Source organism: Streptomyces sp. NPDC048584, assembly GCF_043199595.1.
Lineage (GTDB): Bacteria > Actinomycetota > Actinomycetes > Streptomycetales > Streptomycetaceae > Streptomyces > Streptomyces edwardsiae.
In genome coordinates this window covers 525,825-581,948 of the sequence record NZ_JBICWF010000002.1, presented here as the reverse complement: position 1 = coordinate 581,948, position 56,124 = coordinate 525,825, and the positions used below count along the sequence as shown (strand labels likewise).

The 56,124-nt window shown below is 72.1% G+C and carries 51 protein-coding genes (2 of these 51 running past the window's edge); 20 read left to right on the top strand and 31 right to left on the bottom strand.

What is annotated here, in order from left to right:
* Window positions 1-6: the final stretch of a zinc-dependent metalloprotease gene (locus ACGFR9_RS06910; RefSeq protein WP_393203650.1), read on the top strand. It extends 1,434 nt beyond the left edge of the window; the window shows 6 of its 1,440 coding nt (coding positions 1,435-1,440); its start codon lies beyond the left edge, outside the window; it ends in the stop codon at window positions 4-6.
* Window positions 3-524 carry an NUDIX hydrolase gene (locus ACGFR9_RS06905; RefSeq protein ID WP_393203649.1) on the top strand — a complete coding sequence of 174 codons (522 nt, stop codon included), beginning with the start codon at window positions 3-5 and terminating at the stop codon, window positions 522-524. The genes ACGFR9_RS06910 and ACGFR9_RS06905 overlap by 4 nt, the downstream gene beginning before the upstream one ends.
* A gap of 49 nt (window positions 525-573) precedes the next feature.
* On the opposite strand, the gene ACGFR9_RS06900 is transcribed toward ACGFR9_RS06905, so the two are convergent.
* The 4 genes from ACGFR9_RS06900 to ACGFR9_RS06885 form a co-directional block, all read right to left on the bottom strand.
* On the bottom strand, window positions 574-1,329 hold the full coding sequence (locus tag ACGFR9_RS06900) for an AIM24 family protein (protein ID WP_030219994.1): 756 nt from the start codon (window positions 1,327-1,329) through the stop codon (window positions 574-576).
* A 17-nt stretch (window positions 1,330-1,346) separates the two neighbouring features.
* Entirely contained in the window at window positions 1,347-2,027 is a 681-nt protein-coding gene (locus ACGFR9_RS06895) for an AIM24 family protein (protein WP_030219997.1), read from the bottom strand.
* A gap of 11 nt (window positions 2,028-2,038) precedes the next feature.
* Entirely contained in the window at window positions 2,039-3,724 is a 1,686-nt protein-coding gene (locus ACGFR9_RS06890; RefSeq protein ID WP_393203646.1) for a TerD family protein, read from the bottom strand.
* A 137-nt stretch (window positions 3,725-3,861) separates the two neighbouring features.
* Window positions 3,862-4,458 (bottom strand): M48 family metallopeptidase, encoded by a 597-nt coding sequence (locus ACGFR9_RS06885; RefSeq protein WP_393203644.1) that lies wholly within the window; start codon window positions 4,456-4,458, stop codon window positions 3,862-3,864.
* Between the two features lie 217 nt (window positions 4,459-4,675).
* Between ACGFR9_RS06885 and ACGFR9_RS06880 the strand changes: the two genes are divergently transcribed.
* Window positions 4,676-5,902, top strand: a complete 1,227-nt coding sequence (locus tag ACGFR9_RS06880; RefSeq protein ID WP_393203642.1) for a TOMM precursor leader peptide-binding protein — start codon at window positions 4,676-4,678, stop codon at window positions 5,900-5,902.
* Entirely contained in the window at window positions 5,895-7,262 is a 1,368-nt protein-coding gene (locus ACGFR9_RS06875) for an ABC1 kinase family protein (RefSeq protein ID WP_393203641.1), read from the top strand. Before ACGFR9_RS06880 ends, ACGFR9_RS06875 begins: the two co-directional genes overlap by 8 nt.
* Before the next feature lie 37 nt (window positions 7,263-7,299).
* Here ACGFR9_RS06875 and ACGFR9_RS06870 read toward each other — a convergent pair whose 3' ends face one another.
* From ACGFR9_RS06870 to ACGFR9_RS06850, 5 genes are all read right to left on the bottom strand, one after another.
* A complete protein-coding gene (locus ACGFR9_RS06870) occupies window positions 7,300-7,509 on the bottom strand; it encodes a hypothetical protein (protein WP_393203639.1) in 210 nt (69 codons plus the stop codon).
* A gap of 129 nt (window positions 7,510-7,638) precedes the next feature.
* The gene (locus tag ACGFR9_RS06865) at window positions 7,639-7,962 is read right to left on the bottom strand and encodes a hypothetical protein (RefSeq protein WP_393203637.1); all 324 of its coding nucleotides are present in this window, start codon (window positions 7,960-7,962) and stop codon (window positions 7,639-7,641) included.
* Window positions 7,959-8,327, bottom strand: a complete 369-nt coding sequence (locus ACGFR9_RS06860; protein ID WP_393203635.1) for a WhiB family transcriptional regulator — start codon at window positions 8,325-8,327, stop codon at window positions 7,959-7,961. Before ACGFR9_RS06860 ends, ACGFR9_RS06865 begins: the two co-directional genes overlap by 4 nt.
* A gap of 163 nt (window positions 8,328-8,490) precedes the next feature.
* The gene (locus tag ACGFR9_RS06855; protein ID WP_393203633.1) at window positions 8,491-8,805 is read right to left on the bottom strand and encodes a hypothetical protein; all 315 of its coding nucleotides are present in this window, start codon (window positions 8,803-8,805) and stop codon (window positions 8,491-8,493) included.
* A 163-nt stretch (window positions 8,806-8,968) separates the two neighbouring features.
* Window positions 8,969-11,284 (bottom strand): ATP-dependent DNA helicase UvrD2, encoded by a 2,316-nt coding sequence (locus tag ACGFR9_RS06850; protein WP_393203631.1) that lies wholly within the window; start codon window positions 11,282-11,284, stop codon window positions 8,969-8,971.
* A gap of 101 nt (window positions 11,285-11,385) precedes the next feature.
* Here ACGFR9_RS06850 and ACGFR9_RS06845 point away from each other — a divergent pair, with 101 nt between their 5' ends.
* Window positions 11,386-11,628 carry a mycoredoxin gene (locus ACGFR9_RS06845; RefSeq protein ID WP_005312266.1) on the top strand — a complete coding sequence of 81 codons (243 nt, stop codon included), beginning with the start codon at window positions 11,386-11,388 and terminating at the stop codon, window positions 11,626-11,628.
* A 66-nt stretch (window positions 11,629-11,694) separates the two neighbouring features.
* On the opposite strand, the gene nudC is transcribed toward ACGFR9_RS06845, so the two are convergent.
* The 5 genes from nudC to ACGFR9_RS06820 form a co-directional block, all read right to left on the bottom strand.
* A complete protein-coding gene (gene nudC, locus ACGFR9_RS06840) occupies window positions 11,695-12,639 on the bottom strand; it encodes an NAD(+) diphosphatase (protein WP_393203629.1) in 945 nt (314 codons plus the stop codon).
* A gap of 131 nt (window positions 12,640-12,770) precedes the next feature.
* Window positions 12,771-14,183, bottom strand: coding sequence for a dipeptidase (locus ACGFR9_RS06835; RefSeq protein WP_393203627.1), 1,413 nt, complete (start codon window positions 14,181-14,183; stop codon window positions 12,771-12,773).
* A 10-nt stretch (window positions 14,184-14,193) separates the two neighbouring features.
* A complete protein-coding gene (locus ACGFR9_RS06830) occupies window positions 14,194-17,673 on the bottom strand; it encodes an ATP-dependent helicase (protein ID WP_393203625.1) in 3,480 nt (1,159 codons plus the stop codon).
* A 100-nt stretch (window positions 17,674-17,773) separates the two neighbouring features.
* Window positions 17,774-21,076, bottom strand: a complete 3,303-nt coding sequence (locus tag ACGFR9_RS06825; protein WP_393203623.1) for an ATP-dependent helicase — start codon at window positions 21,074-21,076, stop codon at window positions 17,774-17,776.
* Between the two features lie 257 nt (window positions 21,077-21,333).
* Window positions 21,334-21,720 (bottom strand): MGMT family protein, encoded by a 387-nt coding sequence (locus ACGFR9_RS06820; RefSeq protein WP_393203621.1) that lies wholly within the window; start codon window positions 21,718-21,720, stop codon window positions 21,334-21,336.
* A 185-nt stretch (window positions 21,721-21,905) separates the two neighbouring features.
* Here ACGFR9_RS06820 and ACGFR9_RS06815 point away from each other — a divergent pair, with 185 nt between their 5' ends.
* The 3 genes from ACGFR9_RS06815 to ACGFR9_RS06805 all read left to right on the top strand — a co-directional run bounded on the left by ACGFR9_RS06815 (window position 21,906) and on the right by ACGFR9_RS06805 (window position 27,844).
* Window positions 21,906-24,590, top strand: a complete 2,685-nt coding sequence (locus ACGFR9_RS06815; RefSeq protein ID WP_393203619.1) for a lysylphosphatidylglycerol synthase domain-containing protein — start codon at window positions 21,906-21,908, stop codon at window positions 24,588-24,590.
* 66 nt (window positions 24,591-24,656) lie between these two features.
* On the top strand, window positions 24,657-26,207 hold the full coding sequence (locus tag ACGFR9_RS06810) for an alpha/beta hydrolase (RefSeq protein WP_393203617.1): 1,551 nt from the start codon (window positions 24,657-24,659) through the stop codon (window positions 26,205-26,207).
* Window positions 26,208-26,344: 137 nt separating this feature from the next.
* Entirely contained in the window at window positions 26,345-27,844 is a 1,500-nt protein-coding gene (locus ACGFR9_RS06805) for an alpha/beta hydrolase (RefSeq protein WP_393203615.1), read from the top strand.
* 71 nt (window positions 27,845-27,915) lie between these two features.
* Here the strand turns inward: ACGFR9_RS06805 and moeZ are convergent, their stop codons facing one another.
* From moeZ to ACGFR9_RS06770, 7 genes are all read right to left on the bottom strand, one after another.
* Complete coding sequence (gene moeZ, locus ACGFR9_RS06800) at window positions 27,916-29,094, bottom strand: adenylyltransferase/sulfurtransferase MoeZ (RefSeq protein ID WP_393203613.1); 1,179 nt, start codon at window positions 29,092-29,094, stop codon at window positions 27,916-27,918.
* Window positions 29,095-29,157: 63 nt separating this feature from the next.
* Window positions 29,158-29,913, bottom strand: coding sequence for a spherulation-specific family 4 protein (locus ACGFR9_RS06795; protein ID WP_393203611.1), 756 nt, complete (start codon window positions 29,911-29,913; stop codon window positions 29,158-29,160).
* Window positions 29,901-30,905 (bottom strand): NAD-dependent epimerase/dehydratase family protein, encoded by a 1,005-nt coding sequence (locus ACGFR9_RS06790; protein WP_393203609.1) that lies wholly within the window; start codon window positions 30,903-30,905, stop codon window positions 29,901-29,903. The genes ACGFR9_RS06795 and ACGFR9_RS06790 overlap by 13 nt, the downstream gene beginning before the upstream one ends.
* Window positions 30,906-31,191: 286 nt before the next feature.
* Entirely contained in the window at window positions 31,192-32,334 is a 1,143-nt protein-coding gene (locus ACGFR9_RS06785) for a hypothetical protein (RefSeq protein ID WP_393203607.1), read from the bottom strand.
* The gene (locus tag ACGFR9_RS06780) at window positions 32,331-34,010 is read right to left on the bottom strand and encodes a DUF3492 domain-containing protein (protein WP_393203605.1); all 1,680 of its coding nucleotides are present in this window, start codon (window positions 34,008-34,010) and stop codon (window positions 32,331-32,333) included. The genes ACGFR9_RS06785 and ACGFR9_RS06780 overlap by 4 nt, the downstream gene beginning before the upstream one ends.
* Before the next feature lie 172 nt (window positions 34,011-34,182).
* A complete protein-coding gene (locus ACGFR9_RS06775) occupies window positions 34,183-35,763 on the bottom strand; it encodes a DUF3152 domain-containing protein (RefSeq protein ID WP_393203603.1) in 1,581 nt (526 codons plus the stop codon).
* A gap of 8 nt (window positions 35,764-35,771) precedes the next feature.
* Window positions 35,772-36,827, bottom strand: coding sequence for an alpha/beta fold hydrolase (locus tag ACGFR9_RS06770; protein ID WP_393203601.1), 1,056 nt, complete (start codon window positions 36,825-36,827; stop codon window positions 35,772-35,774).
* Between the two features lie 268 nt (window positions 36,828-37,095).
* Between ACGFR9_RS06770 and ACGFR9_RS06765 the strand changes: the two genes are divergently transcribed.
* The 4 genes from ACGFR9_RS06765 (at window position 37,096) to ACGFR9_RS06750 (ending at window position 38,974) form a co-directional block, all read left to right on the top strand.
* Window positions 37,096-37,323 carry a hypothetical protein gene (locus ACGFR9_RS06765; RefSeq protein WP_393203599.1) on the top strand — a complete coding sequence of 76 codons (228 nt, stop codon included), beginning with the start codon at window positions 37,096-37,098 and terminating at the stop codon, window positions 37,321-37,323.
* A 211-nt stretch (window positions 37,324-37,534) separates the two neighbouring features.
* Window positions 37,535-38,179 (top strand): TetR/AcrR family transcriptional regulator, encoded by a 645-nt coding sequence (locus ACGFR9_RS06760; RefSeq protein WP_030220059.1) that lies wholly within the window; start codon window positions 37,535-37,537, stop codon window positions 38,177-38,179.
* Between the two features lie 142 nt (window positions 38,180-38,321).
* Complete coding sequence (locus ACGFR9_RS06755) at window positions 38,322-38,549, top strand: DUF3107 domain-containing protein (protein WP_030220063.1); 228 nt, start codon at window positions 38,322-38,324, stop codon at window positions 38,547-38,549.
* Window positions 38,550-38,707: 158 nt separating this feature from the next.
* Window positions 38,708-38,974 carry a hypothetical protein gene (locus tag ACGFR9_RS06750; protein WP_393203597.1) on the top strand — a complete coding sequence of 89 codons (267 nt, stop codon included), beginning with the start codon at window positions 38,708-38,710 and terminating at the stop codon, window positions 38,972-38,974.
* 246 nt (window positions 38,975-39,220) lie between these two features.
* Here the strand turns inward: ACGFR9_RS06750 and ACGFR9_RS06745 are convergent, their stop codons facing one another.
* Window positions 39,221-39,958 (bottom strand): ferritin-like fold-containing protein, encoded by a 738-nt coding sequence (locus tag ACGFR9_RS06745; RefSeq protein WP_393203595.1) that lies wholly within the window; start codon window positions 39,956-39,958, stop codon window positions 39,221-39,223.
* A 480-nt stretch (window positions 39,959-40,438) separates the two neighbouring features.
* Between ACGFR9_RS06745 and ACGFR9_RS06740 the strand changes: the two genes are divergently transcribed.
* A complete protein-coding gene (locus ACGFR9_RS06740) occupies window positions 40,439-42,838 on the top strand; it encodes a DEAD/DEAH box helicase (RefSeq protein WP_393203593.1) in 2,400 nt (799 codons plus the stop codon).
* Between the two features lie 79 nt (window positions 42,839-42,917).
* Window positions 42,918-43,769 carry an alpha/beta fold hydrolase gene (locus tag ACGFR9_RS06735; protein ID WP_393203591.1) on the top strand — a complete coding sequence of 284 codons (852 nt, stop codon included), beginning with the start codon at window positions 42,918-42,920 and terminating at the stop codon, window positions 43,767-43,769.
* A gap of 32 nt (window positions 43,770-43,801) precedes the next feature.
* Here ACGFR9_RS06735 and ACGFR9_RS06730 read toward each other — a convergent pair whose 3' ends face one another.
* The gene (locus tag ACGFR9_RS06730) at window positions 43,802-44,704 is read right to left on the bottom strand and encodes an NYN domain-containing protein (RefSeq protein WP_393204017.1); all 903 of its coding nucleotides are present in this window, start codon (window positions 44,702-44,704) and stop codon (window positions 43,802-43,804) included.
* A 217-nt stretch (window positions 44,705-44,921) separates the two neighbouring features.
* Here ACGFR9_RS06730 and ACGFR9_RS06725 point away from each other — a divergent pair, with 217 nt between their 5' ends.
* Complete coding sequence (locus ACGFR9_RS06725) at window positions 44,922-45,074, top strand: hypothetical protein (protein WP_106982064.1); 153 nt, start codon at window positions 44,922-44,924, stop codon at window positions 45,072-45,074.
* Window positions 45,075-45,178: 104 nt separating this feature from the next.
* Here the strand turns inward: ACGFR9_RS06725 and ACGFR9_RS06720 are convergent, their stop codons facing one another.
* The 4 genes from ACGFR9_RS06720 to ACGFR9_RS06705 form a co-directional block, all read right to left on the bottom strand.
* Window positions 45,179-45,784 (bottom strand): MarC family protein, encoded by a 606-nt coding sequence (locus tag ACGFR9_RS06720; protein WP_030220086.1) that lies wholly within the window; start codon window positions 45,782-45,784, stop codon window positions 45,179-45,181.
* A 51-nt stretch (window positions 45,785-45,835) separates the two neighbouring features.
* Entirely contained in the window at window positions 45,836-46,693 is an 858-nt protein-coding gene (locus ACGFR9_RS06715; RefSeq protein WP_393203589.1) for a PHP domain-containing protein, read from the bottom strand.
* A 259-nt stretch (window positions 46,694-46,952) separates the two neighbouring features.
* Window positions 46,953-47,597, bottom strand: a complete 645-nt coding sequence (locus ACGFR9_RS06710; protein WP_393203587.1) for a DUF6758 family protein — start codon at window positions 47,595-47,597, stop codon at window positions 46,953-46,955.
* 111 nt (window positions 47,598-47,708) lie between these two features.
* Window positions 47,709-48,293 carry a suppressor of fused domain protein gene (locus ACGFR9_RS06705; protein ID WP_393203585.1) on the bottom strand — a complete coding sequence of 195 codons (585 nt, stop codon included), beginning with the start codon at window positions 48,291-48,293 and terminating at the stop codon, window positions 47,709-47,711.
* A gap of 495 nt (window positions 48,294-48,788) precedes the next feature.
* Between ACGFR9_RS06705 and ACGFR9_RS06700 the strand changes: the two genes are divergently transcribed.
* Window positions 48,789-49,910: a magnesium and cobalt transport protein CorA gene (locus tag ACGFR9_RS06700; protein WP_393203583.1), complete on the top strand. Its 1,122-nt coding sequence runs from the start codon at window positions 48,789-48,791 to the stop codon at window positions 49,908-49,910.
* A gap of 23 nt (window positions 49,911-49,933) precedes the next feature.
* Window positions 49,934-50,449 (top strand): hypothetical protein, encoded by a 516-nt coding sequence (locus ACGFR9_RS06695; RefSeq protein ID WP_393203581.1) that lies wholly within the window; start codon window positions 49,934-49,936, stop codon window positions 50,447-50,449.
* Here the strand turns inward: ACGFR9_RS06695 and ACGFR9_RS06690 are convergent.
* Window positions 50,446-51,198: a hypothetical protein gene (locus ACGFR9_RS06690; protein WP_393203579.1), complete on the bottom strand. Its 753-nt coding sequence runs from the start codon at window positions 51,196-51,198 to the stop codon at window positions 50,446-50,448. The two genes, ACGFR9_RS06695 and ACGFR9_RS06690, sit on opposite strands and share 4 nt — an antisense overlap.
* A gap of 215 nt (window positions 51,199-51,413) precedes the next feature.
* On the opposite strand from ACGFR9_RS06690, the gene ACGFR9_RS06685 reads away from it, so the two are divergent.
* Genes ACGFR9_RS06685 through ACGFR9_RS06675 form a run of 3 tightly spaced genes read left to right on the top strand, consistent with a single transcriptional unit; the run spans window position 51,414 to window position 54,472 of the window.
* Window positions 51,414-52,697, top strand: a complete 1,284-nt coding sequence (locus ACGFR9_RS06685) for a magnesium transporter MgtE N-terminal domain-containing protein (RefSeq protein WP_393203577.1) — start codon at window positions 51,414-51,416, stop codon at window positions 52,695-52,697.
* Window positions 52,687-53,295 carry a DUF1003 domain-containing protein gene (locus tag ACGFR9_RS06680; protein ID WP_393203575.1) on the top strand — a complete coding sequence of 203 codons (609 nt, stop codon included), beginning with the start codon at window positions 52,687-52,689 and terminating at the stop codon, window positions 53,293-53,295. Before ACGFR9_RS06685 ends, ACGFR9_RS06680 begins: the two co-directional genes overlap by 11 nt.
* 43 nt (window positions 53,296-53,338) lie before the next feature.
* On the top strand, window positions 53,339-54,472 hold the full coding sequence (locus ACGFR9_RS06675; protein ID WP_393203573.1) for an Mrp/NBP35 family ATP-binding protein: 1,134 nt from the start codon (window positions 53,339-53,341) through the stop codon (window positions 54,470-54,472).
* A 57-nt stretch (window positions 54,473-54,529) separates the two neighbouring features.
* Here the strand turns inward: ACGFR9_RS06675 and ACGFR9_RS06670 are convergent, their stop codons facing one another.
* From ACGFR9_RS06670 to ACGFR9_RS06660, 3 genes are all read right to left on the bottom strand, one after another.
* Complete coding sequence (locus ACGFR9_RS06670; RefSeq protein WP_393203571.1) at window positions 54,530-55,204, bottom strand: hypothetical protein; 675 nt, start codon at window positions 55,202-55,204, stop codon at window positions 54,530-54,532.
* Between the two features lie 222 nt (window positions 55,205-55,426).
* Window positions 55,427-55,861 (bottom strand): sec-independent translocase, encoded by a 435-nt coding sequence (locus tag ACGFR9_RS06665; RefSeq protein ID WP_393203569.1) that lies wholly within the window; start codon window positions 55,859-55,861, stop codon window positions 55,427-55,429.
* Window positions 55,862-55,989: 128 nt separating this feature from the next.
* Window positions 55,990-56,124 carry the 3' end of a trypsin-like peptidase domain-containing protein gene (locus ACGFR9_RS06660; RefSeq protein ID WP_393203567.1) on the bottom strand. 1,878 nt of this gene lie beyond the right edge of the window, so only the last 135 of its 2,013 coding nucleotides appear in the window; the start codon falls outside the window, past its right edge; the stop codon is at window positions 55,990-55,992.

The following is a 56,124-nucleotide window of genomic DNA, read 5'->3' as shown; positions in this document are numbered from 1 at the left end:
GAGTGACCCTTCACGACGACGCGGTCCTCGTGCTCAAGGGGTACGAGGACCAGTCCGAACTGCGCCAGACCTATCTGACCCACCTCGCGGCGCATCCGGACGGCATGTGGAAGGCCTGTACGGACGGTCACATCACGGCGAGCGGCCTGGTGATCGACCCGGAGCGGGGCCGGGTGCTGCTGACCCTGCACCGGAAGCTGCGCATGTGGCTCCAGATGGGCGGGCACTGCGAGCCTGGCGATGTCTCGCTCGCGGCGGCGGCTCTGCGGGAGGCGACGGAGGAGTCCGGCATCACCGGACTGACGCTGGCGCCCGGGGGCCCGGTGCGGCTGGACCGTCATCACACGCCGTGTGCCTGGCATCTGGACGTCCAGTACGCGGCGCTGGCCCCCTCCGGGGCCGTCGAGGCGATCAGCGAGGAGTCCCTCGACCTGCGCTGGTTCCCGTACGACGAGGTGGCGGACGTGGCCGACACCTCGGTCACCCGTCTGGTCGAAGCGACCCGGACGAGACTGGGCGTCTGAGACACGGGTAAGGGGCGGCCGCAATGGCGGCCGCCCCTTACCCGTGGATTCAGCTCCAGACGTTGCCCTGGTTCTGGCCGCGGGCCCCCTGCTGTCCCATGCCGTACTGGGCGGAGAGGCCGGAGCCGATCTGGGCGTTCTGCGGCGGCAGCAGCTCGCTGGGCTGCACCAGCGCGAAGCCGGTGCCCATGAAGCTGAGCTCCCAGCCCTCGCCGGTGCTGCCGCGGCGCCGCCACACCCCGGAGGAGTGGGTCTGCGCCTGCATCTGCACGCGCAGGGACGTGGACCAGGCGACGATCGCGTCCGCGTCGCAGTTGACGTACTTGTCCGGCGTCACCTGCATCAGCAGCGGCATACCGGAGGTCATCAGCGCGACCCTGCCCTGGCCGGTGATGTTGAGCTGGTACTTCCCGGAGCCGGAGATGCCGTACAGGCTGTCGACGGCGATGACCTCGTGGTGCAGTGAGGAGTCCATCGCGAGCACATAGCTGCTGTCGACCGTCAGCCCGTCCTGCTCCACCTCCATGACGTGGATGCGCTGGGCGAGGTTGGCGAGATAGACGGTGCCCTGCCCGTGGCAGCGCATCAGGTCGAGTCCCTCACCGGTGTGCGCACGCGCGCGTGAGGCGCTGTTGCTCTGGTACTCGGCGTCGAACTCGACGAGTCCCTGATAGGCGACCATGGCGCCCTTGCGGGCGAGGATGTCGTCGTGACCCTCCAGGGCGACACGGAGCATCTGCTGGTTCTGCAGACTCCAGCGGTCCTGGGACTGCTGGTCGTTGTACGCGAAAAGCGGGCTCTGCATGGTGTGGTTGCTCCCCCTCAGCCCCGGACCCGGAGACGGTCGGTGCTGTCCTCACTGGGCTGGACGACGACGATGCCCTGGCCGGAGAAGGCCATCTGGTAGGCCTCCCCGCTGCCGCGGCCGATCAGCGACTGTGCCCGGAAGCTGCGCTTGCCCTTCACCTTGAGGTTCGGGGACCAGGCGACGAGGGCGTCCGGATCGACGTAGGTCTCGTCGTCGCCACCACCGCAGTCGACGACGATCGGCTTGCCGCGCGAGGTGAGCGCGACCCAGCCCTGCCCGGAGATCTTGGTGTTCCACAGGCCCTGTCCGGCGAACTTCGCCAGGCCCTTGACCCGTTCCACGCCCCATGTGAGATGGGCGTCGAAGGCGAGCAGATTGGTGGCATTGACGGAGATGCCGTCGCCGTTGAGGTTGATCACGACGACGTTGGCGCCGTAGTCGGCGAGGTACAGCAGACCGTCGCCGGAGCACTTCATCAGGGGCGCGCCCTCACCGGTGAGCCAGTCCTTGGCGATCTGACGCACGGCGGGCGGGTTGGGCTCGTACTGGACGAACCCTTCGTAGGCGACCATCGACCCCACCCGCGCGAGAAGGTCGTTGCCGGTCTGCATGGCGACCTTCAGCATGTGATTGCCGTGGTTCTCCATGCGGGCGGTGACGGGTGCGGGAGCGAAGCCCGCGAGTGGCTGGTTCATAACGGGCTCCCTCAGATCTCGTACGGCTGGACGACGATGAAGTTGCCGGGTGCACCCCGGAACTGCAGGTTCACGCTCTCCCCCGTGTCGCCGGGGTAGGAGTTGCGGCGCATCCGCACCTGGCTGGAGACGACCACCTGGGAGGCGGCGGACCAGGCGACCACGGCGTTGCAGTCGGCGAACGTCGTGGGTGTGACCGGCAGCACCACGGGCACGCCGTGGGTCTTCACGACGATGGTGCCGGTGCCCTGGAACTGCATCGTGAACAGCGCGCCGCCCGGGATGCCGTGCCCCTCGATACGGCGGACCTCGTACTGGAGGCCCTCGTCGAAGGCGAGCACGTTCTCGGCGGAGACGCAGACGGCGTCGCCCTGGAGCTCGATCGGGTGCAGCATCGTGGAGTTCTCGGCGAAGAACACCTGGCCCTGGCCGGTGCAGCGCATCAGCTGCATCTCCTGACCGGTGGCGTTGCCGACGATGCGGCCGGAGAAACCGGCGCCCTTGTAGCTGAAGTCGACCTTGCCCTGGTAGAGCACCATGCTGCCCTGCCGGGCGAGCACGGGCTGTCCGCCGACACCGAGGTCCGCGCGGACGAGTTTCTTGTTCTGCTGCGTCCAGCGCTGGCCGGTGGGCGTCTCCTTGAACTGCTGGAGCGCGCCCAGGACACCCGGGCCCTGCGGAGCACCGTGGGGAGCGCCCTGCGGTGCCCCGTAGGGGGCCTGCGGGGCGGGCGGCTGTCCGGGCGGCGGCTGGTGTCCGTAACCCTGAGGGGGCGGCGGCTGGCCGTAGCCGGGCGGTGCCTGCGGGCCCGGCGGCTGTCCGTAGCCCGGCGGCGGGGCGGGCTGGCCGTAGGGCGGCTGCTGGCCCGGCTGGCCGAAGGGGGCGGGGGCCGGCGCCGGGGGAGGTACGGGGGATCCGCCGGGCGGGGTGTGCAGGGGGGCGACGATGGTCGGCGCGGTGTGCACCGGCGGCGCGGCCGGTGCGGGAGCCGGCGGCGGCGTGAAGCCCGGTGCGGCCGGCTGGGGCACGGGAGCCGGAGCCGGCACGGGTGCCGGGCCACCGCCGGGCGCTCCGAACGCGGGCGGCGCGGCGGCCTGGGCGGGCGGCGCGAAACCGGGCGCGGCACCGCCGGCCGCCGGCTGCTGCGGCGGGGCGGCGGCCGGCTCCTCCTCGGCCACCTCGCCGCCGAAGTTCTTCAGCAGCGCGTCGAGCCCGCCGTCGAAACCCTGTCCGACGGCGGCGAACCGCCAGACGTCCTTGAAGTAGAAGTCACCCAGCATCACGGCCCGCTCGGTGGAGAACTCCGAGCCGCTGAACGGATACCGGGCCACTTCCTCGCCACCCGCGACGATACGGATGTACCCGGGTCCGACCTGCGACATCTGGCCGGCACCGTCGAGAGTCGCCGTGAAGGACAGCTTCCTGATCTGCTGCGGGATCCGGTCGAGCGTCACGCGGAACGACTCGGTGTCGCCCGCCTGCGCACCCAGGAGCTGAACGGACTCCTCGGGGGACTTCGGCTGGTTGTAGAAAATGAAGTACCGGTCGTCCGAGAGCCGTTCGTCGGCGTCGAGACCGAAGCAGCTGATGTCGAAGGTCAGGCCCGGGCCGGAGATCTGCACACCCACGTACAGATCCGTCCCTGCCGTCAGATCACTGATCCTGGCCTTGTGGCCGCGTTGGAATTCCCTGGCCATACGTACGACCGTCCCCCATCCCGAATGTGAGTGCGTCGCGCCAGGCTAACCGCAAACTCCGACACCGGATGAAGTCGGTACAGACCCGGTACACAACGCACGGGCGGGCCCGCGACGCGCTCACCTCGGGCGGGAGCTCACACGTCGCGCGCACCGGGAACATGCGGCAGCCGCTCCGCCGCCACCACTCCCTCGAGATAGCCGCGGGCCCGCTCGGTCCTGGGATACGCCTCGAGCAGCCGCCAGAAACGCGGGCCGTGCCCGGGGACCAGCAGATGCGCCAGCTCATGGCAGAGGACGTAGTCGACGACGTACTCCGGCATGCCCTGCAGCCGGTGCGACAGCCGGATGCTCCCCTCGGCCGGGGTGCACGAGCCCCAGCGGGTGTTCTGGTTGGTCACCCAGCGCACCGAGGCGGGTCTGGCCCGACCGTCGAAGTACTGGCCGGACAGCCGCCGGGCGCGCTCGGCCAGCTCGGTGTCGCCGAGTGCCCGCCTGCTCTCCTGGGCGGCCAGCTTGTCGAGCATGACGGTCACCCAGCGCTGCTCCTCCGCCTCGGACATCCGGGCGGGGATGAGCACGACGGTGCGATCGCCCTCGCGGTACGCGGAGACCGTCCTGCGGCGGCGGGTGCTCCTGCGGACCTCGATCGCGCTCGCCCGTGAGCCGTTCGTCGGCTGGCTCGTCGCGCTGCGCTGTGACTTTCCGGCGCGGTGCAGTGGGTCGGCGGGCACGCACCGACCGTACCCGCTGGACACGGGGAAGTCTTGGCTCCGGGACGGTTCTCCGGCGATACCACCTCCGGGCGCCGGATTTGTACGATGAGTCCCGCCCCCTGTGGACAACTTTCGGCAGACCTCGGCGGGTCCCGGCATGCTGGCATGCGTCGGGTGAGCCGCGACGGACTCGCCCGCTCGACGGGGACGTTCCAGGACATACGGGGGTTCTGTCATGCATCCGATGGTCAAGCCCGCGCTGCGGCGCGGCTGGCGTGATCTCAACACCGTGCAGTTCGGGATGACACCGGCGCACGCGTTGACGCTGGGTCCGATGGACACGGCCACGGGCAGTTTCCTCGACCTGCTCAACGGCACGCGCGGCCGGGAGCTCCTGCGGGAGGAGGCCCGGCGCATGGATCTGTCCGAGGGGCACGTCGACCGGCTGGTGCGCCGGCTGTCGCGGGCCGGGCTGCTCGACGACTCCCGCGGCGGCGGGCCGGCCGCAGAAGCGCTGCGCGAGAGAACCGAGGTGCTCGACCGGCTCCGTCCGGACCTGGCGTCGCTCTCCCTGACCACCTCCGAACCCGGCGATCCGCTCCGCCGGCTGGCGGCGCGCCGCAGTATGCGTGTGCAGGTGAGGGGTGCGGGACGGGTGGGCGCCGCGCTCGCGGCGCTGCTGTCGGGAGCCGGGGTGGGCGAGGTCGACGTGCGGGACGTCGGGCGCGTCGAGCCGTGGGACGTGGCGCCGGGCGGGCTGCCCGCCGAGTCCGTCGGCGACCGCAGGGACGAGGCGGCACGCCGGGCCGCGCGCCGCGCCGCCCCGGACCGGCCGCCTCACCGCACCGACCGGTCCGCGCTGGACGAGGGCGACCCCGGCTTCTCCCTGGTGGTGCTCGCCCCGCGGGACGACGTCGCCGTGCACGCGCCCGACCCGGCGTCCGCTCGGACCCTGCTGTCCTCGGGCACTCCTCATCTCTACGCCGGTGTCGTGGAGGGGACCGGTGTGGTGGGCCCGCTGGTCCTGCCCGGGGAGACGGGCTGCGCGGGCTGCCTCCAGCAGGACCGCACCGACCGGGACCCGGCCTGGCCACGGCTGGTCGCGCAGTGGCGCTCCGGCCGGCAGCGCCGGGTGGGTGCCTGCGATCTGACGCTGGCCACGACGGTGGCCGGGCTGGCGGCCGCCCACGCGCTCATGTTCCTCGACGGCCGGCTTCCGTCCAGCGCCGGCGCACGCTGGGAGGCAGCCGTCCCCGGGCTGGAGTGGCGGACGCGGCCGGTCCGGCCGCATGCGGAGTGTCCGTGCGGGGCCGCCCTGGGAGATCCGGAAAAACGTAAGGGAGAACACACCCCCGGAGACGAGCCGTCGCACGAGACAATGGCCGTGCACGGGCCGTCGGACGAGTGGCGCCGCAAGGCGGACGCGAAGCGGCCGGCAGGGACTTGGAGGGCGCATGTCTGATCTTCCCCGGAAGGCGGTCACCCGGACCGCCAAGCTGGCCGCGCTCCCGCTCGGCTTCGCCGGGCGGGCGACCTGGGGACTCGGCAAGCGGATCGTGGGCGAGTCCGCGGAGCTGGTCGGCCGCGAGCTCCAGCAGCGGACCGCCGAGCAGCTCTTCAAGGTGCTCGGCGAGCTCAAGGGCGGCGCGATGAAGTTCGGCCAGGCCCTGTCCGTGTTCGAGTCGGCCCTGCCGGAGGAGATCGCCGGCCCCTACCGCGCGGCGCTGACCAAGCTCCAGGAGGCGGCCCCGCCGATGCCGACCCGTACGGTGCACGGGGTGCTCCGGGAGCGGCTGGGCGAGGACTGGCAGGAGCTGTTCCTGGAGTTCGAGGACAAACCGTCCGCCGCGGCCTCGATCGGCCAGGTGCACCGGGGTGTGTGGCACGACGGCCGCGAGGTGGCGGTCAAGGTGCAGTATCCGGGCGCGGGCGAGGCCCTGCTGTCCGACCTGAACCAGCTGAGCCGCTTCGCCCGTCTGCTGGGTCCGCTCATTCCGGGCATGGACGTCAAACCGCTGATCGCGGAGCTCAAGGACCGGGTCTCCGAGGAACTGGACTACGGTCTCGAGGCCCAGGCCCAGCGGGCCCACGCCGAGGAGTTCACCGAGGACCCCGACGTGGTCGTGCCGGGCGTGGTCCACCAGTGCGAGCAGGTGCTGGTCACCGAATGGATGGACGGCATACCACTGTCGGAGATCATCTCGGACGGCACCGAGGCGCAGCGCGACCGGGCCGGCCAGCTCCTGGCCCGCTTCCTGTTCTCCGGCCCCGCCCGCACCGGTCTGCTGCACGCCGACCCGCACCCCGGCAACTTCCGTCTGCTGCCGGGCGGTCCGGAGGGCGAGGACGACTGGCGGCTGGGTGTACTGGACTTCGGCACGGTCGACCGGCTCCCCGGCGGACTGCCCGAACCGATCGGCGAGGCCCTGCGGATGACCCTGGACGGCGAGGCCGAGGCCGTCTACGAGATGCTCTGCGCCGAGGGCTTCGTCAAGGAGTCGATCGAGCTGGACCCCGACTCCGTCCTCGACTATCTGCTGCCGATCATCGAGCCGGCCGCGGCCGGCGAGTTCACCTTCACCCGGAGCTGGATGCGGAGTCAGGCGACCCGGATAGCCGACCCGCGCTCCCCCGCCTCCCAGTTGGCCAAGCAGCTCAACCTCCCCCCGGCCTATCTGCTGATCCACCGGGTGACCCTGAGCACGATCGGCGTGCTCTGTCAGCTGGGTGCGACCGTGCGGCTGCGGGCCGAACTGGAGGAGTGGCTGCCGGGCTTCGTCCCGGAGGAACCGGTGGAGGAGGAGTCGGCCGCGCAGGCGTGACACGCCCGGCGGTCACCCCGCGTACCGGCCGTCGCCGCTACCACCACTGTGCGTCCAGGCGGCCCTCGATCGCCCGCAGGTTGTCGCGCGAGCACGGCTCGCAGTAGTGCCGGGCGGCGCCGTTCTCCACGGAGAAGGTCCAGGTCGGCTGTGGTCCTTCGGCGCGGGTGCCGCAGCGTGCGCACACCAGCGGCTCCGGCTCGGCCATGGTGCCGTCGTCGCCGCTGTCACCGTGATGACTCGTCACCCGGCGACGATAACGCCGTCCCCGGCGGCCCGCCCGCGCCACGCACCGCGGGGGCCGGCCCGTGTGAACGGACCGGCCCCCGCGAGCAGGGCGGGGCCTCCGGATGGGGAGGCCGTCGCTTCGGCTCGGTTACTGCATGACCGCCATGGCGAGCGCGCGGCGGGCGCGCCGGGAGGCGCGCTCCGCCCGGCGCTGCATCCGGCGAGCGGTCACCAGGCTGGTGGCCTGGCGCTCCCGCTGCGCCTCCCGCAGTCGCTCGTGCATATGCGCACGGGCCAGGGCTTCTGGAATGAGTTGCATCTCTCGGGTCCTGTTCTGGCGCGAGTCGTTCGCACCACTGGTGGTGAAGTCTTCGGTCGCGGAGCCTGCGGGCTCGTGGGCGGACGGCATCATCGGGGCCTGCTTCTGGGGGTCGTGCGTGAAGGGTCGGTCGATCGTTCCGGGGGTGTTCATGCCGCGACCGGGTTCTTGCGCGGGCGGCCACGCGGCCGCTTCCGGGCGACGACGACGCCCTGGACGAACAGCTCCCCACCCCAGACGCCCCAGGGCTCACGCCGCTCCTTGGCACCGGCGAGGCAGGCCTCGATCAGCGGGCAGGTGCGGCAGAGGGACTTGGCGTACTCGACGTCCGCCGGCGACTCGGCGAAGAAGACCTCCGGGTCGTAGGAACGGCACGGGACGGGTACGCCGAGGTTCTCGATGGCGTCGTCGAGCGCGGTGAGCGCCGTGAGCGGAGTCAAGGTCGGGTCCTCCGTGGAGCAGGGCTTGGGGATCGTGTCGGAAGGCGGTACGGACGGGACGTGCGCTTCGAGTTGCACGGTTCGTCTTCCTCGTCTGGTCGTTCCGGCTGTTGGCCGGTGGCGGCTGGTACCGGGTTCTTTTCTTGTCCCGAGGCGCTTCGCTCTCCCCGTTCGGGGAAAACAGAAGGGCCGCGGATCCCGGGTGGGGTTCCGCGGCCCTGAAGGCGCCGGCCTGATCGAATCAGGCTGGATCACTCCAGGGTTCTGGCCCACGGAAGGCCCACATCAGGTGGTGCTGCGTCGTCTGCTTCCGGAATCCGGCACCGGCTGCCGCAAAGGCATAGGTCTTCGCCTGTGCCACTACCGCTTCCAGTGCCTTGGTCGGTCGCTCATCGCGCTCACGGACGGCAGGAGCCGCGGGAGCGAGGGAGGACACCAGGTGTGCGGCACGGATGCCGGACAGACCGGTGCCCTGGTTCGAGGCGCCGAGCATGCACAGGGAGACGGCCGAGCGATCGGTCAGTTTGACGACGGAGCTGCTGTTGATGCTGATCACTGGACTCGCCTCCTCTCGGCGTCTAGGGGACCGGTGTGAACCGGTCCGCGGATATGCAAGTACAACACGGAATCAGGGCCTCGGAGAAGGCCGCTGTCCCCGTGCCTAAGAACCTATGGGGATTGCCGGGGCATGCGCAAACTATTTTTCCGACGAGTTCGGATCAGTTCAGGCCTCGGTCCTCGTCGAGGTCGCGACCTGCGCAGATGGCCAGAACATCGGCCCCGTAGCGGCCCAGCTTGCGCATCCCCACCCCCGGGATCCTGGCCAGCGCGTGCTCCTCGTCGGGGACCGTCTCCGCGATGGCCATCAGCGTCTTGTCGGTGAAGACGCAGAAGGCCGGCTGCCCGCTGCGCTCCGCCTGTCCGGCGCGCCAGTCCCGGAGCCGCTCGTAGAGACCCTCGTCCATGTCGGTGGGGCAGTCCTCGCAGCGCATCAGCTTCATCTCGCCCGCGTCGGTCAGCGTGCGGCCGCACACCCGGCAGCGGGCGGGACTGCGCTGTCTGCGCCGCGGGCCCGGGGCCACCGGGGCGGACGCCGTCGCGGCCGAGCCGCGCTCCACACCTCCCGCGCCGGCCGTGCCGCCACGGCCCGCGGCACCGCTGGAGCCGGGGCGCAGTCCGTCGAGGAAGCGGCTGGGCCTGCGGTTCGGCCGGCTGCCGGGTGAGCGGGAGAGCGCCCAGGAGAGATGGAGACGCTCACGAGCTCGGGTGACCCCGACATAGAGGAGGCGGCGCTCCTCCTCTATCTGCTCGTCGGTCTTTGCGTAGGTGATCGGCATCATGCCCTCGGCGACGCCGACCAGGAAGACGACGTCCCACTCCAGTCCCTTGGCCGAGTGCAGCGAGGCGAGGGTGACGCCCTGCACCGTCGGGGCGTGCTGGGCTCCGGCCCGCTCGTCGAGTTCGGCGACGAGGTCGGCGAGTGTCACGCCCGGTCGCGCGGCGGCGAAGTCCTGGGCGAGGTGCACCAGCGCGGCCAGTGACTCCCAGCGCTCGCGGACCGCTCCCGAACCGGCCGGCGGCTGCGGCGTCCAGCCCTCGCCGGAGAGCACGGCACGCACCTGGGAGGGCAGGTCGGGGGCATCGTCGAGGAGCGCGTCGTTGCCACCGAAGCGGGCCGCGCCGCGCAGGGCGATACCGGCCTTGCGCACCTCGGGACGGTCGAAGAACCGCTCGGCGCCGCGCAGCTGGTAGGGCACCCCGGCATCGGCCAGGGCCTGCTCATAGGTCTCGGACTGGGCGTTCGTCCGGAACAGGACGGCGATCTCGCTCGCCGGGACCCCCGCGTCGATCAGCTCACGGATACGGCGGGCGGCACCCTCCGCCTCGGCGGGCTCGTCGGTGTACTCGGTGAAGACCGGATCGGTCCCCGCGGCACGCTGCGAGACGAGTTCCAGCCGGTGGTCGGCGGCGCGGCCGCGGGCCTGGGCGAGCAGGCCGTTCGCCAGGTGGACGACCTGCGGGGTGGAGCGGTAGTCGCGGACCAGCTTGACGACGGTGGCCCCGGGATGGCGCGTGCGGAAGTCGAGCAGATGGTCGGGGGTTGCGCCCGTGAACGAGTAGATCGTCTGGCTGGCGTCGCCGACCACGCACAGGTTCTCCCGGTCGCCGAGCCACAGCTCCAGCAGGCGCTGCTGCAGCGGGCTGACGTCCTGGTACTCGTCGACGACGAAGTGCTGGTACTGGGCGCGGACCTGTTCGGCGATGTCGCGGCGGTCCTGCAGGACGGCGACGGTCAGCAGCAGCACGTCCTCGAAGTCGATGACGACGCGCTCCCGCTTGAGCTCCTCGTAGGCGGAGTACAGCTGGGCGATCTCGGCGGGGTCGCGGGGAACGTCCCGGCCGGCCTTGGCTGCGGCTGCCGCGTAGTCGCCCGGGACGGTCTGGGTGACCTTGGACCATTCGATCTCCGCGGTGACGTCCCGCAGCTCTCCCCGGTCGAGCCGGATGCGGCAGGCCGCGGCCGCGTCGGCGACCAGCTGTATCTTCCGGTCGACGAGCCGGGGCAGGGAACCGCCGATCGCCTTCGGCCAGAAGTACTGGAGTTGGCGCAGCGCCGCCGAGTGGAAGGTGCGGGCCTGGACCCCCACGGCGCCGAGCTGCCGCAGCCGTCCGCGCATCTCCCCGGCGGCGCGGTTGGTGAAGGTGACGGCGAGGACGCTGGACGGCTGGAGGATCCCGGCGCGCACGCCGTAGGCGATCCGGTGGGTGATCGCCCGGGTCTTGCCCGTACCGGCGCCGGCCAGCACGCACACCGGGCCCTGCAGGGCGGTGGCCACGGCGCGCTGCTCGGGGTCGAGCCCGTCGAGCACCGCGTCGGCCGAGTCCGGTACCTGTGGGAAGAGGGTGGAGTGCGTTGCTGCTGTCACACAGCCATGCTGCCAGGTCGTCGGAGACGGGTGAGCCGGTTGTCCACAGGGAGGCCGTCGCGGTCGTACTGATGCGGCGGGCATCACGCGGGCCGACGCCGCGGCCATCAGGCGGGAGCCGTGGGGCGCCCGGCGGGAATGTCTGCGCTTTCAAGTACGTTCTCCGAGCACCGAGGACTTCCCCGAACCGCCGAAGGAGCGCGAAAGGCATGCAGGGCACTGTGACGATGTACAGCACCACGTGGTGCGGTTACTGCCGTCGGCTGAAGAGCCAGATGGATCGTGAGGGCATCGCGTACACCGAGATCAACATCGAGCAGGACCCGGAGTCCGCGGCCTTCGTGGAGAAGGCGAACGGCGGAAACCAGACGGTGCCCACGGTCCTCTTCCCCGACGGTTCGACGCTCACCAACCCGTCACTGGCGCAGGTGAAGCAGAAGGTCGGCGTCTGAGCGGTTCGCACGGAGCGGGGTGGCCCCTCATCGGGAGGGAGCCGCCCCGCTTTGTCGTGCCCGGGTTCAGAAGGCGCTGCGGGTCGGCAGTTCCTTGCCGTACCAGCGTTCGATCAGACGGGCCGCGATGGAGATGCCGTACGGCGGCAGGACCTCGCCGGAGTCGAAGGCGGCTCCGAGTGCGTCGCGGGAGAACCAGCGGGCCTCGTGGATCTCGTCGCCGTCGACGTTGATCTCGGTCGAGGTGGCGCGGGCGGTGAAGCCCAGCATGAGGCTGGAGGGGAAGGGCCAGGGCTGGCTGGCGATGTACTCGACCTCGCCGATGCCGATGCCGACCTCCTCGTGGACCTCGCGGCGCACCGACTGCTCGATGGACTCGCCCGGCTCGACGAATCCGGCGAGCGTGGAGAAGCGGCCCTCGGGCCAGTGCATCTGGCGGCCGAGCAGGATGCGGTCCTGGTCGTCGACGACGGCCATGATCACCGCGGGGTCGGTGCGCGGGTAGTGCTCGGCACCGCAGGCGGGGCAGCGGCGGATGTGGCCGGCGGCGGCGATGACGGTGCGCTCCCCGCAGCGGGAGCAGAAACGGTGCAGCCGCTGCCAGTTCTCCAGGGCGACCGCGTGCACCATCAGGCCGGCCTCACGCGGCGACAGGAGCAGTCCGGCCTCGCGCAGGCCCGCCGGGCGGGCGGAGTCGTCCATGCGGCCGGGCAGGGAGTCCTTCTGCAGGGCGAAGTAGCTGACGCCGTCCTCGTCGTTGCCCAGGAAGTAGCGGTGGGCCTCGGTGAGCGGGGCCTCGAAGGACGGCGTCATGACGAGTTCGGTACGCCCGTCCGCGGTCTCGTCGATGAGGACCTGGCCGCCGGAGACCACGAAGCAGCGCGTCGAGGGGTGGCTCCACGCCGCCGCGAGCCATGCCTCGTCGAGCCGGTGGTGGGCGGCGCGGTCGATGCCGCTCGGGAGGGTGAGCGAGATGGGTCGGTCGGCGGTGTGGTCGGTCCAGGTGGTCACGGGTGCTTCCAACTCCCCCGGTGGATGGGATTGGTTCGGCGGTAGGGACGGCGGGGGCACCGGGGCCCGCTCGGCGGCGGGGCTCTTCCAGTGTGCCGCGCGCGGGGCTCCGGTTCGGACGGCGTGGGAGGTCAGGGGGCGTGCCGCCAGTGCTCGGCGAGGTCGCCCCACAGGTACGCGCTGGTCTCGACGCCTTTGAGGAGCAGGTCCAGGTCGACCTTCTCGTTCGGGGCGTGCCAGCCGTCGGACGGGACGGAGATGCCGAGGAACAGGACCGGTGCGCCGAGGACGTCCCGGAGGTCGGCGGCCGGCCCGGAGCCGCCCTCACGGGTGAAGCGGACGGGGGTGCCGAAGGCGCGGCCCATCGCGCGGACCACGGACCGCAGGGCGGGGTGGTCCAGTGGGGTCAGGCAGGGGCGGGTGGCCGGGCTGAAGGTGATCTCGTGGCGGATGCCGTCGGGGAGCTGGGCGGGCACCCAGTCGCCCACGGCCTTGCGTACGTGTTCGGGGTCCTGGCCGGCGACCAGGCGGAAGGACAGCTTCACCATGGCGGAGGACGGGATGATCGTCTTGCTTCCGGGGCCCTGGTAGCCGCCGCCGATGCCGTTGACCTCGGCGGTGGGGCGGGCCCAGACGCGCTCCAGGGTGCTGTAGCCGGCTTCGCCCCGCGTGCCGTGGGACTTGGCGGTGCGCAGCCACCGCTCCTCGTCGAAGGGCAGCTCGGCGAAGAGTTCGCGTTCGCGGCCGGTGAGCTCGACGACACCGTCGTAGAAGCCGGGGATGGCCACGCGCGCGTGCTCGTCGTGCAGGGCGGCGACAAGGCGGGCGACGGCGGTGGCCGGGTTGGGCACCGCGCCGCCGAAGGAGCCGGAGTGGATGTCCTGGTCGGGGCCGTACAGCCGGATCTCGCACTCGGCGAGGCCGCGCATTCCGGTGCACACGGTGGGGGTGTCCTCGGACCACATGCCGGTGTCGGAGACGATCACGGCGTCGGCCGTGAGCCGGTCCGCGTGCTGTTCGACGAGGGCGCGGAAGTGCGGGGAGCCGGATTCCTCCTCGCCCTCGATCAGCAGTTTCAGATGGACGGCCGGGCTGGTACGGCCGGTGGCGGCGAGGTGGGCGCGGACGCCGAGGGTGTGGAAGAACACCTGGCCCTTGTCGTCGGCGGCGCCGCGAGCGTAGAGGCGGCCGTCGCGGACGACGGGGGCGAAGGGTTCGCTGTCCCAGCCGTCCTCGCGGGCGGCGGGCTGCACGTCGTGGTGGCCGTAGACCAGCACGGTGGGTGCTCCGTGGTCGGCGGAGGGCCACTCGGCGTAGACGGCCGGGGCGCCGGGGGTGGGCCAGACCTCGACGGTGGGGAAGCCGGTCTCCTCGAGTTTCGCGGCGAGCCAGTCGGCGCTGCGGCGCACGTCGGGCGCGTGGTCGGGCTGGGCCGAGACGGACGGGATGCGCAGCCACTCGGTGAGGTCGTCGAGGAAGGCGACGCGGTGCTGTGCGATGTACGTACGGACGGCGCTGACGGCAGTGTCAACGGGCTGGCTCATGTCCTTGAGCCTATCGGCCCGCGCGGGTGTCCTCGGAGTGCGGTATCTCACCGGACGGCTCTTCGAGGAGCAGCCGTTCCAGCTCGGCGCGGCCGGGCAGGTCATCGTGCCGGACGACCTCGCCCGTGCGTACGTACAGGAACGCGGCCCTGACGGTCTGCGGGGGGACGCCCTGTTGTTCGGCCCAGGCGAGCCGGTAGACGGCGAGCTGGAGCGGGTCGGCGTCGCGGCTCCGGCCGGTCTTCCAGTCGACGATCTCGTACGTCGTCGTGTCCCCGTCGTCCTCCTTGTAGACGGCGTCGATGCGGCCGCGGACGACACGGCCGGCGAGCGTCAGCTGGAAGGGCGCTTCCACGCGGTGGGGGGTGCGGTGGGCGTACTCGGTGCGTTCGAAGGCCTCCTTGAGGGCTTCCAGGTCGCGTTCGTCGGCGATCTCGGCGTCGCTGCCGGGCAGGTCGTCCGGGTCGAGCATGGGGAGGGTCAGTGCCTCGAAGCGGGCTTCGACCCAGGCGTGGAACCGGGTGCCGCGGCGCGCGGCCGGCTGGGGCGGGCGGGGCATGGGGCGGGCCAGTTCCTGGGCGAAGCCGTCGGGGTCGGCGGCCAGGCGCAGCAGCTGGGAGGCGGTCAGGGAGGCGGGCAGCAGGACCTCGCTGACGCTCTCGCGTGTGCGCAGCAGTTCTCCGGTGAGGGCGTCGAGGTCGCGGTCCCAGGAGGCGACGGTGCGGGCCTCCTCGGGGGTGAGCCGGGGGCGCGGCGGGTGGGCCGGTTCCGCCTCCGCCGCGGGGGCCCGCGTGATGGTTTCCGGGGCGGTCGCCTGGTGCGGAACGGCGGGGCGGTCGGCGGTCCAGGAGTCCCAGTCGTCCGCGCCGGCGCCGGCGAAGGGGTCGTCCTCCCCGGGGAGGGGGTCCTCGTCGTCGGGCGGTGGCGGCCAGTCCGGGTCCTCGTAGGTGTCGGGGTCGTGTACGGCCGTGGCGGAGCCGTCCGGGTGGGCGGCGAGGCGGTCGAGGTGGGCGAGGACGGTGTCGGCGGCCGCGCGGCGGCGGGTGAGGGCGGCGGCGTCGAGGGGCAGGGGCCACACCTGGTCGTCGCCGGCCCGGTGCAGGGCGGGGTTCTCCTCGCCCTCGGCGGGCTCGTCCGCCCACGCCTCGATCTCGCCGTGTCCGGCGGCGCAGTGCTCGTAGAGGGCGTGGAGGAAATCGGAGGGGCCGCGCGGCTTCTTCTGGCTGGGGCCCCACCAGTGGCCGGAGCCGAGGAGCAGGGAGCGGGGGCGCGTGAAGGTGACGTAGCCGAGGCGGAGTTCCTCGGTGTGCTGATGGTCCTTCATGGCCTCGTGGAAGGCCTTCAGGCCCCGGGAGTCCCAGGATTCGACGTCGGGCAGGGTGTCGGCGTCGCCGCGCAGCGCGTGCGGCAGCACCTTGCCCTGCGCGGTCCACTTCTCGCGTCCCTGGCTGCTGGGGAAGGTGCCGGTGACCAGTCCGGGGACGGCGACGACGTCCCATTCGAGGCCCTTGGACTTGTGCGCGGTGAGGACCTTGACGGTGTTCTCGCCGCCGGGCAGTGCGTTGTCGAGGCCCTTCTCGTACTGGGCGGCGGTGCGCAGGAAGCCGAGGAAGGCGAGGAGGGTGGCCTCGCCGTCGCCCGCGGCGAAGGAGGCGGCGACGTCGAGGAAGTTGGAGAGGGTTTCGCGGCGGCGGGCGGCGAGGGCGTGGGGGGAGGCGGAGAGCTCGACTTCCAGGCCGGTGACGGCGAGGACGCGGTGCAGGACGTCCATGAGGGGGGCGGACAGGGAGAGGCGCAGGTCGCGCAGTTCGGTGGCGAGGCGGGCGAAGCGCACGCGCGCGTCCGGTGAGAAGGGCAGTCCGTCGTCGCCGGGGCCGTCGAGCGGGATTCCCAGGAAGGTGTCGAGGGCGTCGGCGAGGGAGATCACCTCGGCCGGGTCGGTGCCCTCGACGGCCTCGGCGAGCCGCCGGTCGGGGTCGTCGTCGCCGTCGACGCGCGCGTGGGAGACGAGCAGCCGCGCGCGCCGTCCCAGCAGGGCGAGGTCGCGGGGGCCGATGCGCCAGCGCGGGCCGGTCAGCAGGCGGACGAGTGAGGCGTTGGCGCCGGGGTCCTGGAGGACCTCGCAGACGGCGACGAGGTCGGCGATCTCGGGCAGGTGCAGCAGCCCGGACAGACCGACGACCTCGACGGGGACGTCCCGGGCGACGAGGGCGCCCTGGATCTCGGCGAAGTCGCCGGCCGTGCGGCACAGCACGGCGATCTCGCCGGGTGCCTTGCCGGTGTTCACCAGGTGGGCGACGGAGTCGGCGATCCAGTCGATCTCTTCCGCGTGGGTGGGCAGCAGGGCGCAGCGCACGGTGCCGTCGCGTTCGGCGCCGGGGGCGGGGCGGAGGGCCTCCACGCCCGCGTGCATGGCGCGCAGTGGTCCGGCGAGGCCGTTGGCGAGGTCGAGGAGGCGGCCGCCGCTGCGCCGGTTCTCGCTGAGGGACTGCCGGGTGGCGGGGCGGCCGTCGGCGCGGGCGAAGTGCTCGGGGAAGTCGTCGAGGTTGGCGACGGAGGCGCCGCGCCAGCCGTAGATCGCCTGGCAGGGGTCGCCGACGGCGGTCACGGGGTGTCCGGTGCCGCCGCCGAACAGTCCGGCCAGCAGGACGCGCTGGGCGACGGAGGTGTCCTGGTACTCGTCGAGGAGGACCACACGGAACTCGTCGCGCAGGACGCGGCCCACCTCGGGGAGGGCGGCGAGCCGGGCGGACAGGGCGATCTGGTCGCCGAAGTCGAGCAGATCGCGTTCGCGTTTGGCGGTCCGGTAGCGCAGCACGAGGTCGGCGAGCTCGCGCCGGGCGGCGGCCGCGTCGGGGACCTTGCGCAGGTCGGCGTTGGTGAGTCTGGTGTGTTCCAGGGTGTGCAGCAGTTCGGCGTCGTGGGCGCGCAGGTCCTCGGGCCGTACGAGGTGTTCGGACAGCTCGGAGTCGAGGGTGAGGAGGTCGCCGACCAGGTCGGGGAAGGAGCGGGTGAGCGCCGGATAGAGGCCGGGTGCCTCTCGGAGGACCCGCGCGGCGAGTTGGTAGCGGGTGGCGTCGGCGAGGAGGCGGGACGTCGGTTCGAGGCCGATGCGCAGCCCGTGGTCGGTCAGGAGACGGCCGGCGAAGGCGTGGTATGTGGAGATCACCGGCTCGCCCGGGGGGTTGTCCGGGTCGATGGCATCGGGGTCGGTGACGCCGGCCTTGATCAGTGCCTTGCGGACGCGTTCGGCGAGTTCCCCGGCGGCCTTGTTGGTGAAGGTGAGGCCGAGTACCTGCTCGGGGGCGACCTGACCGGTGCCGACGAGCCAGACCACGCGTGCCGCCATCACCGTGGTCTTGCCGGACCCGGCTCCGGCCACGATCACCTGCGGGGCGGGCGGCGCGATGATGCAGGCCGTCTGCTCCGGGGTGAACGGGATCCCGAGGAGCTCCTTGAGCTGATCGGGATCGGTGATAGGGGCGGGCACACGGAGAATCTAACGGCGGGCACTGACAACGGATGCCGTCACAGTGCCCCGAGGGCGAAGAACCGCAGGTCGGCGCCGGTGGTGCGATGCGTCACGCCGGTCATTCGACGACGTGCCGGCCCTCGGGCCGGGCACTGCACGAGGCCCGGAAGGCGCAGTGGGCGCAGTGCTGGCCCGCGGTCGGCCCGAACCGTTCGTCGAGGACCTTCCCGGCGGCCGTGGCCAGCAGGTCGCCGACCCACTCCCCCTCGGGCGGCTCCTGGGCCTGCACCTTGGGCAGGGTCTCGCCGCCGTCCCGCTTGGCGGCGCCCTGGCGCAGCTGGACCAGTTCGGCGCCGCCCGGTTCGGGGCGTGTGCCGTCGAAGACGTCGTCGACCGCGCCCTCGGCGACGGCGATCTGGTAGACGGCGAGCTGGGGGTGGCGTTCCACCTCCTTGGCGCTGGGCGCCTGTTTGCCGGTCTTGAAGTCGACGACGTACGCGCGTCCGTCGCCGTCGGTCTCCACGCGGTCCATCTGGCCGCGGATGCGGACCTCGTAGTCACCCGCTTCGAGGGTGACGTCGAAGTCGTGCTCGCTGGCCACCGGGGTGCGTCCGGCGCGGTCCATGACATGCCACTCGAGGAAGCGTTCGAGCGCCACGCGCGCGTTCTCCTTCTCCTGCTCCGACTTCCACGGCGCGTCGAAGGCGAGCGCGTTCCACACGGAGTCGAGCCGCTCCATGAGGACGTCGAGGTCTGCCGGGGTGTGCCCGGAGGCCACCTCGTCGGCGAGGACGTGCACCACGTTGCCGAAGCCCTGGGCGGCGGTCGCGGGCGCGTCGGCCTTCACCTCGCGGCCCAGGAACCACTGCAGGGCGCAGGTGTTGGCGAGCTGGTCGAGGGCGCTTCCGGAGAGCACGACGGGCTGGTCGCGGTCGCGCAGCGGCACCTTGCTCTCCGTGGGTTCGAACATGCCCCACCAGCGGTACGGGTGCGCGGACGGCACCAGGGGGCGGCCGTCCTCGTCGGCGAGCGCGGCGAGCCGGGCCAGCCGCCGGGCGGCTGCCTCCCGCAGGGTGTCGGAGACCCGGGGGTCGACCGTCGTGGCGCGCAGTTCGGCGACGAGCGCGGCGACGGACAGGGGGCGCCGGGGGCGGCCGGTGACGTCCTGGGGCTCGACGCCGAGTTCGGCCAGGAAGCGGGAGGGCTGGTCGCCGTCGTCGGCGGGTGCCTTCACGGCCGTCACCACGAGGCGTTCCCGCGCGCGTGTGGCCGCGACGTAGAACAGGCGGCGTTCCTCGGCGAGCAGCGCGCCGGGGGTGAGGGGTTCGGCGAGTCCGTCGCGGCCGATACGGTCGGCCTCCAGCAGGGAGCCGCGGCGGCGCAGGTCCGGCCACAGGCCCTCCTGGACTCCGGCCACGACGACCAGGCGCCACTCCAGGCCCTTGGCGCGGTGCGCGGTCATCAGACGTACGGCGTCGGGACGGGCGGCGCGCCGGGTGAGGGTGTCGGCGGCGATGTCCTGGGCCTCGATCTCCTCCAGGAAGTTCAGGGCCCCCCGGCCGCCGGTGCGTTCCTCCGCACGGGCGGCGGTCGCGAACAGGGCGCATACGGCGTCGAGGTCCCGGTCGGCGTTGCGGCCGGCGGCGCCGCCGCGCCGGGCGGAGCGCTCCAGACGCCGGGGCCAGTCCGTGTCGTTCCACAGGTCCCACAGGGCCTCTTCGGCGGTGCCGCCGCCCGAGAGCCCTTCGCGGGCCCGGCGCAGCAGGTCGCCGAGCCGCTGGGCGCCCCGCGCGTAGGCGGTGTCGTGCACGGCGAGCCGCTCCGGCTCGGCGAGCGCACGCGCGAGGAGTTCGTCCGAGGGCGGCGGCAACGGGTTGCCGGCGGCCCGCTCCTCCTCGCGCAGGGCCCGTCCGAGGCGGCGCAGGTCTGCGGTGTCCATGCCGGCGAGGGGGGAGGTGAGCAGGGTGAGGGCGGTCTCGGTGTCGAGCCAGCACGCGTCGGCACCGTCTCCGGTGGCGCCCCGTTCGCCCGCCTCCGCCGTCGCCACCGCGCGCAGGGCCGTCAGCAGCGGGGCCACCGCGGGTTCGTGGCGCAGGGGCAGGTCGTTGCCGTTGACGTCCACGGGGACGCCCGCCGAGGTCAGCGCGCGGCGGACCGTGGGCAGGGTGCGGGCGCCGGCCCGGACCAGGACGGCCATCTCGTTCCAGGGCACGCCGTCCTCCAGGTGTGCCCTGCGCAGGATGTCGGCGATGTTGTCCAGTTCCGTGCCGGACGTCGGGTAGGTGTACGCCTCGACGCGGCCGCCGTCCCGGTCCGGGGTGAGTTCCCGGTGGGCGCGGACCTTCTCGGCGGGCAGGCGGGGCAGTGGCATGCGCCGGGTCACCCGCCGGGTGGCCTCCAGCAGGGCGGCGCCGGAGCGCCGGGAGGTGCGCAGCACCTCGACCGGGGCGGGTCGGCCGTCCGCGCGCGGGAACGCGTGGGGGAACTCCAGGATGCCGCCCACGTCCGCGCCCCGGAAGGCGTAGATCGACTGGTCGGGGTCGCCGAAGGCGACGAGGGTGCGTCCGCCGGCCAGGGCGTGCAGCAGCCGTACCTGGGCGGGGTCGGTGTCCTGGTACTCGTCGACGTAGACGGCGTCGTACCGCGCGGCCAGCCGTCCGGCGATCTCCGGCCGGCCGGCGAGGAGCACCGCGCGGTGGACCAGTTCGGCGTAGTCGAGGACGCCCTGCAGATCGAGTACGTCGAGGTACTCGGCGAGGAAGGCGGAGGCCGCGCGCCAGTCGGGGCGTCCGATGCGGCGGGCGAAGGCGTCCAGGGCCTCGGGGCCGAGGCCCAGTTCGCGGCTGCGGGCGAGCACCGCGCGGACCTCGTCGGCGAAGCCGCGGGTGGTCAGGCACGCGCGCAGTTCGTCCGGCCAGCGCACATGGCCGAGGCCGAGCCGCTCCAGGTCCACCTGGCCGGCGAGCAGCTCGCGGACGGTGACGTCCTGCTCGGGGCCCGACAGCAGTCGCAGCGGCTCGACGAAGAGGTCGTTGTCCTGGTGGGCGCGGATCAGGGCGTAGCAGAACGAGTGGAAGGTGGTCGCCTGCGGGGCGCGGGCGGCACCCATGCGCAGGGCCATGCGGTCCCGCAGTTCGACGGCGGCCTTGCGGCTGAACGTCAGGACCAGGACCCGCTCGGGGTTCCCGCCGCGGGCGATCCGCGCGGCCACCGACTCGACCAGCGTGGTGGTCTTCCCGGTGCCCGGACCTGCGAGAACGAGCAGCGGACCGGTCTCGTGCTCAACCACGGAGCGCTGTGCGGCGTCCAGACGAGGGGGATTCCGGCGAGCCGGCGGGGTACGCACCAGTCGATGAGCGCCGCGGTTCCCCCGCCGCACCTGGGGGTGCGGCAGGCCGCTGGTGGAGGAAGAGGAGCTCACGTGGTTCGCCGGTCCTGGTGGGTGTGCAGTGGGGCCGTTCGCCGCGCGTGCGGGGCGGTGGGTGCGGGGTGAAGGGGGTACGCGCGGCCGACGCTACGCCGGTGAAAAGTACGGAAGCAGGCTTTCCGCTTCTTCCCTCCGGTCACTCGGGCCGCACATGTCCCTTGCCTCACGAACGTACGTCATGCCGCGAATGTGCCCCATCTCACCCTGAGGGATCACAGGTCACACGGCGGAGTGCGCCATGGCGGAGGCTGTCAGGTGTGACCCTCGGTGTGCCCGCCGCCGTCCCAGCGCGCGCGTCTCATGTCGACGCGCGGCACATGGCCCTCCGCGGCCCGGCTCGCCTCCTTCAGCGGCGTGCCCTCCGCGCGGTAGTGCCCGAGGGCCCTGAGCTCGTGTCCCGGCAGCAGCACGCCGTCCGCGCGGACGACACGCCACCACGGGACGGCGCCCCCGTAAAGGGCCATCACACGCCCGACCTGCCGGGGGCCGCCCTCCCCCAGCCACTCGGCCATGTCCCCGTACGTCATGACATGTCCCGGCGGAATCAGCTCGGCCACCTCGAGTACGCGCTCGGCGTACTCGGGCAGGGCGTCCGGGTGCTCCGGACCCCCGTCGGACGGAAGGCTCTCCTGGCTCATCCGGCCCATCCTGCCGCACCCCACCGACAACGCGGCGCGCTCGCGCGTGTGCGCGCGGCTCGCCCCGGAGCGGCGCGTCGGGCAGACTGTGCCGCCCGTGTTCGGACCCTGATGCCCCCTTCTGGCGGTACGGCATGCCACCATCGTGCGGGCGGTGACCGGTGATACAAGATCGAGAAGAGACGATGAAGCAGCAGGGTGCGCACCCCGACGACACGGAGGGCACCCCTGACGCCTCGTCGCGCCCGGACACCGCGGAGGCCGAGACGGCGCACATCGACGAGGTGGAAGGCGACGAACCGCTGCTCCCCGCGCGGGTGCACCGGCCGTCCGACCTCATGCGGCTCCTGGCGGGCGTGCTCGCCGTCGTGGTGCTGCTGGCGATCGCCGCGTTCGCCCACGGCACCACCTCGGGCCTGGAACAGGACATCAACAAGGGCACCGGGCAGGCGCCCGACCTCCTCATCAAGATCGCGGGCCTGGCCTCCAGCATCGCGATCCTCCTGGTGCCGGTGGCCTTCGCCATCGAGCGGCTGATCAAACGGGACGGACTGCGGATCGCCGACGGCGTGCTCGCCGCCGTCCTCGCCCACGGTGTGACGCTCGCCACCGACCTGTGGGTCGCGCGTGCCGCACCCGGCTCGATCCAGGAGGCGCTCACCCAGCCCTCCCCCGGCGACATCCATGCCCTCACGGACCCGGTGCACGGCTATCTCGCGCCGGTGATCGCGTACATGACGGCCGTCGGGATGTCCCGCAGACCCCGGTGGCGCGCGGTGCTGTGGGTGGTGCTGCTCCTCGACGCCTTCTCGATGCTCGTCACCGGGTACACCACTCCGTTCTCGATCATCCTGACGGTCCTGATCGGCTGGACCGTCGCCTACGGCACCCTCTACGCGGTCGGGTCGCCCAATGTGCGCCCCACCGGCCGCACCCTGATGGCGGGCCTGCGCACCGTCGGCTTCCGGCCCGTGACCGCCTCCCGGGTGGAGTCGGGAGACGCCGCCGAGGCCGGGGACCGGGGGCGCCGCTATTTCGTCACCCTGGAGGACGGTCCGCCGCTGGACGTCACGGTGGTCGACCGGGAACAGCAGGCGCAGGGGTTCTTCTACCGCGCGTGGCGCAATCTGGCGCTGCGCGGCTTCGCCACCCGGCGCAGCCTGCAGTCGCTGCGCCAGGCGCTGGAGCAGGAGGCACTGCTGGCGTACGCGGCCATCGCGGCCGGCGCCAACGCGCCCAAGCTGATCGCGACCTCCGAACTCGGCCCCGACGCGGTCATGCTCGTGTACGAGCACACGGGCGGGCGCACCCTCGACTCACTGGCGGACGAGGAGATCACCGACGATCTGCTGCGCGACACCTGGCGCCAGGTACGGGCCCTGCAGTCCCGCCGGATCGCGCACCGCAGGCTGGTGGGCGACGCCATCCTGGTGGATCGTTCCGGCACGGTGATCCTCACCGATCTGCGCGGCGGCGAGATCGCGGCCGGCGATCTGCTGCTGCGCATGGACACCTCCCAGCTGCTGGTGACCCTGGGGCTGCGGGTGGGCGCCGAACGCGCGGTGGCCTCCGCGCTGAGCGTCCTCGGCCCCGACACGGTGGCGGACTGTCTGCCGATGCTCCAGCCCATCGCGCTGAGCCGTTCCACGCGCGGGACGCTGCGGCAGCTGGCCCGCGAGCGGGCGGAACGCGAGCGTGAGGCCGTCCTGGAGGCCTACCGGCAGTCCAAGCCGGCCCGCGCGGAGCACGGCGCCCACGACGCCGCCGACACCGCGCTCGAGAAGGTCGACAAGAAGGCCGCACGCGCGGAGCAGCGGGCCGAGAAGCGGGCCATCGACGAGGCCATGGAAGAGGCGCGCGAGGAGGATCTGCTCACCCAGATCCGGCACGAGGTGCTGCGGATCAGGCCGCAGGCGCCGGTCGAACCGGCCCGCCTGGAGCGGGTGCGGCCGCGGACCCTGATCAGTTTCATCGCCGGCGCGATCGGCGCGTACTTCCTGCTGACGCAGCTCACCCACATCGAGTTCGGCCCGCTGATCGCCAACGCGGAATGGGGCTGGGTGATCGCGGCGGTACTGTTCGCGGCCGCCAGCTACATCGCCGCGGCCATGGCCCTGCTCGGATTCGTCCCGGAGCGGGTGCCGTTCCTGCGGACCGTGGCGGCGCAGGTCGCCGCGTCCTTCGTGAAGATCGTCGCCCCGGCGGCCGTGGGCGGTGTCGCCCTGAACACCCGGTTCCTGCAGCGCGCGGGGGTGCGGCCGGGACTCGCGGTGGCGAGCGTCGGCGCGTCGCAGCTCTTCGGGCTCGGCTGCCACATCCTGATGCTGCTGTCCTTCGGCTATCTCACCGGCACCGAGAAGACGCCGTCCCTGTCCCCGTCCCGCACGGTGATCGGGGGCCTGCTGACGGTGGCGGTGCTGGTGCTCGTCGTGACGTCGGTGCCGTTCCTGCGGAAATTCGTCGTCACGCGCGTGCGGTCGCTTTTCGCCGGTGTCGTACCGCGCATGCTCGATGTACTGCAACGGCCGCAGAAGCTGGTCACCGGCATCGGCGGCATGCTGCTGCTGACGGCCTGCTTCGTGATGTGTCTGGACGCCTCGATCCGGGCGTTCGGCGACGAGACGACCTCGGTCAGCATCGCCAGCGTCGCCGTCGTCTTCCTCGCGGGCAACGCACTGGGGTCGGCGGCCCCGACGCCGGGCGGTGTCGGCGCGGTCGAGGCGACCCTGACGGTCGGTCTCATCGCGGTCGGGCTCCCCAAGGAGGTCGCCGCGCCGGCGGTGCTGCTCTTCCGGCTGCTGACGCTGTGGCTGCCGGTGCTGCCGGGCTGGCTGGCCTTCAACCACCTCACACGCAAAGCGGCCCTGTGAGCGTCGCCCTACCTCGTACGGCCCGTGTCCCGCGCGGCCCGCTCCGAGCGACCGCAGGATGGGACCATGTCCCGCCCCTTCCGTCTGCGTGCCGCCGCCCTGACCGTCTGCGCCGTCCTGCTGCCCGCGCTGCTGACGGGCTGCGGTGAGGACGACGACAGGGACGAGGACCTGACGGAACAGCAGCTCGACTGGCAGGACTGCCCGGCCCCGTCCGAGGCACAGGGCGGGGGCGCCGCCCCGTCGCCGCTGCCGGGCGGCCGGGGCGAATGGAGCTGCGCCCGTATGAAGGCCCCGCTGGACTGGGACGACCCCGACGGCGACACCATCGACCTCGCGCTGATCCGGGCCCGGTCAAGCGGTCCCGCGGACCGGCGCATCGGCTCCCTGATCTTCAACTTCGGGGGCCCGGGCGGCTCCGGCGTCACCACCCTGCCCGCGTTCGGCCAGGACTACGCGACCCTGCGTACCCGCTACGACCTGGTGAGCTTCGATCCGCGCGGGGTGGGCCGCAGCGAGCCCGTGACCTGCCTGGACGACGAGCAGCTCGACGCGTATCTCCAGCAGGACGCCACACCCGACGACGCCGCCGAGCGAACCGAACTCGTGGACGGCACCGAGAGGTTCAACGCGGCCTGCGAGAAGAACTCCGAACGGGTGCTCCCCCACGTGCGCACCACGGACGTCGCCCGCGACCTGGACCTGATGCGCCAGGTCCTCGGCGACGGCACGCTGCACTACTTCGGCATCTCCTACGGCACCGAACTCGGTGGCGTCTACGCCCATCTGTTCCCCAAGAAGGTGGGCCGCGCGGTGTTCGACGCGGTCGTGGACCCCACGCAGACCGCGGAACAGGGCTCACTCGGACAGGCACGGGGATTCCAGCTCGCACTCGACAACTACGCGGAGAACTGCGTCTCCCAGGCCGAGGAATGCCCCGTGGGCGACAGCGCGCAGGACGTGAAGGACCGTATCGCCCGGCTGCTGAGGGACCTGGACGGCAAGCCCGTCCCCGGCATCTTCCCCCGGGAACTGACCCAGACCGCGGCCGCCGGCGGGATCCTTCAGGCCCTGTACTCCGAGGAGTTCTGGGAGTTCCTCACCGAGGGCCTCGACCAGGCGTACGACGGTGACGGAACGATTCTGATGGCCCTGTCCGACTCGATGAACGGCCGCGGCGAGAACGGCGAGTACAGCAACCTCCTCGCGGCCAACATCGCCATCAACTGCGCCGACGACGAACCCCGCTACACCGTCGGGGATGTGGAGCGCCTCCTGCCGGAGTTCCGGGCCGCCTCCGCGCTGTTCGGGGAGTATCTGGCATGGGGAATGGTCGGCTGCACCGACTGGGCGGTGCCCGGGGCCGCCGGGCATCCGGACGTCCACGCCCCCGGCGCGGCCCCGATCCTGGTGATCGGCAACACCGGCGACCCGGCCACACCGTACGAGGGGGCGCGCAGGATGGTGCAGGCCCTCGGCGAGGGCGCCGGTGTGGAGCTGACGTACGAGGGACAGGGGCACGGGGCCTACAACAGCGGTAACAGGTGCGTGCAGGACGCGGTGCACGGCTATCTCCTGGACGGAAAGGTACCGAAACCCGGAACCGTCTGTTCGTGAACCAGACCTACACCCTCACGAAGTCCCAGGTCAGAGCGTTATCCACAGGCTGCCCCGGCGAGCGGCGGATCTGCCTACCATGGCCTGACCGCCATCCGTGGCACGGTGCGGACGGCCAGCGAGGGGGGAATTGACGCATGACCCGTTTCACACGGTGGACGGCCCTGACGGTCGCCGCCGCGCTCCTGACCGCCGGCTGCGGCGGCGGTTCACCGGACGGCGACTCCGGCGACGACGGCAAGAACGGTGAGAACGGCGGGACGGCGCTCGACTGGGAGCGCTGCAAGGCGACCGAAGACGCCCCCGCGCCGGGCGAGGACTGGCAGTGCGCCACGCTCCAGGTGCCGCTGGACTGGTCGAAGCCGGAAGGCTCCACGATCGGGCTCGCCCTGATCCGGGCCAAGGCCACGGGCGACGACCGCCTCGGCTCACTGCTGTTCAACTTCGGCGGCCCCGGCGGCTCGGGCGTGGACATGATGCCGTCCTACGACGCCACGGCCGCCAAGCTGCGCGAGCGCTACGACCTGGTGAGCTGGGACCCGCGCGGCGTGGCGGCCAGCGAGGGCGTCCGCTGCCGCGACGACGAGGACATCCGGGCCGCCGAGTCGTCGGTGGACGGCACCCCGGACACCCCGGCGGAGGAACAGGCGTTCCTCCAGGACGCCGTCGGCTTCGGCAAGGGCTGTGCGGACGCGGCCGGGAAGCTGATGGCCCATGTCTCGACCACCGACACCGCTCGCGACATGGACCGCATCCGGCAGGTCCTCGGCGACGACCGGCTGAACTACTTCGGCATCTCCTACGGCACCGAACTCGGCGGTGTCTACGCCCATCTGTTCCCGAAGAAGGTGGGCCGGATGACGCTCGACGCGGTGGTCGACCCGACCGCCGACACCGTGGGCCACGCCAAGAACCAGACCCGGGGCTTCCAGACAGCCCTGGACAACTATCTGAAGTCCACCGGGCGGGACCCCGGACAGGGTTCACGGGAGATCGCGGAGCTGCTGGAGCGGATCGACTCCGAGCCGCTGCCGACGTCGTCGTCCGGGCGCGAGCTGACGCAGACGCTGGCCCTGACCGGCATCGTCCTGCCGCTGTACAGCAAGACCAGCTGGCCCGTGCTGACCAGCGCGCTGAAGGCAGCGGAGGAGGGCGACGGCACGGAGCTGCTGGCGCTGGCCGACGGCTACAACGAACGCGACGAGTCGGGGCACTACGGCACGACGGGCCACTCACAGCGGGTCATATCGTGCCTGGACGACAAGCAGCGGCCGACCCTGGAGGAGACGAAGAGGCTGCTGCCCGAGTTCGCGGAGATCTCGCCCGTGTTCGGGTCCTTCCTCGGCTGGGACACGGCAGGCTGGTGCCACGACTGGCCGGTCCCCGGCCAGTTCGACACGCCGGAGGTGAGCGCCCCGGGCGCGGCGCCGGTCCTGGTCGTGGGCAACACCGGCGACCCGGCGACGCCGTACGAGGGCGCGCGGAAGATGGCGGACGAGCTGGGCGTGGGCGTGCTGCTCACCTGGAAGGGCGAGGGCCATGGCGCGTACGGCAGTGGAAGCGACTGCGTCGACTCCACGGTGAACGCGTATCTGCTGGACGGCACGGTGCCGAAGGACGGCAAGGTCTGCTCCTGACGACCGCGGGGGCTCCGCGCACTCGTGGTGCCCGGAGCCCCCGCGTCGGCCCGTGGTCGTGCCGGGTTCGGTCAGTAGACCGGCTTCTCCGGCTCGATCTGGTTGACCCAGCCGATCACGCCGCCGCCCACGTGGACGGCGTCGGCGAAGCCCGCGGACTTCAGGACGGCCAGGACTTCCGCACTGCGGACGCCCGTCTTGCAGTTCAAGACGATCTTCTTGTCCTGCGGCAGGCTCTCCAGGGCGTTGCCCATGAGGAACTCGTTCTTGGGGATCAGGCGGGCACCCGGGATGGACACGATCTCGAACTCGTTCGGCTCGCGGACGTCGATGAGTTCGATGCTCTCGCCCTCGTCGATCCACTCCTTGAGCTGCTTGGGGGTGATCGTGGAGTCGACGGCCGCCGCCTGCGCCTCCTCGGACACGACGCCGCAGAAGGCCTCGTAGTCGATGAGCTCGGTGACGGTCGGGTTGTCGCCGCAGATCGCGCAGTCGGGGTCCTTGCGGACCTTGACCTGGCGGTACTGCATCTCCAGGGCGTCGTAGATCATGAGCCGGCCGACCAGCGGCTCGCCGATGCCGGCGAGGAGCTTGATCGCCTCGTTGGCCTGGATGGAGCCGATGGACGCACACAGCACGCCCAGGACGCCGCCCTCGGCGCAGGAGGGGACCATGCCGGGGGGCGGGGGCTCCGGGTAGAGGCAGCGGTAGCAGGGGCCGTGCTCGGACCAGAAGACCGACGCCTGGCCGTCGAAGCGGTAGATCGAGCCCCACACGTACGGCTTGTTCAGCAGCACGCAGGCGTCGTTGACCAGGTAGCGGGTGGCGAAGTTGTCCGTGCCGTCGACGATCAGGTCGTACTGGCTGAAGATGTCCTTCACGTTGTCGGCTTCGAGCCGCTCCTCGTGCAGGACCACGTTCACGTACGGGTTGATGCCCTTGATCGTGTCCCGCGCGGACTCGGCCTTGGGGCGGCCGATGTCGGACTGGCTGTGGATGACCTGGCGCTGCAGGTTCGACTCGTCGACCTCGTCGAACTCCACGATGCCGAGCGTGCCCACGCCCGCCGCGGCCATGTACATCAGACCGGGCGAGCCCAGGCCGCCGGCGCCCACAAAGAGCACCTTGGCGTTCTTCAGCCGCTTCTGCCCGTCCATGCCCACATCGGGGATGATCAGGTGGCGGGAGTACCGGCGGACCTCGTCTACGGTGAGCTCGGGGGCCGGCTCGACCAGGGGTGGCAACGACACGGGGACTCCGTTGGTCGGACGATCACTACGGTTGTTCTCCGCTTAACAGTGCCATGGCCTTTTTCATTCCGAGACACCTGTTCCGATCCGCGAGACGATGTCGTCCCAGTAGCCGGGCAGCGGTTCCCACGGGGCTGTGCGGGCCCGGTGGTTCCTGTCGTGGGTGTGGTCCGTGAAGTAGATCGTCGCGGCACCGTGCCAGCGGGCGATGCGCAGGGCCTCGTCGAGGTGCGGGCGAGGCACGCCGTGTACGAAGTGGCAGAAGCGTTCGGGCGGGTGGTCGGCGGTCCATTCCGCCGTCTGCGAGAAGCGGTAGTCGCTCCACGGGCCGGAGAAGGTGACCAGCTGGTCGGCGTGTTCGGCGTATCCGGGGTACGGATGGGTGCCGTGGCCGAGGACGATGTGGGCGTCGTGGAGGGCCCGGAGTGTGGTGACGGTGCTCCGGACCTCGGGGAGTGCGGCGCGGTCGGCGGGACAGCGGTCCAGGAGGAAGCCGTCGACCTGGTACCAGTCGATGAAGCGGTGGGCGTCCGCGATCACCTCGGCGAAGGTGCGCAGGCCGTAGGCGGTGTCGAGGCGGCCGAGGACGCGGACACCGGTGTTGCGGAGGCGGCCGGCCGCTTCGAGGCAGTGCGGGTCGGGCCGGCTGCCGGGGCCGTCGGCCACATCGAGGACGACCCAGTGCAGAGGGGTGCCGGGGCGGGTGAGTTCGTTCCACTCGGCCGGGGCGACGAGGGGGTGGGCGAGGCCGGGGACACCGACGCCGGTGCGGACGCCGGTGATGGCGGTGCCGGGTTTGACGCTGGTCAGATACGGCATGCCGCCTCCATCCAGATGTCGGCGAGGGACTCCTCGAGATTGATCCGGGGGCGCCAGCCGAGGCGGTCGCGCGCGGTGCGGACGTCGGCCTGCTGCCAGCTGCCGCAGCCGTCGGGGTACGGGAAGGCGACGGGAGCGGTACCGGGGTGGTGGTCGGAGTCCTGGCGGGGGTGCCCGATCGTGGCGCGGAGGGTGGGGGCGGGGTGGGAGGCGGCGTGGGGTGCGTGCGGGTGCGGAGGGCCGTCCAGTTCGTTGAGGGCGCCGCCGTAGCCGGCCACTCGGGCGAGGATTCCGGCGGCGTCGCGGAGGCGGACGGCCCGTCCCGAGCCGATGTTGATGACGCCCTGCGCTGCGGAGAGGGAGGCGGCGTGGACGGCGCGGGCGACGTCGCGTACGTCGACGAAGTCCCGCTGTGCGCCGAGACCGCCGAGTTTCAGTTCGGCGTCGCCGGACTGCATGGCGCGGCGCATCGCCTCGGCGAGGCGGCCGAGAGGGGAGCCGGCGGGGGTACCGGGGCCGACGGGTGAGAAGACCCGCAGGACCACGGCGTCCAGGCCGGAACCGAGGACGAGCTCGGTGGCGGCGAGTTTGCTGACGCCGTACGGGCCGCCGGGGCGGGGGACGGCGTCCTCCGCGGTGGACGAGCCGGGCTGGCTGGGCCCGTATTCGGAGCCGCAGCCGATCTGTACGAGCCGTGCGCCGCAGCCGCTGCGGCGGAGGGCCTCGCAGACGGTGGCGACGGCGACGGTGTTGTGGCGGGTGAGTTCGCGGGCGCCGCCTCGGGTGGTTCCCGCGCAGTTCACGACTACGCCGGGGTGCACGGCGTCAAGGAAGCGGGTGAGGGCGCCGGGGCTGCCGGTGGCGAGGTCGAAGCGGACGTCGGCGTCGTCGCCTCGGCCCAGGGCGGTGAGCTGGACCGCGGGGTCGGCGAGGAGGCGGTCGGCTACGAAGCGGCCGAGGTAGCCATTGGCTCCGATCAGGAGGACTCTCATCGGGCGGCTCCTTCGGCGTCCGGGGTGGTCATTGCGGGGTTCTCCTTCGTGTGCGGGCTTGTGGCGCGAGCGCCTGATGTCGGGGGCGGGGCCGGGTCGTCGGTGACCGCGGCCCGGCGTTCGCGGGGCGCCCCCTCGTGAGGGTGGGCCGGGAGGTGTTGCGCAGCCCGGCGACAACGGGGAGCCGTCGCGCCCGCGCCGCCCCAGCAGCACGACTGCCCGCGGAGAGCGGAGAGCGGAGGACAGAGGGCGGCTGCGCGTAGGGGTAGGGGTAGGGGTGTGGGTCTCACCGGGGTGGTTCCGGGGGGATGTGGGTTGAGGCTTGGGGGAGTTTGCGGGTGGTGTGGATCAGGAGAAGCAGGGACGCTGCTCCGCAGGTGAGGGTGGGGAGGGCGGCTGGGCTCCAGTAGGTGCTCAGGGTCTGGAGCGGGGTGGCCAGGGCGTCGCAGCCGGGGAGGCGGGCCGTGAAGAGTGTGGCCAGGGCCGTCAGCTGGGCGGCGGCGGTGAGGGTGAGGATCACCTTCGGGGCGTGGGCGAAGCCGTGGATCGTGAGGAGGCGGGCCAGGAACAGGAGGCCGCCCAGGGCGAGCGTCGAGGGGAGGGCGAGGGGCTCGTCGAGCAGCGCGGAGGTCGCCGTGACCAGTACGGCCACCGCCCCCAGGAACAGGGCGAACAGGGCGATGAGCAGGGGCCGTACGGATGCCGCGAAGTCCTCCAGGCCACGGCTCGACTCCAGCCTGCGGCGGACCCGGGCGGCGAGGATGTGGGCCGTCCAGGCGGCGGGGGCGCAGGACAGGGCGAGCGCCACGACCGGGGCGACGGTGAGGGGCCAGTCCCCCGCCGCCGTGCCGTCGGGCAGGCCGTCGGGGCCGCCGGTGATCGCCGTACGGAGCAGGCCGTCGCCCAGCAGGGTGTAGGCGATGAGCCAGCAGGTCCAGGACGCCGCCGAGGAGTGGGCCGGGATCTCGGTCCGGGCGCTCAGCGGGCCTCGGCGCAGGGCCGCGTGCAGGGCGAGGGTGACGGCGAGGACGCCGCCCGCCGCCGTGTAGACACGGGCCTCGCCGTGGGTGAGGCGCAGGGCGACGGCCGACGCGGCGCAGAGAGCGCCGGGAAGGCCGGGAAGGAGGACAAGGAGGACGAGGACGGTCCGGGCGGCGCCGGTCCGGGGGGTCGTCGTGGCCGGGGCGGGCCTGGGGGCGGCGTCGTCGCGGGACACGCGGGCGTAGAGCTCCTCGGCGAGGGAGAACACGTCGCGGTGGCGGAAGCGGGCCGCGGTGCGGTCGGTGATGCCGTGGGCCTCCAGGCCCGCCGCGATCTCCAGCGGGTCCACCGCCTGTTCGCACAGGTCGCGGTGCCGGTGCAGCAGCGCCTTGACCGGGTCCGCCGCGCCGGGCCGAGTGCTGTGGTGCAGTGCGCCGAGGTCGTTCATCGGGCTGTCTCCGTCGCGGGTACCGGGGTGTCCATGGCCGCCCACCCGGGGACGGCGCGCGGGGTGGGGTCGGTCCAGTGACCGGGCACGTGGGCCTCGGCGGGTGTGGCGAAGGGCAGGGGGTCGCCGGTGCCGTCGAGGAGGAGCCGGCGGACCGGGGTCCGGGCGACGATCTCCAGGTAGATGCCGCGGAAGGCGGAGACGTTCTGCTCGACGGTGAACAGCTCGAGTGCGCGGGCGCGCGCGGCGGCACCGAGGCGTGCACGGCGCTCGGGGTCGCGCAGCAGGGAGACGCACGCCTCGGCGAGCGCCCGCGGATTGCGCGGCGGTACGACGAGACCGGTGCCGCCGATGGCCTCCACGACGGCGCCGACGTCCGTGGAGACCGTCGCGCGAGCGCAGAACATGGCCTCGACGAGGCCGGCCGGGAAGCCCTCGACGACGCTGGACAGGACGGTCACCGCGCCGGAGGCGTACGCGTCGGCGGTGGTGTCCAGGCCCGGGCCGCCGAGTTCCTCGAAGGACACCGGGTTCGCACCCACGGAGTGCGGGCCGTCGGCCTCGTCCGGGAAAAGCTGGGCGGCCAGTGCCCTGCAGTGGCCGAGGTAGGCGGCGCCCTCCGGATCCGAGGGGCTGCCGACGATCCGCAGCCGGGTCCCGGGTTCCTCCTTGCGGATCTCCGCGAAGGCGTGCAGCAGGGAGACCAGGTCCTTGGCGGGCTCCACCCGGCCGACCCAGACGAGGGTGTGCGGGTCCGCGCGCCCCGGGGACTCCCCGGCCTCGGCGAAGGGCGCGGCGTCCATGCCGGGGTACACCGTGCGCAGCTTCTCCCGGTCGGCGCCGCAGCGCTCCTGCCAGCGGCGGGCGTGGGTGTTGCCCGGTGTGACGAACGCGGCCCGGCGGTAGGTCTCGGCGGCGAGCCTGCCGTGGAAGGCGGCGAGCAGGGAGCGGACCGCGGGGGAGGCGTCGGGGCGGGTGAGGTAGTGCGTGCGCAGGCGTACGCCGTATTCGGTGACGAGGAGGGGGATGCCGAAGAAGTGATGGGCGAGCAGGCCCGGAAGGGCGGTCAGCCCGCCGGCGGTGGCGTGGCACAGGTCCACCGCGCCGAGTCCGTCCTCCTCGTACCAGTCGAGCGAGAGGGGGCGCAGGGCGCGCTCCAGATGCGCGGCGACGGACAGCAGATCCGGCACGCGCGCCTCACGCGCGGCGCGCTGGGCACCCGGCGTACGACAGGCGCGCTCCAGGGCGCGTACGGCCGTCTCGGAGCGGAGTGCGGCCACCAGACCGCCTTCGTCGCGGGCGAGTTCGGCGAGGCCCCGCAGAGCGGTGGCGAAACGGTCCGCCTGGGACGTCGCGGGCCGGGTGCCGGGGATGGTGGGGCCCGTCGCGGCGCAGAGAACGGCGGCGAGTTCGCCGTAGTGCTCCGCGAAGCGCCGGCGTGCGCGGCGGCCGTACACCACACCGTCGTCCTCGGCGGTCCACAGTGGGGCGGTGTGGACCCTGCTCACCTGGGGAGGCAGTGGGACCCAGCCCGCGTCCTCCTGGGCCTCGTCGCCGCTGAACGCGTAGACGTCGAACTCGTGCCGGTCCAGTCCGCGTACCAAGCGGTCGCACCAAAGCCCGCCCTCACCGCCCACGTACGGATAGCCACCCTCCGTAAGCAGTCCGATGCGCACGTGTGCACCCCCGATCTCCCGTGTGGGGAGCCGCCGTTGGTCCGACGGCTCACATCGGTACGAACGTATGCGGACAAGGGGGTGGCGTGATGGACGGTTGTCCATCACACCACCAGAAGGGGTGAACGCGCGTGACTTTCCCGCGCGGGGCGCGTTTCGCCGCGCTAGGCGATCAGCTCTCGGGGTACGCCCATGGGTTCGGGCGGCAGGTGATTCCGTCGTGGTCGAGGAACTTGGTCTGCTGCTGCATGACCGGGGCCAGGTCACCGTCCTTGTCGCAGGTGACGTGGTTGAACCCCAGGCGGTGGCCGATCTCGTGGTTGATCAGCATCTGGCGGTAGGCGTGGATCTCGTCGCCGTAGGTCTCCGATCCGCGCGCCCAGCGGTCCGCGTTGATCATCACGCGTTCGGTGGCCGCCGAGTCGCAGGAGACGTTGTCCTCGGTGGTGTCCAGGCCGGACTTGGCGCACCACTCGGCGGTGGTGTCCGCGCTGGCCAGGGTGATGACGAAATCGGGCTGTCCGGAGTGGATGCGCTCGAAGGCGCGCGCGCCGTTGTGCGCCCAGCTGCGGTTGTCGTTGAGCGTCTTCTGGACCGCCTCGGCGAAGAGCGCGCCGTCGAGGTCCAGTCCCTGTTCCACATCCACCCGGTAGGTGATCTTCTCGCCCTTGCCCGGCGCCTTGGCGATGCCGGGGATGGCGTCGAACTTCCCCGTGCCGCCGCGCGCGGCGCTGACGGGATACGTCCTGTCCATCTTCTGCGCGTACGTCAGGGGCGCGGCGCCCGGCGCGGACGGTGTCTCGCGGTCGTCCCCGCGCGAGGCGGAGTCCCGTACGTCGCGTGCCTGGTCGCCGGTGGACTGTGCCTGTACGTCGGTGCCCCCGCGTTCGTCGGCGACCTGGCCGGCGACGACGACGGCCAGCACGGTGGTGACGGCGGCGGCAGCGATCCCGGTGAAGGCGCGCCCCTTGCCGCCCTTGGCCGGCGCGGGCTCGCCCATCGGCGGCGTGTCGTCGCCGTCCCGGTCGGAGGGGATGCCGGTGGACGGGGCGCCGCTCCAGTCGGTGACGGCGGTGCGGGGGTCCGGGGCGGCGGGAGTGCGGGGGGAGAAGAGGTCCGTGTCCTCGCCGAAGGCGTCGACGTAGTCCTGGCGCGGTGCTCCGGGGGGCGCCTGCCGCTGTCGCGGGAGGGGCGCGGTCGGGCCCGCCGGCGTGCCGTACCCGGGCCGGCCGGCCGTACGACCGTCCAACGTCCCCCAGCCGCCCCCGGGTTCCCGCTGCTCGGGATGCCCGCCACGGGCCCGGGGTACGCCGTGCGCCGGGGTTCCGTCGGGCAGCCGGGGAACACCACGCGCGGGAGTCCCGTCCGCGTACCGGGGAACACCACGCGCGGGAGTCCCGTCCGCGTACCGGGGAACACCACGCGCGGGAGTCCCGTCCGGAAGCCGTGGGAAGCCGTGCGCCGGGGTTCCGTCCGGAAGCCGGCCGTCGGGGAGGCGGGGGACGCCGTGGGCGGGAGTCCCGTCCGGGTGACGCTGCACTCCGCCCGCGGGAGTCCCGTACCCCCCGTCGCCGTGTACCGGCGGGGGCCCGTACCCCTGGGGCGGCCGCTGCTGCTGCGGCGGGAGCCCGCTCGTCCGCTGCGGCGGCCTGCCGGCCTGCGCGGATCCCGACGAGCCGCCCGGTGCCGGACGGCCGCTCTTGTCCGCGCTGTCGCCCTTCGGGGCGGGTCCGCGGCGGCTGTGGCGTCCCACGTCGCGCCTCAGCCCCTCAAGTTCTCGGCGGTGGTCCCCCCACCGGTACCGGCGGGCGGACCCGGAGCGCCCTGCGCGCCCGGCACACCAGTATCCCCCTCAACCACCGATTCCGTTGCATCCGCGAGGAGTTCACGGAACGCGAGGGCCACCGTCCCGGGGTACTCCATCATCGCGACGTGTCCCGCGTCCGGGAGTGTCACCAGCCGGCAGTCCCGGAAGGCGCGCGCCGAACGCTGGGCCATGCGGAAGCCGACGAGCTGGTCCCGGCCGCCGTAGACGAGCAGGGTCGGCGCGAGCACGCGCTCGGCCTGGCGCCACAGTCCCTGCTGGCCCCCCAGGACGTACGCGCTGACGAGCCCCCGCGCGGAGCGTGCCATCGCGTCCCAGAAGTACGGCAGCCGCAGCCGCCGTTCCATCTCCTGCACGGCATGGCGGAACCCTTCCGGCGTCACCCGCGCGGGGTCCCCGTAACAGAGCTGCATGACGCCCCGGACGCGCTGTTCCGCCGTCCACTCCCGGGTGATCCGGGTGAACAGCGGGGCGATGCCGGGCACCGCGAGCAGTCCGGTGGGGACGGCGGTGCGCTGCACCCGCAGTTCCGGCAGGGCCGGTGACACCAGCGTGAGGGTGCGGACGAGATCGGGCCGTACGGCTGCGACACGGGTGGTGATCGCGCCGCCGAGCGAGTTGCCGAAGAGGTGCACCGGGCCGCGGCCGGTCGCGTCGAGATAGCGGATCACCGCGCGTGCGTGCGCGGTGATGGAGTAGTCGCCGTCGTCGGGCGGCGGGGAGTCGCCGAACCCCGGCAGATCGACGGCCTCGCTGTCGACGACGTCGTCCAGCAGCGGCATCAGCGCCGACCAGTTCAGCGAGGAACCGCCGAGCCCGTGGACATAGAGGGCGGGTGGCAGGCCCTCCCGCGCGGGTGGCCGCGACCGCACCGACAGCGTGACCCCGGGCAGCTCCACCGAGCCGAGCCGCTCACCCTCCGCGACCCTGACCGGCGCCACTCTGGGGAGCACTGTTGCGGGCGGCACGGGCGGCAGCTCGGTCGAAGACATGCGGCAATGTTACGAGACGATCACGTACGGGTTCATGTGTTCGCCGTCACAAGGCGTCACGGGGCGGGGTTGCTCAGGCGCGGGTTCCTCCGGTGCAGCGCTCCCGAGGCGCGTGCCCCGCAGGAGCGGGCTCCGGCGTGCGCTCCCCCGTCACCTTCCGGTCGCGGATCGCATGGCGTCCACATCGGGTGTCTCCTAGGCTCGTAGACAGGGCACCCGTACAGAGCCCCTGCATGCTCCGGGGGCGTTCGCAGGAAGGGAGCCCAGCATGGCCGTGGATCCGACCGACCCCGAGACGTTCGCGGAGGACGAGGACGTACACGAGGGCGAGGAATACGATGTCGAGGCGCCCCGGGTCGATACGGCCGAGCAGCGCGCGGAGGTGCGGCCGGACCGCGACGACCCGCTGACGGAAGCCGACCCGGACCGCGCCAACGAGGCGGACCTGGCGGAACAGGCCCGGATCGTCTCCCTCGACGAGGACGACTACCGGTGACGGACGCGCAGGCCGGGACGTCGTGGAGCGATGTCACCGAGCCGTGAGGAGGGCGCTTCTTGCCCGCTCTGACATCTTTTGAAACCGTCCGTATGGCTTTCGCCGCCGTCCGGTCCGTGAAATTCTGCGCTCTCACCGCGCACACCACGGTTACCGAAAAGTACGATGGCGGCGCGGCTCACACCGCACGAGGACGACAATGGGAGGCGGCGTGACAGCCATCGAGCAGACAGACGCGGTACGCCCGAGGGGTACACGCCTGCCGCGCCGGGCCCGGCGGAACCAGCTGCTGGGCGCCGCCCAGGAGGTTTTCGTCGCACAGGGCTATCACTCGGCCGCGATGGACGACATCGCCGAGCGCGCGGGCGTCAGCAAGCCGGTGCTCTACCAGCACTTCCCGGGCAAGCTCGATCTGTATCTCGCGCTGCTGGACCAGCACTGCGAGGCCCTGATCCAGTCGGTGCGGCACGCTCTGGCGTCGACGACGGACAACAAGCAGCGCGTCCGGGCCACCATGGACGCCTACTTCACGTACGTGGAGGACGACGGCGGCGCGTTCCGTCTGGTCTTCGAGTCGGACCTGACGAACGAGCCGGCCGTTCGGGAGCGCGTCGACAAGGTGACCAACGACTGCGCGGAGGCGATCTGCGATGTGATCGCCGAGGACACGGGCCTGTCGCGGGCGGAGTCGATGCTGCTCGCCTCGGGGCTCGGCGGCCTCGCCCAGGTGGTGGCGCGGTCCTGGCTGCACAGCGACCGCAGCGTCCCGCGCGATCAGGCGGTGCAGCTGCTGGCCTCGCTGGCCTGGCGCGGTATCGCCGGTTTCCCGCTGCACGGCAACGAACAGCACCACTGATCCGTCGGCGGCTGTTTGTTCCCGTCGGCTGTTCGCTTCTGGCGTGGAGGGGACGCAACGTGTACGTCCCTTCACCGGGCTAATGTGTGCTGGTACGGCGCGGAAGGTCGCGCACTTCACTGACCGTCGGAGGGACATAGCCGTGGAGGTCAAGATCGGCGTGCAGCACGCGCCCCGCGAGATCGTTCTGGAGAGCGGTCAGAGCGCGGAGGAGGTCGAGCGCGTGGTGGCCGAGGCGCTGGCCGGGAAGTCGCAGCTGCTGAGCCTCGTGGACGAGCACGGCCGCAAGATCCTGGTCCCGGCCGACCGTCTCGCCTACATCGAGATCGGCGAGCCGGCCCCGCGCAAGGTGGGCTTCGGCGCGCTGTAGCGAAGACCGGATGTCGAAGGGCCCGGCGGTGTCGTACCGCCGGGCCCTTCGCGTGTTCACGGACGGCGCACAGATCGTCCACAGGGGGGATTGGATTCCGCAGGTCAGGGGTAAGACGGGGTACGACCGACATGGCCGGCCACATTGGGAGGGACCCCGTGCTCCTGGAAGCGTTCAGCTCCGCGATCGTCGGCCTGGTTCTGGCTTGGGTGGCCGTGCGTCGGCTGCCGCATCGGTTGCCCGCGCGGGTGCTGGTGGTGCCTACGGGGGTGGCGGGGGCCCTGTTCGGGGCGTTTCTGGTGAATACGGCGGTGGATGCGGGGAGCCTGGCGGCGGTGCTGGTGGGGGCCGCGGTGGTGTCCGTGGCGTCTCTGTCCTTGCTGGTGCGGCCGGCGGGGAGGCTGGGGCGGTCCGCTACCGCGTGAGCGGTCGTCGTCGGCAGGGTTGCCTTGGCTGCAACCCGTCATGCGGCGTCCCTGTGGTCGCGCGGCCCTCGGTGCTTGGGGGGCGGCTTGGTTTTTCGCCCCCGCCGCCCCTTCCCGTCCCGTCCCTGGGGGCACTGCCCCCAGACCCCCGTTCGCGCCCACGCGGCGGAGCCGCACATCGGTACAGCCCCGCGCCCCTTGAGCGCCGCGCCTCTTGAGCCTCGCGCCCCTTGAGCCTCGCGCCCTTTATGCCGCCAGGCCCAGGGCTGCCATGCGCTTCGTGTGGGCCTCTGTGATGCGGGAGAACATCCTGCCCACCTCGGCCAGGTCGAAGCCGTCTGCCACGCCGCCCACGAGCATCGTCGACAGGGCGTCCCGGTCGGCCACGACGCGTTGGGACTGGGAGAGGGCCTCGCCCATCAGGCGGCGGGCCCACAGGGCGAGGCGGCCGCCCACTCGGGGCTCCGCGTCGATCGCCGCGCGGACCTTCTCGACGGCGAAACCGCCGTGGCCCGTGTCGTCGAGGACGGCCAGCACCAGGGCGCGGGTGTCGGCGTCCAGGCGGGCCGCGACCTCCCGGTAGAAGTCACTGGCGATGGAGTCGCCGACGTACGCCTTGACCAGCCCCTCCAGCCAGTCGGAGGGCGCCGTCTGCTTGTGGAAGCCGTCGTACGCGGCGACGAACGGGTCCATCGCGAGCGTCGGCTCCTCGCCGATCTCGGCGAGCCGGTCGCGCAGCCGCTCGAAGTGGTGGAACTCGGCCGACGCCATCTTCGCCAGCTCCGCCTTGTCCGCCAGCGTGGGCGCCAGTTTGGCGTCCTCCGCGAGCCGCTCGAACGCCGCCAGCTCCCCGTACGCGAGCGCGCCGAGCAGATCCACGACGGCGGCGCGGTACTGGGGATCGGCGGACGCCGCCGACCAGTCCGTGGCGGCGACGCCGGTGTGTCCGGTGGAGGCGTTGTCAGGCGTGTCAGAGCTCGTCATGGAGCGCACAATAGCCCGCCCGTCAGGCCCCGGAAGGCCCTGTCCGATCAGTGTGACGACGACTACGTGACCGAATCGGCCATGGCGTGTGCGCCAATCCGGGGTATGGTGGTAATGCGCCTGCTGAGCACTCTGACGTTCTCGACGGGCCGCATGTATGAGGATGCCCGGTCGTAAGCCCGATCGGCTCCGACCCGACAGCCCTCCCTGCCGTACGCCACGCGGCGTACGGATTCCGGAGGGGGACCCTCAGCGGTACGAGCGCTCGAGCGTCGGCAGTGGTCCCGTGTCCTATGGCATGGCCCATCTGGCAGCCGACGTCCCCGGCACGGTCCCTACTCGACCCCCGCGCTCGCCTCGCACCGCGTACACAGAAGAGGCAGCACCCTGACTACGACGTTCCGAGAGCTCGGGATCCTCCCCGAGACCGCCGAGGCCCTGGAGGCCGTCGGCATCATCACCGCCTTCCCCATCCAGGAGATGACGCTCCCCGTGGCCCTGTCGGGCACGGACGTCATCGGCCAGGCCAAGACCGGCACCGGAAAGACGCTCGGCTTCGGCCTTCCGCTCCTCGAGCGCGTCACCGTCCCCGCCGACGTCGAGGCGGGACGCGCGAAGCCCGAGGACCTCACCGACGCGCCGCAGGCGCTGGTCGTCGTCCCCACCCGTGAGCTGTGCACGCAGGTCACCAACGACCTGCTCACCGCCGGCAAGGTGCGCAATGTGCGCGTCACCGCGATCTACGGCGGCCGGGCCTACGAGCCGCAGGTCGAGGCGCTGCGGAAGGGCGTCGACGTGGTCGTCGGCACCCCGGGCCGGCTGCTCGACCTCGCCGGGCAGAAGAAGCTCGACCTCAAGCACGTGAAGGCCCTCGTCCTCGACGAGGCCGACGAGATGCTCGACCTGGGCTTCCTGCCCGACGTCGAGAAGATCATCAACTTCCTTCCCGCCAGGCGCCAGACCATGCTGTTCTCGGCCACCATGCCGGGCGCGGTGATCGGTCTGGCCCGGCGTTACATGTCGCAGCCGACGCACATCAACGCCACGTCCCCCGACGACGAGGGCGCGACGGTCGCGAACACCACGCAGTTCATCTACCGCGCGCACAACATGGACAAGCCCGAGCTGGTCGCGCGGATACTGCAGTCCGACGGCCGGGGCCTGGCCATGGTCTTCTGCCGCACCAAGCGCACCGCCGCCGACCTCGCCGACCAGCTCAAGCAGCGCGGCTTCGCCTCCGGCGCGGTCCACGGCGACCTCGGCCAGGGCGCCCGTGAGCAGGCGCTGCGCGCGTTCCGCAACGGCAAGGTGGACGTGCTCGTCTGCACCGACGTCGCCGCCCGCGGCATCGACGTCGAAGGCGTGACGCACGTCATCAACTACCAGTCCCCCGAGGACGAGAAGACGTATCTGCACCGCATCGGCCGCACCGGCCGCGCGGGTGCGAAGGGTACGGCGATCACGCTGGTCGACTGGGACGACATCCCGCGCTGGCAGCTGATCAACAAGGCGCTGGACCTGGGCTTCGGCGACCCGCCGGAGACGTACTCCACCTCCCCGCACCTGTTCTCCGACCTCGGTATCCCCGAGGGCACCAAGGGCGTCCTGCCGCGCTCGGAGCGTACGCGCGCCGGGCTGGACGCGGAGGAGCTCGAGGACCTGGGCGAGCCGGGCGGACGTGGTGGACCGCGTGGGCGCGGTGGCCGGGGCGGGCGCGACGCCTCCCGTTCCGCGGAGCGGGAGACCTCGACGCGTACGCCGCGCCGTCGTCGCCGTACGCGGGGTGGCGCCACGCCGGACGAGGCCGCGCAGCAGCCCGTGAGCCCGGCCGCCGAAGGCGCCGGCGAGGCGGAGACCGACACGGCCGCCGCCCGCACCCCGCGCCGCCGTCGCCGTATGCGCGGCGGAGTGCCGGCCGGTGCACCGGCCGTGGTGGAGGCGGCGGAGACCGCCGTCGACACGGCGGAAGGCACGGCGGAGCGCGCCGCGGTGGACGCCCCCGAGACGGCGTCCGAGACGTCCGACAAGCCGCGCCGCCGCCGTACGCGCAAGGGCGCTGCGGACACGGCGCCGGTGACGCCGGTCGCCGAGGAGACGACGGTGGTCGCCGAGGCCCCCGTCATCACGGAGCCCGAGGCCCCGGTCGCCGAGCCGCGTCGCCGCCGCACCCGCAAGGCCACGGAGACCGCGCAGCCGGTGGAGACGGCGGAAGTGGCAGCGGTGGACACGGTGGAGGAGGCCGTCGAGGCCAAGCCCCGCCGCACCCGCAAGACCGCGGCCGCCAAGAAGGCCGAAGCCGCCGTCGACACCGCCGAAGGCAGCACCGGTCAGGTCGAGGCGACGGAGCCCAAGCCCCGCCGCACCCGGAAGACGGCCACCGCGAAGAAGGCCGACGAAGCCGCCGCCGAGGAGACCGTCGAGGCCAAGCCGCGCCGTACGCGCAAGACGGCGGCGGCCGTCAAGGCCGAAGCCGCGGTGGACACCGTCGAAGGCACCGAGGTGGCCGAGAGCGTCGAGGCCAAGCCTCGCCGCACCCGCAAGACCGCGGCCACCAAGAAGGCCGAAGCCGCCGTCGACACCGCCGAGGCCGCGCCCCGTCGCCGGACGCGCAAGGTCGCCGAGGCGGAGCCGGAAGCGGCTCTCGCCGTCGGGATCCCGGCGCAGACCGCCCAGGAGGCCGAGGCCAAGCCGCGCCGTACGCGGAAGACCGCGGTCAAGAAGACCGAGGTCACCGCAGAGATCCCCGCGCAGGTCGCGGAGGAGGCCAAGCCGAAGGTCCGCCGTACCCGCAAGGCGGCGGTCGCCGCCGAGCCGGAGACGGAGACGAAGCCCCGCCGCACCCGGAAGACGGCAGCCGCCGCGGAGTCCGCGGAGGGCTGACGCGCCAAACCGCCGACGGCCCGGTCCCCACCCGTGGGGGCCGGGCCGTCGGCGTCCGCGCACCCGCTACCCTCACCCCGTGACCCCCTCCTCCCCCTCCACTCGACTCCGCACCTCACGCGGGGAGTTCGCCGTCGTGGACGTGCCGGCAACCGCCCCCGGCGCGGCGAAAGGGGTCGCGCTGCTGCTGCCCGGATACACCGGCAGCAAGGAGGACTTCGCGCTGCTGCACGCGCCGCTCGCCGCACGCGGCTACCGCACCGTCGCCGTGGACGGACGCGGCCAGTACGAGTCGGACGGCCCCGAGCACGACGAAGCCGCCTACACGCAGGGCGTGTTGGCGCGGGACGTGCTCGCACAGGCGCACGCGATCGGGGCGCCCGTGCACCTCGTCGGGCACTCCCTCGGCGGCCAGATCGCCCGTGCCGCCGCCCTCCTCGACCACTTCCCCTTCCGCTCGCTCACGCTCGTCTCCTCCGGCCCCGCACGGATCTCCGACTCCCAGGAGCAGCGCGTGAAGCTGCTGCGGGACGCGCTCGCGGTGCTGTCGATGGCGGAGTGCTGGGAGGCGGTCCTGGCCATGGGCCCGCCGGAGGAGGTGGGCGGTCCGGCACGGGGGCTCGGCGGACACGAGCATCTGCGCCGCCGCTGGTTGGGCACCAGGCCCGCGCAACTGCTCGCCACCGGACGCCAGTTGTGCACGGAGCCCGACCGGGTCGCCGAACTGGCCGCCGTCCCGCTGCCGTTCCACGTGCTCTCGGGAGAGCGCGACGACACCTGGCCGGTACCGGACCTCGACGGGATGGCCCGGCGCCTGAAGGCACACCGCACCGTCGTCGAAGGCGCCGAGCACTCCCCCAACGCCGACCGCCCCGGGCCCACCGCCCACGCCCTCGCCGACTTCTGGGACGGACTCGCGGCAACCCCATGAGGGTCTGTCCGGCGGATCCTGCCGGACAGGCCCTAGTACTGCGCCTGCAAGTGGTCCCAGAATCCGTCCCGCAGGGCGCGCCGCAGGTCGGCCTGGCCGCGCAGGGAGTACTGCAGCAGCCCCTCCGCCTCCACCAGCAGGTCCTGGTCGACGGAGCCGGGCAGATAGGGATGGCCGGGCAGCAGTTCCACCAGCGTGTCCCGGCCCCGCGCCACCAGCCACTTCGCGGCGATCTGCGCGCCGACGAACCGTACGTCCTCGCGGGTGGGCCGGCCCGACGCGGGTTCGTACGGCGGCGCCGTGCGCCGGGAGACGTACGGCTTGAAGAAGTCCAGGTCGAGGGTGCGCTGGCTGTCGACCTCCCAGAGCAGCGGCTCCGCCTGGTTGCGGCCCTCGGGTGCCTCGATGCCCCAGAGGTGGACCCGGGCGCCGTACCCCTGGGCCGCCTCGACCGCCGAGACCAGGTCCTCGTCGCCGCCGAGCAGGGCCGCGTCGCTGATGGCGCGGTGCCGGGCCAGTGACTCCAGATCGGTGCGGATCAGGGAGTCGACACCCTTCTGCTGGTTGTTGGCGTTGAGGTTGCCGAGGCGGACCTTGACGTCGGGGAGTTCGGCGATGGTCTGCTGCTCGGCGGTGTGGATGCGGCGCCTGGCGCCGTCGTACCAGTAGACCCGCAGCAGCCTGCTGTCCGCGAAGATGGTGCGGGCGCGGTCGATGAGCGCGTCGATGAGTCCCTCGGCGTCGAGGTCGAAGGCCCGGCGGTCCTCCGTCCCGGCCACGAGGCGCCCCGCGGCGGCGTACAGATAGCCCGCGTCGACGAAGATGGCGTGCGTCGAGGGCGTCTTCGCCACCTCGGCGAGCATGCGCTGGAGCAGCTCGTTCGTGCGGTCGATACGGGCTTGCAGGGCCGTGAGGTCTTCGTTCATCGCCTCCATTCTCCCGTTGGTCACGCTACGAACACAACCGGTCCCGGTCGGTCTCCTTCGAAACCCTTACTGCTCAGTATTTAGTCGATCGAAAAATTTCCTTAGCGTAGGGAATGATTGCTTCCCGCATCCCGTTGGAATCGATGGAACACGGGCCCGAGAGGCCGGTGCGCCACCCACCGAGTAGTTCTCCTCAGGAGGATGACCAGACGAAGGGAGAAGCCCCTTGCGCTTCGAAATCATGCGACTCGACGACGTCGACGGCACACCCGTGGACTCGACCGTCGTAGACGCCGCCTCCGTCAACCGCATCGTTCAGCAGGCAGCCGCCATCGGACAGCGCCTGTGGATCCGCCCGGCCGACACACCGGCCTCATAACGCGCGGCACGCGGGACGCCGGCCACACGGGCCGGCCTCGGAGCCGCGTACGCCCCGGAGCCCCCGTACCGCCATCGGTACGGGGGCTCCGCGCACGTATGGGGTCAGCCGGCCCGGATCACCTGGGTCACGCCGTTGATGATCTGCTGCACGGCGATCGCGGAGAGCATCATGCCCGCCAGGCGTGTCACCAGGACCACGCCGCCGTCCTTGATGACCCGGATGATCAGCAGCGAGTACCGCATCACCAGCCACAGCACCACATGGATGGCGAGGATCGCCGACCACACCGAGAGCTGCCCGCCGACACCGTCGGCCTTCTGCACGGCGAGGATGACCGACACGATGGCGCCGGGCCCGGCCAGCAGCGGCATGCCCAGCGGGACCAGCGCGACGTTGACGTCCTTGGTCTGCTGGGGCTCGTCGGTCTTGCCGGTGAGCAGGTCCAGCGCGATCAGCAGGAGCAGCAGCCCGCCCGCGATCATCAGGGCGGGCACCGACACATGCAGATAGGCGAGGATCTGGTGGCCGAGCAGGCCGAACACGGTGATCACACCACCGGCCACACAGACGGCCTGGAAGGCCATCCGCTTCTGCATCTTGGCGGGCCGGCCCGCGGTCAGGGCGAGGAAGATGGGCGTGATCCCAGGGGGATCCATGATGACAAAAAGGGTCAGGAAGAGAGAGCCGAAGACGGCGACGTCGAGCATGACTGCCTTGCTGGAGGTACGGAGGGGAAGGGGCGGCGCGGAGTTCGGGCCTCAGGCCCCGCCGGCCCCCGGGACCGGGAACGCGCCGGTCGCGCGCCGCGTGATCTCGCCGTACACCTCGGGGTCCGTCAGGAACTCGCCGAGGACGCAGGTCTTCCGGCTGCCGTGGTAGTCGCTGGAGCCGGTCGTCAGGAGCCCCAGCTCCTTCGCCAGGCCGCGCAGCCTCGCCCGGGTGTCGGGGTCGTGGTCCATGTGGTCGACCTCGATGCCGTCGAGCCCGGCCACGGCCAGTTCGGCGATCGCGGACTCCGGCACGGTCCTGCCGCGCTTGCTCGCGGCGGGGTGGGCGAAGACGGCGACGCCGCCCGCGTTCCTGACCAGCCGCAGCGCCTCGAAGGGGTCGGTCTCGTGCTTCGGCATGTGCGCCCGGCCGCCGTCGGCCAGCCACTGCGGGGTGAAGGCGTCGTTCACCGTCGGTACGACGCCCAGCTCGACGAGCGCGCTGGCGATGTGCGGGCGGCCCACCGAACCGTCGCCCGCGATCCGGGCGACCTGCTCCCAGGTGATGGGTACGCCCAGCTCGTTCAGCCTGGCGATCATGCCCTGGGCGCGCGGGACCCGGTCGTCCCGGACCAGCTCGCGCTCGGCGAGGAACGCGGGCTCCGCCGGGTCGAAGAGGTAGGCCAGCATGTGCATGCTGATGCCGTAGAGCCGGCAGGAGAGTTCCGCCCCGGTGACCAGGGTGAGCCCCGCCGGGAGCGCGGAGAGCGCCTCGGCGTGCCCGCGGGTGGTGTCGTGGTCGGTCAGGGCGACGACGTCGAGACCGGCGGCGGCCGCCTTGCGGACCAGCTCGGCCGGGGTGTCCGTGCCGTCGGACGCGGTGGAGTGGGTGTGCAGATCGATACGCACGACGCATGACTCCAAGCGGTGACGGACGGACGGGGACGCTTCAGGATAACCGGATTCCCGGACACCTCTTGTCACACCCGAACCCACCGTGCGCCCCCTACCGTGGCCAGGGCCTGTCCGGCGGATCGAGTCGGACGAACCCCGGCAGGGCAGCCGCGCAGTGCCGGCGACCGACGACGCGGCCGGGGCACCTCCCGCCCGTCAGGCGGTGGGGCGCGTGCCGGACCCCGCGACCCCGGCACGACCCGCCGGGCAGGCCCTAGGGGGTCTCCAGCAGACGTGGGGACAGTGCTCCGCAGGGCACCAGTTCCACCTCGGCGCCGGCGTCCCGCAGGTCGGTGAGGACCAGTTCGTCGTACATCAGCAGCCCGGACTGCTCGGGCCACACCACCGCCCACAGCCACATACCGAGCGCCTCGCCGGCGAAGACCGCGCGGTCGTCCGGTGTCTTGGCGACATGCCAGAGCGGGGTCGGCCGGCCCGCCGCGAGCACCTTGGCCTGCGGCGGCTTCTCGACGTTCATGTACGGTCCCGGGTCCGGGGCGTCGAGGCCCGCGTACCGCGCGCCGAGGCCCACGCCGAGTTCCTCGGCGACCAGGATCAGCTCGCCCATGCCGCCGAGCGGTCCGGGCCCGGTGCACGCGACGGCGGTCGCCCGGCCCCCGCTGCGGTCGTCACCCGCGCAGGCCACACCGGTGAACAGCCAGCCCACCGGCAGCGGCCACGGCATCCACACCGGCACCTTCGTGCGGTGCACGACGACTTCGAGGGCCTCGACGCTCGGCGGTATCACGGGCTGCACCGGGTGCACCGTGCCGTGCACAGCGCACTGCCAGGCATCCGAGAAGAGGCCGGGAGCCCTGACCCGGCCACCGCACTTCGGGCAACTGGGTTCGCCCCTCATAGGGCCCCACGGTCCTACCCGCACCGCGCCACGTCAAGGACGATCACCCGCCCGGCGCACCTGTCCGCCGAAGTCACGGCCCCACGGGGCGGCGACTTCCGGCCATGGACGTCAGTCCAGCGGGACCGGCCGCCGGGACGGATCCCGTAGATCCGTCCCCTGGTTCAGCCAGCGTTCCTGGAGGGCCTGGGCGCCGTGCACCCGCTTCCAGGCGGCCTCGTTCGGGGTCATCGGCAGCAGCGGCAGGAACCGTACGGGATCGCGGGGTTCGTCGAGCTCCAGGTCCTCCACCAGTCCGCCCGGCTCGGCGACCAGCACCGAGGTGAACGGGGCACCGGGCCACAGCGGTTCCCCCACGTCGAGCGAGGCGCCGGGGGCCACGACCACGCCCTCGACCTGCGGGGAGGCGGCGAGTACGGCGAGCGGGCGCAGCACCTTGTCGGTGTCGGCCCCGCCGGCCCGGACGGAGAGCAGCAGCTCGACACGGGGGCCCTCGACCGGGTCCGCGATCACCGACGTGGGGTCGGCCATGGGCTGCGCCGACATACCGAGGGTGGCGTAGCGCACGATGTCGCCCTCGTGGAAGCGCAGTACCTCGATGCGGTCGGTGCCGAGGAAGGTGACCGCCGCGCGGGCGTCCGGTTCGCCCAGCGCCGTGAGCAACCGGGCCTCGACCAGAGGAAGAACATCAGCCATGCGGCGAGCATAGAACTCGTCAGCGGCGGGCAAAGCGGAGCCTTGACACGGCAGTCGGCTGATACGCTTGGCCGGTGGTTCGGGCAGCACGCAGAAGCGTCCGGTCGTCCCGAACACTGTAAGGACCCCTGTTCAAAGGGGTTGATCCCTTGAAGGGATCGTGGATCGTCCCTCACGAGGGACCGACCGGAGGAGGTGGGGCTGGCATGGACCGAAGTCGACCGTGCAGTAGCACCCGCTCTTCCGCCCGCTGAGGCAGCTGCTCCTGTCTGGCTCCCGCCTTTCGTCCGCGCGTCTTCATCGGAAGAGCACTTTGTTTCGTTCCGCCTGATCTGCCCCAGTAGCTGTATCAGCGACGAACCTCGCCACCGCGACGGTGCGGTGCTCCCCGCTTTGTGGACGTGCCAAACATCCGCAGTCCAGGACGTCCTCATTCCGGGTTGTTCCATCCGTCGTACCGGCGCCTTTCGTTGCCTGTCCGCGAAGGAGCCCGCCATGTCGATGATCCGCGACCTGCGCGCCGTGGTCCGTCCCTCCTCCCGCATCCCGCTGCGCAAGGAGAGTGGCCCGTACGACACCACCCGCGACCCCGCGACGACCACCGCGGTCGTCGACTGCGCCGTCTACCGTGGCGGCCGCCGCCTCCCGTCCGAGGGCGGCCCGCTCACCCCGCACGAGGCGATGCGGCTGGTGCGCCGCGACGGAGGCTTCGTGTGGATCGGTCTGCACGAGCCTAACGAGGCCGAATTCGCCGGGATCGCCCGGGAGTTCGGGCTGCACCCGCTGGCCGTGGAGGATGCCGTCCAGGCCCATCAGCGGCCCAAGCTGGAGCGCTACGACGACTCGTTGTTCACGGTGTTCAAGACCGTCCACTACATCGACCACGACCGGCTCTCCTCCACCAGCGAGCTCGTCGAGACCGGCGAGGTCATGTGCTTCACCGGCCGGGACTTCTTCATCACCGTCCGGCACGGCGGACAGGGCTCCCTGCGGGCCCTGCGGCACCGGCTCCAGGACGACCCCGAGCTGCTGGCCAAAGGCCCCTCGGCGGTACTGCACGCCATCGCGGACCATGTGGTGGACGGCTACATCGCGGTGGCCGACGCGGTGCAGGACGACATCGACGAGGTCGAGACGGAGGTCTTCTCGCCGGGCCGCAAGGGCACCCCGCGCGGTACGGACGCCGGGCAGATCTACCAACTCAAGCGTGAGGTACTGGAGTTCAAGCGGGCCGTGGCACCGCTGCTGCGCCCGATGCAGCTGCTGAGCGAGCGGCCGATGCGGCTGGTCGACCCGGAGATCCAGAAGTACTTCCGGGATGTCGCCGACCATCTGGCGCGGGTGCAGGAGCAGGTCATCGGCTTCGACGAACTGCTGAACTCCATCCTCCAGGCCAACCTCGCGCAGGCCTCCGTGGCGCAGAACGAGGACATGCGGAAGATCACCTCGTGGGCCGCCATCATCGCCGTACCGACCATGGTGTGCGGGGTGTACGGGATGAACTTCGACCACATGCCCGAGACCCACTGGAGGTACGGCTATCCGCTGGTCCTCAGCATCACCGTGGGCATGTGCCTGGGCATCCACCGGACACTGAAGCGCAACGGCTGGCTCTGAGGGTCCCTGGATAGGCTGGACCCATGACAAGTGCGCTGCTCGACCGGGCCCTCATCGAGGAGGCCACGAAGAAGTCCGGCCTCGTCTGGGTCAGGGGGCCCGGCGCGGCGGCCCGCGCGCTGTGGCACGTGTGGCACGAGGGCGCCGCGTGCGTGATCGGCGACGGGCCCGGCGAGCAGCCGCTGCCGGGGCTGGCCGACGGCGCGTCCGCCGAGGTCACGGTCCGCAGCAAGGACAAGGGCGGCCGGCTGGTCTCCTGGACCGCGCGGGTCGTCGAGCTGCCGTCCGGCTCCGAGCGGTGGACGGCGACGGTGGCCGAACTGAAGGGCAAGCGGCTCAACGCACCCGACGGCGAGGCGATGACCGGCCGCTGGGCCCGCGAGTGCCGCGTCCTGCGTCTGGAGCCGACCGGGACGACCGCCCCGCTCCCCGACGACTCCCTGGCCGAGGCTCCCCTGCCCACCCCGGCCACGACCCGGCACCCCGTCCCGGCGGGCCTGCCCCGGCTGCTGTTCAAGAGGAAGAAGCGGCGGGGCTAGGACGTCGGGAGCTGCCGGCCGTAGTCCAGGGTCTCGTCCTCGGCCGGCTTCTTCAGGTCGAAGTCGGTGCCCCAGTCGGAGAAGGTGAGGGTGCCCGCCTTGCCGGCGCGTACCAGCCGGACCGGGTACGGCCGGCCCTCGAGCGAGACGTCCAGGGTGCCGCCGGAGCCGTCGTCGCCGGTGACGCGGATGGTGCGGACGCCCGACTGCTCGTGGTGGCCGTCCGTGGCCAGCTTGCCGTGCAGGGTCAGCAGACCGTCGAGGAGAACGTTCTTCTCCGTGAAGCCGATGAACTTCTTGTACGAGGGGTCGGCTTGCGGCACCTTCACATACTTCTCGGCGAGCTTGCCGGCCGCCGCCGCGTCCGTCCTGCCGTCGGACTCGTCGTCCGCGTGACCCCAGAACTCGGCCCCGGCCTTCAGATACAGCTCGTCGTCGACGCGCAGCAGGCGGAACGTCTCCCCCTTGGCACTGAGCGAGCCGACACCGCCCTGCTCCTTCAGCCGCATGTCCAGCGTGTAGGTACGCTCGCCGGCGACCACGGTGCCGTGCAGCCGTACGGTGCCGGCCGATGCGGCGGCCTTCTGGGCTCTGCCCTGGATCTCGTCGGCGGACAGTCTGCCGACGCCGTTGGTGCCCTCGTTCGGATCCTCGGAGCATCCCGTGAGCGCCGTTCCCGTCACGAGCAGTGCGCACACGGCGCCGGCCAGCGTGGCCCTGCGGGAACGGCCCTGGGAGATCGGAATCACAGGTGGGCTGCCTCTCTGACGGGGGACCTGAACGGCGTACCGCAGAGTACCGGGGCCGGGAGACCCGAGCGGAGCCAGTCCGTCCGGACCGGCCACCGACGCACGGATGATCGGTACGGGCTAGCCTGAAGCCCACCCGAGCGGGCAATCCGAACAACAGACGCAGCAGGCGGTACACGGCAACGAAACACCCCGCGGGGAAAGGAGTGGCGGCCATGGCAGGGGGCGCTCCCCGGTTCTTCGTCTCGCATGTCTCCGGTGTCGCCGTCTTCGATCCGGCGGGCGACCAGGTGGGGCGCGTGCGCGATCTGGTCGTCATCCTGCGGCCCGGCCGGCGTCCGCCGCGGCTGCTCGGCCTGGTGGTCGAACTCTCCACCCGCCGCCGTATCTTCCTGCCCATGAACCGGGTGACCGCCGTGCAGTCCGGCCAGGTCATCACCACCGGGGTGCTCAATGTGCGGCGGTTCGAGCAGCGGCCCACCGAGCGGCTCGTCTTCGGCGAACTGCTGGACCGGCGGGTGACGCTGGTGGGGACCGACGAGGAGGTCACCGTCCTCGATCTGTCGGTGCATCAACTGCCCGCCCGCCGCGAGTGGGAGATCGACCGCGTGTTCGTGCGCAAGGGGAGGAAGGGCGGCGCGTTCCGGCGCGGCAAGGGCGAGGCACTGACCGTCGAGTGGTCCGCCGTCACCGGGTTCTCCCTCGAGGAGCAGGGGCAGGGCGCCGAGAACCTGCTCGCCACCTTCGAGCAGCTGCGCCCCGCCGACCTCGCCAACGTCCTGCACCACCTCTCCCCCAAGCGCCGCGCGGAGGTGGCCGCCGCCCTCGACGACGACCGGCTCGCCGACGTCCTGGAGGAGCTGCCCGAGGACGACCAGATCGAGATCCTCGGCAAGCTGAAGGAGGAGCGCGCCGCCGACGTCCTGGAGGCCATGGACCCCGACGACGCGGCCGACCTGCTGGGCGAGCTGCCGGAGGCGGACAAGGAGCGGCTGCTGAGCCTGATGCAGCCCGCCGACGCGGCCGACATGCGGCGCCTGATGGCGTACGAGGAGCACACGGCCGGCGGTCTGATGACGACCGAGCCGATCGTGCTGCGGCCGGACGCGACCGTCGCGGACGCCCTCGCCCGGATCCGCGAGCCCGACCTGTCCCCCGCGCACGCCGCGCAGGTCTATGTCTGCCGTCCGCCGGAGGAGACCCCCACCGGCAAGTACCTGGGCACGGTGCACTTCCAGCGGCTGCTGCGCGATCCCCCGTACACGCTGGTCGGATCGATCCTGGACGACGACCTCCAGCCCCTGGACCCGGACGCGGCACTGCCCGTGGTCGCCGGGTTCTTCGCCACGTACGACATGGTGGCGGCGCCCGTGGTGGACGAGTCGGGGTCGCTGCTGGGCGCGGTGACGGTGGACGACGTCCTCGACCACATGCTGCCCGACGACTGGCGGGAGACCGAGTTCCACCTCGACGAGGGGGTGGAGACCGGTGGCTCCTGAGCGTGAGGGCGTGCGGGAGCGCGTACCGGCGGGCGCCACGGCGGCCGGGCGGCCGCGTGCGCCCCGTCTGGACCAGCCGCGTCCGCCCAGGCGGCGGATCCTGCCCGAGTGGGACCCGGAGGCCTTCGGGCGGCTCTCGGAGAGCGTCGCGCGGTTCCTGGGCACCGGGCGGTTCATCGTCTGGATGACGTTCGTCATCATCCTGTGGGTGGTGTGGAACGTGTCCGCGCCGAAGGAGCTGCGCTTCGACGAGTACCCGTTCATCTTCCTGACGCTGATGCTGTCCCTCCAGGCCTCGTACGCGGCCCCGCTGATCCTGCTCGCGCAGAACAGGCAGGACGACCGGGACCGGGTCAATCTGGAGCAGGACCGCAAGCAGAACGAGCGGTCGATCGCGGACACCGAGTATCTGACCCGGGAGATCGCCGCCCTGCGGATCGGGCTCGGCGAGGTCGCCACCCGGGACTGGATCCGCTCGGAGCTCCAGGACATGGTCAAGGACATGGAGGGGCGACAGAACGGGCACAAGGACCATCAGGGCCCTTTCCCGGCGATGCGCGCGGAACATCCGCCGGGGCGTGACGCAGACGACCGCTGACGTCCTTACCGGCGGGTGTACCCGGCGCCGTACCATCGTCCCTATGGCTACGGAAGACGCGGTGCGCGAGGCACTGGCGACGGTGAACGACCCGGAGATCAACCGGCCCATCACCGAACTCGGCATGGTCAAATCGGTGGAGATCGGGGCGGACGGGGCGGTCGCGGTCGCCGTGTACCTGACGGTCTCCGGCTGCCCCATGCGGGACACGATCACGCAGCGCGTGACGGACGCGGTCTCCCGGGTCGACGGCGTCACCCGGGTGGACGTGACGCTGGACGTCATGAGCGACGAGCAGCGCAAGGAGCTGGCGACCGCCCTGCGCGGCGGCCAGACCGAGCGCGAGGTGCCCTTCGCCAAGCCTGGCAGCCTCACCCGGGTCTACGCGGTGGCGTCCGGCAAGGGCGGGGTCGGCAAGTCCTCGGTGACGGTGAACCTGGCGGCGGCGATGGCGGCCGACGGTCTGAAGGTCGGTGTCGTGGACGCCGACATCTACGGCCACTCGGTGCCGCGCATGCTGGGCGCCGACGGGCGGCCCACCCAGGTCGAGAACATGATCATGCCGCCGTCGGCGAACGGCGTGAAGGTCATCTCCATCGGCATGTTCACCCCCGGCAACGCGCCGGTGGTGTGGCGCGGCCCGATGCTGCACCGCGCGCTGCAGCAGTTCCTCGCGGACGTGTACTGGGGCGATCTGGACGTGCTGCTGCTCGACCTGCCGCCCGGCACGGGCGACATCGCGATCTCGGTGGCCCAGCTGGTGCCGAACGCGGAGATCCTCGTCGTCACCACGCCCCAGCAGGCGGCGGCCGAGGTCGCCGAGCGGGCGGGTTCCATCGCCGTGCAGACGCACCAGAAGATCGTCGGCGTGGTCGAGAACATGTCGGGGCTGCCCTGCCCGCACTGCGGCGAGATGGTCGACGTGTTCGGCACGGGCGGCGGCCAGTCGGTCGCCGACGGCCTGACCCGTACGACCGGGGCGACCGTCCCCGTGCTCGGTGCCATCCCGATCGACGTCCGGCTGCGCGAGGGCGGCGACGAGGGCCGGCCCGTGGTGCTGTCCGACCCGGACTCCCCGGCGGGCTCGGCGCTGCGCTCCATCGCCGGCAAGCTGGGCGGCCGGCAGCGCGGTCTGTCCGGCATGTCGCTGGGGATCACCCCGCGCAACAAGTTCTGAGATCTTCCCCGGCGAAGGGCGCCGTCCGCAGCGGACGGCGCCCTTCCGCGCACCCGCTCAGCCCTGGTACGCGGCGATGTCCTTGATTACGGCGAAGCCGAGGCCGTACGCGCTCATCCCCCTGCCGTACGCCCCCACGTGCACGCCCGCCGCCGTGGAACCGGCGAGCACCCAGCCGAACTCGGACTCCCGGTAGTGGAACGGCGTCGGCACCCCGTCCACGGGCAGGGACAGCGTCGACCAGTCCTCCCCCGCCAGGTCGTCCGCGAGCACCCAGGCCGTCTCCGTCTGCTGGTCCAGCCAGTCGTCGCGCAGGGAGTGGTCCATCTGGCCGGGCCAGGTGAAGGACAGCAGCCCCACCCCGGCGAGCCAGGCGGCGGAGGAGACCGAGGTGGCCTCCAGCAGTCCGGTACCGTCCGCGCTGCGGCGCACCGGGTTGGCGGCCACGGTCACCACGACCGCGAACTTCTCCTTGGCCTCCTGGTCGCTCCCTGCCGTGTACTCGCTGCGCACCGAGGGCTCGTCACCGTGCCCGACCGATCCGTGTTCGACGGCCCCGGCGGCCGCCAGTCCGACCTGCATCAGCCAGCGCCGGCCCGTGAAGGCCTCGTCCAGGCCGTACCAGGGGAAGGGCGCGCGCAGATAGCCGTCGACGGTCCGCCGGGCGGAGGGTACGGGTTCTCCGTCCTCCGCGGCCGGCGCTTGCGCGACTGCCGAACTCGTCGTCTCCATGGCCGGACGCCTCCTCGCTCTCGTCGGAGCGGGCGGCCCGCCCCCCTTCGGGCGTACTCGTCCGTTCCGCACAACAACTCGGCAGCATAGCCACCTTGACGGCGCGGGCCGGGAAACCGCCCGGCTCTTGGGCCGCACGGACGCCCTGATCAGGCCGTGCGGAGCCCGGGTGGAGTATGAAACGCGTCACGTACGCCGAGGCGTGCGCCCGGGACACTCCGCTCAGGTGGCGTCCGCGTCGAACGGCGGACGGGTGTCGGCCGCCGGAGGCTCGGGCTTCTTGGTCATGTCCACGCGGCCGCCGGACGCCACCGGGGCGGGGGCGTCGTCGGTGTCGTGGCCGTTGACGGCGTCCGTGACCTCGGCCATCTCCTTCTTGATGTCGAAGCCGTTACGGATCTCCTTGAGCCCCAGGTCCTCGTTGTCCAGCTGCTTGCGGATGAACGTCTTGGGGTTGAGGTCCTCGAACTCGAAATCCTTGAACTCCGGCCCGAGCTCCTGCCGGATGTCCTGCTTGGCGCCCTCCGAGAACTCCCTGATCCTCCGGATCGTGCGGGTCACGTCCTGGATGACCTTGGGGAGCTTGTCCGGACCGAAGACGAGCACGGCGAGGACGATGAGCGTCACCAGCTCGAGCGAACCTATGTCATTGAACACCTGAAGCTCCTCGCGATGCCTTCGGTCCTCGGTCCTCGGGGGCGGCCTGCGGTCTTCCGTGGTCCGGGCCGGGTCCACGGTACCCGGCCACCCCGTGCGACCGGTACCGTCCCGGGCCCCCTCGCGCCTCAGCCGCCTCCCGACGAGCCGAGCGTCAGGGTGACCGTCCGCTCCTCGCCGTCCCGCTCCAGGGTGAGTTCCAGGCGGTCGCCGGGGCGGTGGGCGCGGGTCTTGACGATGAGCTCCTCACCGGAGTGGACGCG

Excerpts from the sequence above, each read along its gene's own strand:
- ACGFR9_RS06805 (WP_393203615.1), top strand. The coding sequence starts at position 26,345 with ATGACCCGTTTCACACGGTGGACGGCCCTGACGGTCGCCGCCGCGCTC.
- ACGFR9_RS06880 (WP_393203642.1), top strand. The coding sequence starts at position 4,676 with ATGCATCCGATGGTCAAGCCCGCGCTGCGGCGCGGCTGGCGTGATCTC.
- ACGFR9_RS06730 (WP_393204017.1), bottom strand. The coding sequence starts at position 44,704 with ATGGAGGCGATGAACGAAGACCTCACGGCCCTGCAAGCCCGTATCGAC.
- ACGFR9_RS06685 (WP_393203577.1), top strand. The coding sequence starts at position 51,414 with ATGGCAGGGGGCGCTCCCCGGTTCTTCGTCTCGCATGTCTCCGGTGTC.
- ACGFR9_RS06810 (WP_393203617.1), top strand. The coding sequence starts at position 24,657 with ATGTCCCGCCCCTTCCGTCTGCGTGCCGCCGCCCTGACCGTCTGCGCC.
- ACGFR9_RS06740 (WP_393203593.1), top strand. The coding sequence starts at position 40,439 with ATGACGCTCCCCGTGGCCCTGTCGGGCACGGACGTCATCGGCCAGGCC.
- ACGFR9_RS06675 (WP_393203573.1), top strand. The coding sequence starts at position 53,339 with ATGGCTACGGAAGACGCGGTGCGCGAGGCACTGGCGACGGTGAACGAC.
- ACGFR9_RS06720 (WP_030220086.1), bottom strand. The coding sequence starts at position 45,784 with ATGCTCGACGTCGCCGTCTTCGGCTCTCTCTTCCTGACCCTTTTTGTC.
- ACGFR9_RS06875 (WP_393203641.1), top strand. The coding sequence starts at position 5,895 with ATGTCTGATCTTCCCCGGAAGGCGGTCACCCGGACCGCCAAGCTGGCC.
- ACGFR9_RS06865 (WP_393203637.1), bottom strand. The coding sequence starts at position 7,962 with ATGAACACCCCCGGAACGATCGACCGACCCTTCACGCACGACCCCCAG.
- ACGFR9_RS06815 (WP_393203619.1), top strand. The coding sequence starts at position 21,906 with ATGAAGCAGCAGGGTGCGCACCCCGACGACACGGAGGGCACCCCTGAC.
- ACGFR9_RS06695 (WP_393203581.1), top strand. The coding sequence starts at position 49,934 with ATGACAAGTGCGCTGCTCGACCGGGCCCTCATCGAGGAGGCCACGAAG.
- ACGFR9_RS06785 (WP_393203607.1), bottom strand. The coding sequence starts at position 32,334 with ATGAACGACCTCGGCGCACTGCACCACAGCACTCGGCCCGGCGCGGCG.
- ACGFR9_RS06790 (WP_393203609.1), bottom strand. The coding sequence starts at position 30,905 with ATGAGAGTCCTCCTGATCGGAGCCAATGGCTACCTCGGCCGCTTCGTA.
- ACGFR9_RS06900 (WP_030219994.1), bottom strand. The coding sequence starts at position 1,329 with ATGCAGAGCCCGCTTTTCGCGTACAACGACCAGCAGTCCCAGGACCGC.
- ACGFR9_RS06700 (WP_393203583.1), top strand. The coding sequence starts at position 48,789 with ATGTCGATGATCCGCGACCTGCGCGCCGTGGTCCGTCCCTCCTCCCGC.
- ACGFR9_RS06705 (WP_393203585.1), bottom strand. The coding sequence starts at position 48,293 with ATGGCTGATGTTCTTCCTCTGGTCGAGGCCCGGTTGCTCACGGCGCTG.
- ACGFR9_RS06745 (WP_393203595.1), bottom strand. The coding sequence starts at position 39,958 with ATGACGAGCTCTGACACGCCTGACAACGCCTCCACCGGACACACCGGC.
- ACGFR9_RS06670 (WP_393203571.1), bottom strand. The coding sequence starts at position 55,204 with ATGGAGACGACGAGTTCGGCAGTCGCGCAAGCGCCGGCCGCGGAGGAC.
- ACGFR9_RS06770 (WP_393203601.1), bottom strand. The coding sequence starts at position 36,827 with ATGTCTTCGACCGAGCTGCCGCCCGTGCCGCCCGCAACAGTGCTCCCC.
- ACGFR9_RS06845 (WP_005312266.1), top strand. The coding sequence starts at position 11,386 with ATGCAGGGCACTGTGACGATGTACAGCACCACGTGGTGCGGTTACTGC.
- ACGFR9_RS06820 (WP_393203621.1), bottom strand. The coding sequence starts at position 21,720 with ATGAGCCAGGAGAGCCTTCCGTCCGACGGGGGTCCGGAGCACCCGGAC.
- ACGFR9_RS06765 (WP_393203599.1), top strand. The coding sequence starts at position 37,096 with ATGGCCGTGGATCCGACCGACCCCGAGACGTTCGCGGAGGACGAGGAC.
- ACGFR9_RS06710 (WP_393203587.1), bottom strand. The coding sequence starts at position 47,597 with ATGAGGGGCGAACCCAGTTGCCCGAAGTGCGGTGGCCGGGTCAGGGCT.
- ACGFR9_RS06890 (WP_393203646.1), bottom strand. The coding sequence starts at position 3,724 with ATGGCCAGGGAATTCCAACGCGGCCACAAGGCCAGGATCAGTGATCTG.
- ACGFR9_RS06835 (WP_393203627.1), bottom strand. The coding sequence starts at position 14,183 with ATGAGCCAGCCCGTTGACACTGCCGTCAGCGCCGTCCGTACGTACATC.
- ACGFR9_RS06795 (WP_393203611.1), bottom strand. The coding sequence starts at position 29,913 with ATGCCGTATCTGACCAGCGTCAAACCCGGCACCGCCATCACCGGCGTC.
- ACGFR9_RS06895 (WP_030219997.1), bottom strand. The coding sequence starts at position 2,027 with ATGAACCAGCCACTCGCGGGCTTCGCTCCCGCACCCGTCACCGCCCGC.
- ACGFR9_RS06850 (WP_393203631.1), bottom strand. The coding sequence starts at position 11,284 with ATGGCCGCGGCGTCGGCCCGCGTGATGCCCGCCGCATCAGTACGACCG.